55 protein-coding genes (1 of these 55 running past the window's edge) are annotated in these 55,325 nt (G+C 66.8%); 26 read left to right on the top strand and 29 right to left on the bottom strand.

What is annotated here, in order from left to right:
* The 5 genes from ACFXP9_RS08730 to ACFXP9_RS08710 form a co-directional block, all read left to right on the top strand.
* On the top strand, positions 1-138 hold the end of the coding sequence (locus ACFXP9_RS08730; protein WP_397209105.1) for a trans-3-hydroxy-L-proline dehydratase. Its footprint begins 906 nt before the window's first position; the window shows 138 of its 1,044 coding nt (coding positions 907-1,044); its start codon lies off the left edge, out of view; the stop codon is at positions 136-138.
* A gap of 225 nt (positions 139-363) precedes the next feature.
* Positions 364-2,409 (top strand): TonB-dependent receptor plug domain-containing protein, encoded by a 2,046-nt coding sequence (locus tag ACFXP9_RS08725; RefSeq protein ID WP_397210162.1) that lies wholly within the window; start codon positions 364-366, stop codon positions 2,407-2,409.
* A gap of 7 nt (positions 2,410-2,416) precedes the next feature.
* Positions 2,417-3,001, top strand: a complete 585-nt coding sequence (locus ACFXP9_RS08720) for a biliverdin-producing heme oxygenase (protein ID WP_397210160.1) — start codon at positions 2,417-2,419, stop codon at positions 2,999-3,001.
* Between the two features lie 305 nt (positions 3,002-3,306).
* On the top strand, positions 3,307-4,407 hold the full coding sequence (locus ACFXP9_RS08715; protein ID WP_397209110.1) for a glycosyltransferase family protein: 1,101 nt from the start codon (positions 3,307-3,309) through the stop codon (positions 4,405-4,407).
* Positions 4,408-4,505: 98 nt separating this feature from the next.
* Positions 4,506-5,426, top strand: coding sequence for an ornithine cyclodeaminase family protein (locus ACFXP9_RS08710; RefSeq protein WP_397209111.1), 921 nt, complete (start codon positions 4,506-4,508; stop codon positions 5,424-5,426).
* A gap of 190 nt (positions 5,427-5,616) precedes the next feature.
* Here ACFXP9_RS08710 and ACFXP9_RS08705 read toward each other — a convergent pair whose 3' ends face one another.
* Together ACFXP9_RS08705 and ACFXP9_RS08700 are read right to left on the bottom strand one after the other, a co-directional pair.
* The gene (locus ACFXP9_RS08705; protein ID WP_397209112.1) at positions 5,617-5,991 is read right to left on the bottom strand and encodes a DoxX family protein; all 375 of its coding nucleotides are present in this window, start codon (positions 5,989-5,991) and stop codon (positions 5,617-5,619) included.
* 85 nt (positions 5,992-6,076) lie between these two features.
* Positions 6,077-7,318, bottom strand: coding sequence for an MFS transporter (locus ACFXP9_RS08700; RefSeq protein WP_397209113.1), 1,242 nt, complete (start codon positions 7,316-7,318; stop codon positions 6,077-6,079).
* A gap of 109 nt (positions 7,319-7,427) precedes the next feature.
* Between ACFXP9_RS08700 and ACFXP9_RS08695 the strand changes: the two genes are divergently transcribed.
* Positions 7,428-8,015 (top strand): glutathione S-transferase family protein, encoded by a 588-nt coding sequence (locus tag ACFXP9_RS08695; RefSeq protein WP_397209114.1) that lies wholly within the window; start codon positions 7,428-7,430, stop codon positions 8,013-8,015.
* Here ACFXP9_RS08695 and ACFXP9_RS08690 read toward each other — a convergent pair.
* The 5 genes from ACFXP9_RS08690 to ACFXP9_RS08670 form a co-directional block, all read right to left on the bottom strand.
* Complete coding sequence (locus ACFXP9_RS08690) at positions 8,012-9,250, bottom strand: BaiN/RdsA family NAD(P)/FAD-dependent oxidoreductase (protein ID WP_397209156.1); 1,239 nt, start codon at positions 9,248-9,250, stop codon at positions 8,012-8,014. The two genes, ACFXP9_RS08695 and ACFXP9_RS08690, sit on opposite strands and share 4 nt — an antisense overlap.
* An 8-nt stretch (positions 9,251-9,258) precedes the next feature.
* On the bottom strand, positions 9,259-10,284 hold the full coding sequence (gene holA / locus ACFXP9_RS08685) for a DNA polymerase III subunit delta (protein ID WP_397209115.1): 1,026 nt from the start codon (positions 10,282-10,284) through the stop codon (positions 9,259-9,261).
* A complete protein-coding gene (lptE, locus tag ACFXP9_RS08680) occupies positions 10,281-10,802 on the bottom strand; it encodes an LPS assembly lipoprotein LptE (protein ID WP_397209117.1) in 522 nt (173 codons plus the stop codon). Before lptE ends, holA begins: the two co-directional genes overlap by 4 nt.
* The gene (gene leuS / locus ACFXP9_RS08675) at positions 10,789-13,395 is read right to left on the bottom strand and encodes a leucine--tRNA ligase (protein WP_397209118.1); all 2,607 of its coding nucleotides are present in this window, start codon (positions 13,393-13,395) and stop codon (positions 10,789-10,791) included. Before leuS ends, lptE begins: the two co-directional genes overlap by 14 nt.
* A 122-nt stretch (positions 13,396-13,517) precedes the next feature.
* Positions 13,518-13,976 (bottom strand): DUF3576 domain-containing protein, encoded by a 459-nt coding sequence (locus tag ACFXP9_RS08670; RefSeq protein WP_397209119.1) that lies wholly within the window; start codon positions 13,974-13,976, stop codon positions 13,518-13,520.
* 273 nt (positions 13,977-14,249) lie between these two features.
* Here ACFXP9_RS08670 and ACFXP9_RS08665 point away from each other — a divergent pair, with 273 nt between their 5' ends.
* Both ACFXP9_RS08665 and ACFXP9_RS08660 read left to right on the top strand, forming a co-directional pair.
* Positions 14,250-15,242: a porin gene (locus ACFXP9_RS08665; RefSeq protein ID WP_397210157.1), complete on the top strand. Its 993-nt coding sequence runs from the start codon at positions 14,250-14,252 to the stop codon at positions 15,240-15,242.
* Positions 15,243-15,310: 68 nt separating this feature from the next.
* Positions 15,311-15,964 carry a YggS family pyridoxal phosphate-dependent enzyme gene (locus tag ACFXP9_RS08660; RefSeq protein ID WP_397209121.1) on the top strand — a complete coding sequence of 218 codons (654 nt, stop codon included), beginning with the start codon at positions 15,311-15,313 and terminating at the stop codon, positions 15,962-15,964.
* Here the strand turns inward: ACFXP9_RS08660 and ACFXP9_RS08655 are convergent.
* Positions 15,955-16,488: a L,D-transpeptidase family protein gene (locus tag ACFXP9_RS08655; protein WP_397209157.1), complete on the bottom strand. Its 534-nt coding sequence runs from the start codon at positions 16,486-16,488 to the stop codon at positions 15,955-15,957. The two genes, ACFXP9_RS08660 and ACFXP9_RS08655, sit on opposite strands and share 10 nt — an antisense overlap.
* A gap of 11 nt (positions 16,489-16,499) precedes the next feature.
* Positions 16,500-17,564, bottom strand: coding sequence for a GTP cyclohydrolase II (gene ribA / locus ACFXP9_RS08650; RefSeq protein ID WP_397209158.1), 1,065 nt, complete (start codon positions 17,562-17,564; stop codon positions 16,500-16,502).
* 147 nt (positions 17,565-17,711) lie between these two features.
* Here ribA and ACFXP9_RS08645 point away from each other — a divergent pair, with 147 nt between their 5' ends.
* A complete protein-coding gene (locus ACFXP9_RS08645; RefSeq protein ID WP_397209122.1) occupies positions 17,712-18,398 on the top strand; it encodes a response regulator transcription factor in 687 nt (228 codons plus the stop codon).
* A 175-nt stretch (positions 18,399-18,573) separates the two neighbouring features.
* Positions 18,574-19,365: an exodeoxyribonuclease III gene (locus tag ACFXP9_RS08640; RefSeq protein ID WP_397209123.1), complete on the top strand. Its 792-nt coding sequence runs from the start codon at positions 18,574-18,576 to the stop codon at positions 19,363-19,365.
* A gap of 184 nt (positions 19,366-19,549) precedes the next feature.
* Here ACFXP9_RS08640 and nhaC read toward each other — a convergent pair whose 3' ends face one another.
* Positions 19,550-21,094 carry a Na+/H+ antiporter NhaC gene (gene nhaC / locus ACFXP9_RS08635; protein ID WP_397209124.1) on the bottom strand — a complete coding sequence of 515 codons (1,545 nt, stop codon included), beginning with the start codon at positions 21,092-21,094 and terminating at the stop codon, positions 19,550-19,552.
* A gap of 194 nt (positions 21,095-21,288) precedes the next feature.
* Between nhaC and ACFXP9_RS08630 the strand changes: the two genes are divergently transcribed.
* From ACFXP9_RS08630 to ACFXP9_RS08620, 3 genes are read left to right on the top strand one after another with little or no spacing between them, the layout of a single operon-like run.
* Positions 21,289-22,200: a tetratricopeptide repeat protein gene (locus tag ACFXP9_RS08630; RefSeq protein WP_397209125.1), complete on the top strand. Its 912-nt coding sequence runs from the start codon at positions 21,289-21,291 to the stop codon at positions 22,198-22,200.
* Between the two features lie 2 nt (positions 22,201-22,202).
* Positions 22,203-22,841 (top strand): LON peptidase substrate-binding domain-containing protein, encoded by a 639-nt coding sequence (locus ACFXP9_RS08625; protein ID WP_397209159.1) that lies wholly within the window; start codon positions 22,203-22,205, stop codon positions 22,839-22,841.
* On the top strand, positions 22,838-23,032 hold the full coding sequence (locus tag ACFXP9_RS08620) for a Trm112 family protein (RefSeq protein ID WP_397209126.1): 195 nt from the start codon (positions 22,838-22,840) through the stop codon (positions 23,030-23,032). The genes ACFXP9_RS08625 and ACFXP9_RS08620 overlap by 4 nt, the downstream gene beginning before the upstream one ends.
* Before the next feature lie 230 nt (positions 23,033-23,262).
* Here ACFXP9_RS08620 and ACFXP9_RS08615 read toward each other — a convergent pair whose 3' ends face one another.
* Positions 23,263-24,486: a UbiH/UbiF/VisC/COQ6 family ubiquinone biosynthesis hydroxylase gene (locus ACFXP9_RS08615; protein WP_397209160.1), complete on the bottom strand. Its 1,224-nt coding sequence runs from the start codon at positions 24,484-24,486 to the stop codon at positions 23,263-23,265.
* Between the two features lie 127 nt (positions 24,487-24,613).
* Here ACFXP9_RS08615 and ACFXP9_RS08610 point away from each other — a divergent pair, with 127 nt between their 5' ends.
* The 3 genes from ACFXP9_RS08610 to ACFXP9_RS08600 all read left to right on the top strand — a co-directional run bounded on the left by ACFXP9_RS08610 (position 24,614) and on the right by ACFXP9_RS08600 (position 29,922).
* Positions 24,614-25,942: an amidase gene (locus tag ACFXP9_RS08610; protein ID WP_397209127.1), complete on the top strand. Its 1,329-nt coding sequence runs from the start codon at positions 24,614-24,616 to the stop codon at positions 25,940-25,942.
* A 162-nt stretch (positions 25,943-26,104) separates the two neighbouring features.
* Positions 26,105-27,298: an aminotransferase class I/II-fold pyridoxal phosphate-dependent enzyme gene (locus ACFXP9_RS08605; protein WP_397209128.1), complete on the top strand. Its 1,194-nt coding sequence runs from the start codon at positions 26,105-26,107 to the stop codon at positions 27,296-27,298.
* A 2-nt stretch (positions 27,299-27,300) separates the two neighbouring features.
* On the top strand, positions 27,301-29,922 hold the full coding sequence (locus ACFXP9_RS08600; protein WP_397209129.1) for a DNA translocase FtsK: 2,622 nt from the start codon (positions 27,301-27,303) through the stop codon (positions 29,920-29,922).
* 100 nt (positions 29,923-30,022) lie between these two features.
* On the opposite strand, the gene ACFXP9_RS08595 is transcribed toward ACFXP9_RS08600, so the two are convergent.
* Together ACFXP9_RS08595 and ACFXP9_RS08590 are read right to left on the bottom strand one after the other, a co-directional pair.
* On the bottom strand, positions 30,023-30,763 hold the full coding sequence (locus tag ACFXP9_RS08595; RefSeq protein WP_397209130.1) for a sulfotransferase: 741 nt from the start codon (positions 30,761-30,763) through the stop codon (positions 30,023-30,025).
* A 146-nt stretch (positions 30,764-30,909) separates the two neighbouring features.
* Positions 30,910-33,042 carry a malate synthase G gene (locus ACFXP9_RS08590; RefSeq protein ID WP_397209131.1) on the bottom strand — a complete coding sequence of 711 codons (2,133 nt, stop codon included), beginning with the start codon at positions 33,040-33,042 and terminating at the stop codon, positions 30,910-30,912.
* Positions 33,043-33,132: 90 nt separating this feature from the next.
* Between ACFXP9_RS08590 and ACFXP9_RS08585 the strand changes: the two genes are divergently transcribed.
* Both ACFXP9_RS08585 and ACFXP9_RS08580 read left to right on the top strand, forming a co-directional pair.
* Positions 33,133-33,909: an IclR family transcriptional regulator gene (locus ACFXP9_RS08585; protein WP_397209132.1), complete on the top strand. Its 777-nt coding sequence runs from the start codon at positions 33,133-33,135 to the stop codon at positions 33,907-33,909.
* Between the two features lie 3 nt (positions 33,910-33,912).
* On the top strand, positions 33,913-34,347 hold the full coding sequence (locus ACFXP9_RS08580; RefSeq protein WP_397209133.1) for a VOC family protein: 435 nt from the start codon (positions 33,913-33,915) through the stop codon (positions 34,345-34,347).
* A gap of 154 nt (positions 34,348-34,501) precedes the next feature.
* On the opposite strand, the gene ACFXP9_RS08575 is transcribed toward ACFXP9_RS08580, so the two are convergent.
* Entirely contained in the window at positions 34,502-36,076 is a 1,575-nt protein-coding gene (locus tag ACFXP9_RS08575; RefSeq protein ID WP_397209134.1) for an alkaline phosphatase D family protein, read from the bottom strand.
* A 219-nt stretch (positions 36,077-36,295) separates the two neighbouring features.
* Between ACFXP9_RS08575 and ACFXP9_RS08570 the strand changes: the two genes are divergently transcribed.
* Positions 36,296-36,892: a LolA family protein gene (locus ACFXP9_RS08570; RefSeq protein ID WP_397209135.1), complete on the top strand. Its 597-nt coding sequence runs from the start codon at positions 36,296-36,298 to the stop codon at positions 36,890-36,892.
* Between the two features lie 33 nt (positions 36,893-36,925).
* Here the strand turns inward: ACFXP9_RS08570 and ACFXP9_RS08565 are convergent, their stop codons facing one another.
* From ACFXP9_RS08565 to ACFXP9_RS08540, 6 genes are all read right to left on the bottom strand, one after another.
* On the bottom strand, positions 36,926-37,312 hold the full coding sequence (locus ACFXP9_RS08565) for a hypothetical protein (RefSeq protein ID WP_397209136.1): 387 nt from the start codon (positions 37,310-37,312) through the stop codon (positions 36,926-36,928).
* A gap of 125 nt (positions 37,313-37,437) precedes the next feature.
* Positions 37,438-38,022: a transglycosylase SLT domain-containing protein gene (locus ACFXP9_RS08560; RefSeq protein ID WP_397209137.1), complete on the bottom strand. Its 585-nt coding sequence runs from the start codon at positions 38,020-38,022 to the stop codon at positions 37,438-37,440.
* A gap of 248 nt (positions 38,023-38,270) precedes the next feature.
* Positions 38,271-39,344: a molybdenum ABC transporter ATP-binding protein gene (modC, locus tag ACFXP9_RS08555; protein WP_397209138.1), complete on the bottom strand. Its 1,074-nt coding sequence runs from the start codon at positions 39,342-39,344 to the stop codon at positions 38,271-38,273.
* Positions 39,341-40,039, bottom strand: a complete 699-nt coding sequence (gene modB, locus ACFXP9_RS08550) for a molybdate ABC transporter permease subunit (protein ID WP_397209139.1) — start codon at positions 40,037-40,039, stop codon at positions 39,341-39,343. Before modB ends, modC begins: the two co-directional genes overlap by 4 nt.
* Positions 40,036-40,791 (bottom strand): molybdate ABC transporter substrate-binding protein, encoded by a 756-nt coding sequence (gene modA / locus ACFXP9_RS08545; RefSeq protein ID WP_397209140.1) that lies wholly within the window; start codon positions 40,789-40,791, stop codon positions 40,036-40,038. Before modA ends, modB begins: the two co-directional genes overlap by 4 nt.
* Before the next feature lie 50 nt (positions 40,792-40,841).
* Positions 40,842-41,204 carry a winged helix-turn-helix domain-containing protein gene (locus ACFXP9_RS08540; protein WP_397209141.1) on the bottom strand — a complete coding sequence of 121 codons (363 nt, stop codon included), beginning with the start codon at positions 41,202-41,204 and terminating at the stop codon, positions 40,842-40,844.
* A 127-nt stretch (positions 41,205-41,331) separates the two neighbouring features.
* Between ACFXP9_RS08540 and ACFXP9_RS08535 the strand changes: the two genes are divergently transcribed.
* Together ACFXP9_RS08535 and ACFXP9_RS08530 are read left to right on the top strand one after the other, a co-directional pair.
* Positions 41,332-42,513, top strand: a complete 1,182-nt coding sequence (locus ACFXP9_RS08535; RefSeq protein ID WP_397209142.1) for an acetyl-CoA C-acyltransferase family protein — start codon at positions 41,332-41,334, stop codon at positions 42,511-42,513.
* Positions 42,514-42,542: 29 nt separating this feature from the next.
* On the top strand, positions 42,543-42,758 hold the full coding sequence (locus ACFXP9_RS08530) for a hypothetical protein (RefSeq protein ID WP_397209143.1): 216 nt from the start codon (positions 42,543-42,545) through the stop codon (positions 42,756-42,758).
* A 78-nt stretch (positions 42,759-42,836) separates the two neighbouring features.
* On the opposite strand, the gene ACFXP9_RS08525 is transcribed toward ACFXP9_RS08530, so the two are convergent.
* The 4 genes from ACFXP9_RS08525 to ACFXP9_RS08510 form a co-directional block, all read right to left on the bottom strand.
* Positions 42,837-44,276, bottom strand: coding sequence for an ArnT family glycosyltransferase (locus tag ACFXP9_RS08525; RefSeq protein WP_397209144.1), 1,440 nt, complete (start codon positions 44,274-44,276; stop codon positions 42,837-42,839).
* Positions 44,245-44,559: a lipid-A-disaccharide synthase N-terminal domain-containing protein gene (locus ACFXP9_RS08520; RefSeq protein WP_397209145.1), complete on the bottom strand. Its 315-nt coding sequence runs from the start codon at positions 44,557-44,559 to the stop codon at positions 44,245-44,247. The genes ACFXP9_RS08525 and ACFXP9_RS08520 overlap by 32 nt, the downstream gene beginning before the upstream one ends.
* Positions 44,552-45,295: a glycosyltransferase family 2 protein gene (locus ACFXP9_RS08515; RefSeq protein WP_397209146.1), complete on the bottom strand. Its 744-nt coding sequence runs from the start codon at positions 45,293-45,295 to the stop codon at positions 44,552-44,554. The genes ACFXP9_RS08520 and ACFXP9_RS08515 overlap by 8 nt, the downstream gene beginning before the upstream one ends.
* A gap of 68 nt (positions 45,296-45,363) precedes the next feature.
* A complete protein-coding gene (locus ACFXP9_RS08510; RefSeq protein ID WP_397209147.1) occupies positions 45,364-45,975 on the bottom strand; it encodes a VUT family protein in 612 nt (203 codons plus the stop codon).
* A gap of 183 nt (positions 45,976-46,158) precedes the next feature.
* Between ACFXP9_RS08510 and ACFXP9_RS08505 the strand changes: the two genes are divergently transcribed.
* On the top strand, positions 46,159-46,554 hold the full coding sequence (locus tag ACFXP9_RS08505; protein WP_397209148.1) for a VOC family protein: 396 nt from the start codon (positions 46,159-46,161) through the stop codon (positions 46,552-46,554).
* Here the strand turns inward: ACFXP9_RS08505 and ACFXP9_RS08500 are convergent.
* The 5 genes from ACFXP9_RS08500 to ACFXP9_RS08480 form a co-directional block, all read right to left on the bottom strand.
* On the bottom strand, positions 46,506-47,165 hold the full coding sequence (locus ACFXP9_RS08500) for a helix-turn-helix domain-containing protein (RefSeq protein WP_397209149.1): 660 nt from the start codon (positions 47,163-47,165) through the stop codon (positions 46,506-46,508). The genes ACFXP9_RS08505 and ACFXP9_RS08500 overlap by 49 nt on opposite strands.
* Before the next feature lie 82 nt (positions 47,166-47,247).
* Positions 47,248-48,171 carry an esterase-like activity of phytase family protein gene (locus ACFXP9_RS08495; RefSeq protein ID WP_397209150.1) on the bottom strand — a complete coding sequence of 308 codons (924 nt, stop codon included), beginning with the start codon at positions 48,169-48,171 and terminating at the stop codon, positions 47,248-47,250.
* A complete protein-coding gene (gene mepA, locus ACFXP9_RS08490) occupies positions 48,144-49,022 on the bottom strand; it encodes a penicillin-insensitive murein endopeptidase (protein ID WP_397209151.1) in 879 nt (292 codons plus the stop codon). The genes ACFXP9_RS08495 and mepA overlap by 28 nt, the downstream gene beginning before the upstream one ends.
* On the bottom strand, positions 49,019-50,377 hold the full coding sequence (locus ACFXP9_RS08485; RefSeq protein ID WP_397209152.1) for an MFS transporter: 1,359 nt from the start codon (positions 50,375-50,377) through the stop codon (positions 49,019-49,021). Before ACFXP9_RS08485 ends, mepA begins: the two co-directional genes overlap by 4 nt.
* Before the next feature lie 69 nt (positions 50,378-50,446).
* On the bottom strand, positions 50,447-51,013 hold the full coding sequence (locus ACFXP9_RS08480; protein ID WP_397209161.1) for an acyl-CoA thioesterase: 567 nt from the start codon (positions 51,011-51,013) through the stop codon (positions 50,447-50,449).
* Between the two features lie 257 nt (positions 51,014-51,270).
* Between ACFXP9_RS08480 and ACFXP9_RS08475 the strand changes: the two genes are divergently transcribed.
* From ACFXP9_RS08475 to msrQ, 4 genes are all read left to right on the top strand, one after another.
* Positions 51,271-51,564 (top strand): YggT family protein, encoded by a 294-nt coding sequence (locus tag ACFXP9_RS08475; RefSeq protein WP_397209162.1) that lies wholly within the window; start codon positions 51,271-51,273, stop codon positions 51,562-51,564.
* Entirely contained in the window at positions 51,564-53,612 is a 2,049-nt protein-coding gene (gene recQ, locus ACFXP9_RS08470; protein WP_397209153.1) for a DNA helicase RecQ, read from the top strand. The genes ACFXP9_RS08475 and recQ overlap by 1 nt, the downstream gene beginning before the upstream one ends.
* A 126-nt stretch (positions 53,613-53,738) precedes the next feature.
* Complete coding sequence (gene msrP / locus ACFXP9_RS08465; protein WP_397209154.1) at positions 53,739-54,644, top strand: protein-methionine-sulfoxide reductase catalytic subunit MsrP; 906 nt, start codon at positions 53,739-53,741, stop codon at positions 54,642-54,644.
* Positions 54,644-55,243, top strand: a complete 600-nt coding sequence (msrQ, locus tag ACFXP9_RS08460) for a protein-methionine-sulfoxide reductase heme-binding subunit MsrQ (protein WP_397209155.1) — start codon at positions 54,644-54,646, stop codon at positions 55,241-55,243. The genes msrP and msrQ overlap by 1 nt, the downstream gene beginning before the upstream one ends.
* The last annotated feature ends 82 nt before the right edge of the window (positions 55,244-55,325 follow it).

The following is a 55,325-nucleotide window of genomic DNA, read 5'->3' as shown; positions in this document are numbered from 1 at the left end:
CCCGCGATCATCCCCGAAATCAGCGGGCGCGGCTGGATCACCGGCATTCACCAGCACATGCTGGAACCCGACGACCCGTGGCCGCAGGGCTATCGCCTGTCGGACACATGGGGCGCGCGGCCCCCCGGCCACCGCTGATCACGCCACCCGGCACCACCACCCTGCCCCGCGCGGGTGCCGTCGCGGCGGCCTGTGCGACGGGGGGTGGCGGGCGTCCGGTCGCGGCGGGAACAGCGTGGCGGGAAAGCCACGCCGCGCAGTTACCCAAGTCTTTTTGGCAACTATCCACAGATTTTTAGTTGATGGTTACACTCGGGAATTGGTAAGGGCAAGGAAACCCCTGTCCTCCCAAGGTCTGTTTCCATGCGCTTTGCCCTGCTTCCCCCGCTGGCCCTGACCAGCCTGTCCGCCCTGTCGCTGCCGCTGGCGGCGCAGGATGCCGCGACCTCGTTCACGCTGGACCCGATCATGATCCGCGCCACCGGCCTGCCGGTGACCCAGTTCGACAGCGCCTCGACCGTCAGCGTCGTGACGGCGGACGATATTGGCCGCGACACCGGCAGCGTGGCGGAACTGCTGGCCGATATTCCCGGCATCCGCATCGACGAAGAGGGCATCCAGCGCCTGCGCATCCGGGGCGAGGCCGCAAGCCGCGTCGCCGTCAAGATCGACGGCCAGTTGCTGAGCGACCATTCCGGTTACGGCCAGCCGATCCTGATCGACCCCGCCGCCATCGACCGGATCGAGGTGATCCGGGGCGCCTCGTCCGTGGCGCAGGGCACACAGGCCGTGGGCGGGGTGATCAACATCATCACCAAGGGCGGCATCGACCGGCCCTTTGGCGGCAGTGTCACCGCCGGGGCCTATTCCGCGACCGGGGGGTTCCGGCTGGCCGCCGATCTGGGCGGCAGCAGCGGCAGCTTTGACTGGCGGCTGACGCTGGGGCGGCGTTATCACGGCAACCGTCAGACGCCGGATGGCGAATTGCCCGAATCCGGCTGGAACGACAAAAGCGCGGCGGCGCATCTGGGCTATCGCATGGGTCAGCATTATGTCGGGATCAAGGCGCAGGCCTATGACCTGTCGGCCAAAATGTTCCCCGAATATTACAGCCCGGCGATCACCGATTTCCGCATCGACCTGCCGGAACGCAAGCTGCGCAAGATCGGTGCGTTTTACGAGGGCACCGACCTGACGCCCTGGCTGACCACGCTGCGCGTCGATGCCTATCGCCAGACCATCGACCGCCAGTTCAGCAATGCGATCACGGTGATGACCCCCTATCCCGGTGCGCCGCGCCCGGTGCCCTACAGCGTGGTGGCGGGGTCGGATGACAGCCAGACCATGACCGGGCTGAACCTGCGCGCCGATCTTGGCCTTGCCCCCGGCCAGCGCACCGCCATCGGGCTGGATTATGTCCGTGATGTGCTGGACGCGGTAAAGCTGACCAGCCACGGCGTGGCGCCGCGTTTTGCGCAAACGCGCCGCGATATCCGGGCCAGCCTGACCACGACATCGGTCTGGGCGCAGCACGAGGTCGACCTGACCCCGATCCTGACCGGCACATTCGGGGCGCGCTGGTATCACCTTGGCTCGGATCTGGACAGGCTGGTCAAGGATGGCGTCGCGCAGGGCAAGGCCAGCAATGGCGACAGCCGCTGGATCGGGTCGGCGGGGCTGGTCTGGGCGGTGCAGGACGGGCTGGCGCTGCGGGCCAACCTGTCGCAGGGCTATACCTATCCGACGCTGCAACAGCTTTATGTGCCCTCGACCGGGGGCGGCCAGACCATCAACCCGAATGCCGACCTGAAGCCCGAACAATCCACCACGTTCGAACTGGGCGCGCGTCTGGACCGGGACGGCACCATGCTGGATGCGACGCTGTTTTACAGCCGCGCCCGCGACTATATCACCAAGGCGGCACAGCCCGGCCCCTATCCGGGGCGCGAGGTGCTGGCATGGCAGAATGTCGAAAGCGCCCGCAGCTGGGGCCTTGAACTGGCGGCCGAGGCCGCTGCCGGCTTCTGGGGTCTGCGCGGCTATGGCAACCTGACGGTCATGCGGCGGCAACTGGAACTGGCCAGCGGTCAGCGCAGCTTCAAATCCGGCACCCCACAGGTCTTTGGCCGCATCGGCCTGCAAAAGGACTGGCAGATGGCGGGCGTTGACGGCAGCCTTGATCTGTTCCTGCGCGGCGCGGGCCGGGCCGAGGATTTCGACACCTCGGAATACCGTCAGACCCGCGCGGCGGGCTATGCCACGCTGAACCTGGCGACGCAGGTCAACCTGCCCCAGGACGTGACGATGACGATCGAGGCGCTGAATCTGCTGAACAAATCCTACAACCCCATCGACGAGGCCCCCGGTGCGGAACGGTCCGTCAATATCATGTTCAACAAGCGTTTCTGAGGATCAGATGAACCACACCACCACCCCCGACAGCCGTGCCAAGCGCCTGAAAGCCCGCACCGAGGCCACGCATGACGCGCTGGACAAGACCGTCATGGCTGCCCAACCCTTTGCCAGCCGCCAGAATTACCTGCGTTTCGCGCAGATGCAGCACCGCTTTCACCGCGACATCGCGGCGCTGTTCGACGACGCGGCGCTGATCCCCGACCTGCCGGGGCGTCAGCGGCTGGCCGATATCACGCAGGATCTGGCCGATCTGGGGGCCGCGCCGCGCGACCCCGATGCCGCGCCCGCATTGGCCGCGGATGTGGACCTGCCGACCGCGCTGGGGTGGCTGTATGTGGCCGAGGGGTCCAATCTGGGCGCGGCCTTCCTGCGCAAATTCGCCGCCAAGCTGGGGCTGTCGGATGATTTCGGCGCCCGCCACCTTGCCGGCGCCCCCGAGGGCCGCGCCCGGCACTGGCAAAGCTTCATCGCCGCGCTGGACGCGGTCGATCTGACCCCCGCGCAAGAGGACGCCGTGACCGCCGGGGCCGATGCCGCCTTTGCCCGCGTTCATGCGCTGGCGCAGGATATGCTGGCGCAGGGCTGACCGCCCGTCCGGGGCGCGCCACCCGCGCGGCCCCGGATCACCCGCCCCCCCCCGGGACCGGTGTCGCGGCGCGGCGCGTAACGGGCGGCGACCCCATGGGCCACGCCGCGCGGGCATCAGCGCCGCCGCGACCGGCCTGCCGCCGGGGTGGTCATGGCGCCGCTGCCGGGGCTGGGGACCGGTCGCCCGCTTGACACCGCGCGGGCCGGGGTTCAGACCCGTGGGGTCATCGGGTGCGCGGGCTGATGGCCGGCGCCGATGCGTTGCGCCGCAGCCCTGCCCACCCCTTTCAATGGGCAGCCGGCGTGACCAACCTGATCTATCTTTCCCCCGTTCCGTGGAACAGCTTCGCGCAGCGCCCGCATAAATTCGCGGCGTGGTTTCACGACCGCCACAGGGGCCGGGTGCTGTGGGTCGACCCTTACCCGACCCGGCTGCCCAAGCTGTCCGACCTGCGCCGCCTGTCCGCCCCCGCGACCGACGGCGGCGGCACCCCGCGCCCCGACTGGTTGCAGGTGACCGGCCTGCGCAGCCTGCCGGTCGAGCCGCTGCCCGGCGCGCAGCACCTGAACCGCCAGTTCTGGCGCGCGGCGCTGGCCGGGATGCGGCGCTTTGCTGATGCCGGGCGATGTGTGGTGGTGACGGGCAAGCCCTCGCGCTTTGCGCTGGCGGCGCTGGATGCGCTGGCCGACCTGCCGCGCATTCATGACGCGATGGATGATTTCCCCGCCTTTTACGACGGGTTTTCCCGCCGCGCGATGCTGCGGACCGAGGCCGCGATGGCGCGGCGGGTCGATACGGTCTGGGCCTCGGGCGTGCAGTTGTATCGGCACTGGCAGGGGCTGCACCCCGATGTGCGGCTGGTGCCCAACGGGCTGGACCCGGCCAGCCTGCGCGGTGTGGGAACGGTCATGCCCGACCCGCAACAGCCGGTGATCGGCTATCTGGGGACGGTGGCGGGCTGGTTCGACTGGCCGCTGGTGGTGGCGCTGGCGCGGCTGGTGCCACAGGCGGTGGTGCCGGTGATCGGTCCGCGCCACGGGACGGTGCCGCGTGATCTGCCGGGCAATATCCGCCTGTTGCCCCCGTGCGAGCAGGGACAGGCCATGACCCGCATGGCGGGGTTCGACATCGGGCTGATCCCGTTTCGCCGCGACCGGCTGACGGCCTCGGTCGACCCGATCAAGTTTTATGAATACCGGGCGCTGGGGATGCCGGTGATCTCGACCCCGTTTGGGGATATGGCCGCTCGGGGTGGGCAGGACGGGGTGTTTCTGGTGCAGGGCGCGGGTGACCTGCCCGCCGCCATTCAGGCCGCCCGCCAGCAGGTCGGCCCGCGCCGCATCGACCCGGCCTTCGCCCGCGACAACAGCTGGCAGGCGCGGTTCGACGCAACCGGGCTGTAAGGTCCGGCGCCAAGGCGCGGGTGGGCGGTGGCCTCGCCGGTTGCGCTGGCCCGCCCCAGCCCCTAGCCTTGGCCCGACCACAGACACGAGGCCCCCCCATGACCGTCACCCTGATCGGCCCCGAGGCCGAAGCCAAGCTGGACTGGATCGCCCTGACCGATGCCATCCGCGCCGCCCATGACCTGCCGCAGGCGCAGATCGCTGACAGCTTTCTGTATCGCGGCGACGACACGCTGCTGACCCGCAGCGCGTGGATCGACGGGCTGGGGCTGGCGGTGAAACCGGCGACGATCTTTCCGGGCAATCCGGCGCGGGGGATCGGCATGGTGAACGGGGCGGTGAACCTGTTTGACGATGCCACAGGGGTGCTGCGCGCGATTGTCGATTTCCATCTGGTGACCAAGTGGAAGACAGCGGGCGACAGCCTGTTATCGGCGCGGCTGCTGGCGCGGGCGGATGCCAATGACATCCTGATCGTCGGCGCGGGCAAGGTCGCCGCCAGCATGATCGGGGCCTATCGCGCCATCCGCCCCAAGGCCCGGTTCACCATCTGGAACCGCAGCGCCGACAGCGCGCGCAAGCTGGCCGATGCCAGCGGTGCCAGCGTGGCCGATGATCTGGAAACCGCGGTGCGCGCGGCGGATATCATCGCCACCACCACCATGACCCGCGACCCGATCATTCGCGGCGAATGGCTGTCGCCGGGCACGCATCTGGACCTGATCGGCGCCTATCGCCCCGACATGCGCGAGGTCGACGACACCGCCCTGACCCGCGCCCGCCTGTTCGTCGACAGCCGCAAGACCACCATCGGCCATATCGGTGAAATCCAGATCCCGCTGGATGCCGGGGTGATCACGCCCGATGACATTCTGGCCGATTTTTACGACATCGCGGCGGGGGCGTGGCGGCGCGACAGCGACGATCAGATCACCATCGCCAAGAATGGCGGCGGCGCGCATCTGGACCTGATGGTGGCGCAATACATTCTGGACGCCGCCGGGCAGGCCGGGGCGTGACGCCGGTCGTCTGACACAGCGGGGCGTGATGGGGGGCGTGGTTGGACCCGGTGGGGGCGGTCTGACCCCGCTTTTGGGGTCGCCCGATTCCTTGACCGTTGGGACCGCCCGCCTCTTGGTCGCCGGGGCAATGGCCCCTGCGCGTCGGGGGCGGTTATCCGCCCCCGCCCGTTGTCACATCCGCACCGGATCAGGCGCGGCGCAGGCTGAACCCGGCCAGCGCCAGCAGGCCGCCGAAAATGCCGGTATTCTTGATAAAGTTCTGCAATTCGTGGGCGCGCTCGACCCCTTCGAAATTCCAGAAATCATGCAGGGTCAGGTTGATGGCAATGACCAGCGCCGCCAGCACCAGCGCCGACACGCCGGTAAAGCGGTTGACGATCAGCGCCAGCCCCAGCACCACCTCGACCGCGCCGGCAAGGGCCAGCAGGACCGGGATGAAGGGCAGGCCGTGATGCTGCATCAGCCCGACATGCATATCCCAGGCGATGAATTTCATCGCGCCGGGGACAAGGAAATACAGGCCCAGAATCACCCGGCCCGTGGCGGTCAGAAAAGCGTTCATATCGGTTCTTCCGCTTGGTGAAAGGCTGACCGGTCTAGGCGCGTTGCTGCTGCGGCGCAAGGTGTCCAAGTAAAATGATCGGGTTTCAGCCTGCGACCAACTGCCTCGGGGTGTGTTCGCGCACGGGCAGATGGATCAGCGCGCTGAAGGCCCCGACGCCGATGCCGATCCACCAGACCAGCGTGTAATCGCCATAGGCGTCATACAGCCGCCCGCCAAGCCAGACGCCGATAAACGACCCGATCTGGTGGGACAGGAACACGAACCCATACAGCGTCCCCATATAGCGCAGCCCGTAAAGCTGGGCCACCAGCCCCGAGGTCAGCGGCACCGTCGCCAGCCACAGCGCCCCCATCGACAGCGAAAACAACAGCACCGTCGCCGGGGTGATCGGCGTCAGGATAAAGGCCGCCGCCACGATGGTGCGCAACGCATAGATCCCCGCCAGCAGGTATTTCTTGGAATAGCGCTTTCCCAGCCAGCCCGCCGTGATTGTGCCCGCCATATTCGCCAGCCCGATGACCGAGATCGCCACCGCCCCCAGCGCCGAGGTCGAGCTGATGCCAATCGCCGCCAGCGACCCCAGCGGGCTGATCGGGCCGCACATTTCGGTGATCATGGCGGGGAAATGGGCGGTGATGAAACCCAGCTGATAGCCGCAGGAAAAGAACCCGGCAAAGATCATCAGATAGCTTGGATCAGCAAAGGCGCGGCGCAGGACGATGCCCATGCCCGCCTCGGTCGCGGCCAGCGGGCGGGGCCTGTCATTTCCCAACAGCGGCAGAAACGCCATTGCCGACAGGATCAGCGCGGCAAAGATCACAAAGACCGTCTGCCACGGGAATTGGGTCAGCAGGGCCTCGGCCAGCGGGGCGCCGATCACCTGTCCGGCGGACCCGGCGGCGGTGGCGATGCCAAGGGCAAGGCTGCGGTTTTCGTCGCTGGCGGCGCGGCCCACCACCGCCAGAATGACGCCAAAGCCGGTGCCCGCGATGCCAAAGCCCACGATGATTTCCAGCAGCTGATGCGCCTGCGGGGTGGTGGCAAAGGATGACAGCACCAGCCCGCCCGCATACATCAGCGCGCCCGCAACCACCGCCACCCGGTCGCCCCAGCGTTCGGCCACCATGCCAAACAGCGGCTGCCCGATGCCCCAGGCCAGGTTCTGGATGGCGATGGCCAGCGAAAATTCCGCCCGAGGCCAGCCGAATTCCTGCGCGATGGGAATTTGGAACACCCCGAAACTGGCCCGCAGCGCAAAGCCGATCATCAGGATGACGGACCCGCCGATCAGGACCGGCGTGAACAGGCGCGCGCGTTCGGACATCAGCGTTCCCCCCCAAAGGCCCTGCATCAGCGGCCACAGGCGGGCAAATGTCAATCGCCATTCCCGCGCGGCCGTGGCATCATTGGCGGGATGCAACGGGGGGGACAGGATGTATCAGGTCATCGGAACAGGCCAAAGCCGCGCCATGCGGGTCTTGTGGATGCTGGAGGAGCTGGGCCAGCCCTATCAGCACATCGCCGCCGCGCCGCGATCCGAGGGGGTGACGGCCTTTAACCCCGCGGGCAAGATTCCGGTGCTGGTCGAGGATGGCGTGCCGATCACCGATTCGACCGCGATCATCACCTATCTGGCTGACAAGCACGGCGCGCTGACCCACCCCGCCGGCACGCTGGACCGGGCGCGGCAGGACAGCCTGACCCAGTTCCTGCTGGATGAATTCGACGCCAATCTGTGGATGGCCGCGCGGCATTCCTTTGTCCTGCCCGAGGACAAGCGCCTGTCCGGGATCAAGAACACCCTGCGCTGGGAATTCGAGCGCAGCCAGACCACCCTGATCCATCGCATCGGCGAGGGGCCGTTCGTCATGGGTGCGCAAATGACGGTGCCCGACATTATTCTGACCCATTGCCTGACATGGGCGCTGGCGGCGCGGTTCCCCATCGTCGCGCATGAACTGACCACCTATCTGGACCGGATGCGCGCCCGACCGGCGTTTCAGCGCGCGGCGGGGGCCTAGCCGGGGTATTTGGGCAACGAAGAAGCGGCCCCGGTGGTCAGCAGGCGGGCCGCGGCGCGTCCGGCATGGCGTCCGGTGGCCAGGCAGGTGGTCAGCAGATAGCCGCCGGTCGGGGCCTCCCAATCCAGCATCTCGCCGGTGGCGAAGGTGCCGGGCAGGGCGGTCAGTTCCAGATCCGGGCTGAGCGCGTCCAGACCGATGCCCCCCGCGCTTGAGATCGCGCGATCCAGACCTGTCGGCCCGTCATGGCGGATCGGCAAGGCCTTGATCAGCGCCGCCAGCATGGCCGGGTCGCGCGGCAGCGGCTGGCCCCATTCCATCAGCAGGGCGGTTCTGACCGGGTCGGACAGGATGCGGCGCAGCCAGTTGCCCACCGATAATTTGCCGCGTGGACGGGTCAGGCGGTTGGTCAGCGTGGCGTGGTCAAGGTCGGGGGTCAGGTCTATGCGACCCGCCGCGCCGTCGCGCAGGGCGCTGGCGATTTCATAGATCCCGCCGCCTTCGGCCCCGTGCCGGGCAATGACCCATTCGCCCCGGCTGCTTAGGCCGCCTGCGTGCAGGGCGGTGCCTTTGACGGCCTGTCCGAAAAACCGCGCCATGGCGGGGGTCCAGCCCACCCGGATTCCCATATTGGCGGGCTGGAACGGGGCAATGCGGATGCCGCAGTCTTCCAGCCATGGCAGCCATGCCGCGTCTGATCCCAGCCGGGGCCAGCTGGCGCCACCCAGCGCCAGAACCGTGATTTGCGCGGCAATCCGTCGGGGGCCTTCGGGGGTGGCAAAGTCCAGCGTGCCGTCATTGGCAAAGCCCTGCCAGCGCCAGCGGGTGCGCAGGCTGACGCCCTGTGCGGTCAGACGCGCCAGCCATGACCGCAGCAGCGGCGAGGCTTTCATGCCCACCGGAAACACCCGCCCGGTCGAGCCGGTAAACAGCGCAATCCCCAGATCCTGCGCCCATGACATCACCTGATCGGGGCCGAAATCGTGCACCATTTGGCGCAGATGCTGAACGGTCAGGGTCGCGTGGGTGCCCGGCGTGGCCGGGCTGTCGATGCGGGCGGCGAAATCGGCGGCGGGTTCGTCCTTGGTCAGGTTCAGCCCCGACTTGCCGGCCATCAGGAATTTGCGGGCCGGGGTGGGCATGGCCTCGGCCATGGTGACGCTGTGGCCGGCCTGCGCCAGTTCCTGCGCCGCCATCAGCCCGGCGGGACCAGCCCCGATGACCAGTGCCTGCACCCGTTCCATCAGCGCCGCCGGGGCATCATGGCCAGCCGGATCAGCGCCCGTTCCACCAGCGCCATCTGCGGCGCGCGGGTCGAGGATCGCAGCGTCAGGTCGGTGTCGACCAGATGCTGGATGGCCTCTTCCAGACGTTGCATTCCCCACGCGCTGGCCTGACGCGCCATGCGGTCGCGGCGCGGGCCAAAGACCGGCGGGCGCAGCCGCCCAAGCCCCGCGACCGGGCCGCCGGGGTCGCTGGCCGCCGCGTGCAGGCCGCGAAAATGGCGCAGCGCGGCGATGCACAGGGTGACGGGGGCGATTCCCTGTGCCTCGATCCGGCGCATCAGCGGGCCAAAGCGTTTGGCATCGCCATCGGCCACGGTGGCGATCAGGTCGTCCAGTTCGGCCTCGATCGTGGCGGGGGCGAGGGCGGCGATTTCGGCGCCGGTCAGCGGGCTGGCATCGCCGTATTTATACAGCGCGATCTTTTCCACCGTCTGGCGGAAATCGCCGGGGTCCAGCGCGCGCGACAGCGACATCAGGTCGGCCATGGCGGGGCGGGGAACCTCGGGCAGGCCGGCATCGGCCAGCCAGCGGGTGACCTCTTCCTCGCCGGGGGGGTCGTCATAGATCGGGGCGGCAACAGCGCGGGCATGGGGTTCGAACAGCTTGCGCAGCGCCGATGATTTGGCCAGCCCGCCCGCCGTGACCACGATCACCGCGTCGCCCTGTGACCATGCCTCAAGTGCGGCGCGGATGGCGGGGGCGGCGGCGTCGGGGGTATCCTCGACCAGCACCACGCGGGGACCGGGGAAAAAGCCGGTGGCCTTGATTTCATCCATCAGCGCGGCGGCGTCGCGGCGCAGATCGGCCCCGGCCAGCCGGGTCAGGCGCATTTCCTGTTCGGCGTTTTCGCCGGTCAGGGATTTGACGGCCTCGGCCCGTTTCAGCGCCACGCGCATGGCGTCCTGACCATAGATCAGCAGCGCCGGGCGGGTCGGGTCGGGCCGCGCCAGATAGCGGGCGATTTCCGCGCCCTTGAGGTTCATGGCCCGGTCGGTGCCGCCGCCATCAGCCGCGTCACCACCTGATCGGCCAGCATCCGGGCCAGCCGGTTGCGTGCATCGCGTTCCGCCGCCACCGTCGCCACCGGGGTGCCGGTCGCGGAATAGGAGGTAAAGCTGCTGACCTGCCCCTGTGTGACCACGCTGCCGCTGGTATCGGTCAGGGTGAAGGCCGCGGTGCCGTTCAGGGAATAGCGGGTGGTGACCTCGTCCGGGGTGATGGCCTGCCCGACCGAGGCGATTCGCAGCGTGTAATCCAGCTGATAGGCGGTCTGGGTCAGCGTCCCCAGCCGTTCGGTCAGGCGCCGGTCAAAGGCGAAATCATCGGCGGACCGGGGTTCGCGCGTGGCGATCTGGCCAAAAATGGCCTGACCCGCGCCCTGTGGCCCATAGACCGGCGTAAAGCCGCAGGCGGCAACCGCCAGCGCCGCCACCAGCACCGCCCGGCGCGGCCATGCCGCGCGGGGGGTATTTGGGCAACGAAGAAGGTCAGGCAACCACATTGACGATCCGTCCCGGCACCACGATCAGCTTTTTCGGCGTGGCGCCTTCCAGGAAGCGTTGCACGGTTTCATCGGCCAGCACCAGTTTTTCGATCTCGTCCTTGGGCATATCCTTGGGGACGGTGATTTCGGCGCGGCGTTTGCCGTTGATCTGGATCGGCAGGGTGACGCTGTCATCTTGCAGCAGCGCCGGGTCGGCCTGTGGCCAAGGGGCGTCGACCACAAGGCCCTGACCGCCGCATTTCTGCCAGATGTCTTCGGCCAGATGCGGGACCATCGGGGCCATCAGTTGCGCCAGAATACGCAGCGCCGCGTGGCGGGGCTCGCCCCCGGCGGGGGATTTGGCGATGGTGTTGGCCAGTTCATACAGCTTGGCGACGGCCTTGTTGAAGGCAAAGCCCTCGATCGCGGCGGTGACATCGGCAATGGCGCGATGCGCGGCGCGGGTCAGGTCGGGGTCGCCGGCCTGCGGCTTGTCCTCGGCCGCGAGGCGCCAGACGCGGGACAGGAATTTGAACGCGGCTTCGGCCCCGGCAGCGGTCCATTCCACGTCGCGTTCGGGCGGGCTGTCGGACAGCATGAACCAGCGCGCGGTATCGGCGCCGAAGGATTGCACGATATTGACCGGGTCAACGACGTTTTTCTTGGATTTCGACATCTTGGCCGAGGGAATGATGTCAAGCTCGACACCGTCTGACTTGCGAAAAGCCTTACCTTCCCTCAACTCAACTTCTTCAGGCAGATAGAACTTGGGACGCCAAACGGTCCTTTCCAACTCTATATCTGCTTCCTTCCCGGTCCCGAAAATAGGCTCGCCCTGCGGTCTGTCAGAGTAAATTTCGTGCGTGACCATGCCCTGCGTGAACAGCGCGTTGAATGGTTCAATCGCGCTGTCGGGCAGGTGGCCGGTTTTCGCCATCGCGCGGGCGAAGAAGCGCGAATACAGCAGGTGCAGGATCGCGTGTTCGATGCCGCCGATATACTGGTCGACATTCATCCAGTAATCGGCATCGGCGCGGTTGGTGGGCGTGTCGGCGTGGGGGCTGGTGAAGCGGGCGTAATACCAAGACGAATCGACGAATGTGTCCATCGTGTCGGTTTCACGCCTTGCCGCCTTGCCGCATTTCGGGCAGGGCACCTGACGCCATGCGTTATGCCGGTCCAGCGGGTTGCCCGGCGTGTCAAAGCTGACATCGCGCGGCAGCAGGACGGGCAGGTTTTCCTTGGCCTCGGGGATGGTGCCGCAGCTGTCGCAATGCACCACCGGGATCGGGCAGCCCCAATAGCGCTGGCGCGAGATGCCCCAGTCGCGCAGGCGGAACTTGGTTTCGCCCTTGCCCCAGCCCTGCTGTTCGGCCACCGCGATGGCGGCATCGACAGCGGCGTCGCCGTTCTGGTCGCTGTCACCGGCAAAGCCGCGGACATAGGTGACGGTTTCCGATTTCGCCGGCACGAAGGGCGCATCGGCCACCAGCGCATCGGCGGCGGCCTGATCCATGCCCGGCTGGCCAAAGGTGGCGCGGATGGGCAGGCCGTATTTGCGGGCGAAATCGTGGTCGCGCTGGTCATGGGCCGGGCTGCCGAACAGGGCGCCGGTGCCGTAATCCATCAGCACGAAATTGGCGACCCAGACCGGCAGTTGCCAGTTCGGGTCCAGCGGATGGCGCACGGTCAGGCCGGTGTCCAGCCCCAGCTTTTCGGCGGTTTCGATCGCTTCGGCGGTGGTGCCGCCTTTGCGGCATTCCTCGGCAAAGGCGGCCAGGGCGGGGTTGCCGTGGGCCAGTTCCTTGGCCAGCGGGTGGTCGGGGCTGATGGCGACAAAGCTGGCCCCCATCAACGTGTCGGGGCGGGTGGTATAGACCTCGATCTGGTCAAAGCCCGCCGGGGCGTTCACCGTGTCAAAGCGGAACTGCAACCCGCGCGATTTGCCGATCCAGTTGGCCTGCATCAGCCGCACCTTTTCCGGCCAGCCCTTCAGCCCGTCCAGCGCGGTCAGCAAGTCGTCGGCATAATCGCTGATGCGGAAAAACCACTGGGTCAGTTCCTTGCGTTCAACCGGGGCGCCGGACCGCCAGCCCTTGCCGTCGATCACCTGTTCATTGGCCAGCACGGTCATGTCGACCGGGTCCCAGTTCACCATCGCAGATTTGCGATAGATCAGCCCGGCCTCCAGCATGTCCAGAAACAATGCCTGCTGCTGGGCGACATAGTCGTCGTCGCAGGTGGCGAATTCGCGCGACCAGTCGATCGACAGGCCAAGCGGTTTCAGCTGGTCGCGCATGGTGGCGATATTGGCATAGGTCCAGTCGCGCGGATGGCCGCCATTTTCCATCGCGGCGTTTTCCGCCGGCATCCCGAAAGCGTCCCAGCCCATCGGGTGCAGCACGGAATAGCCCTGCGCGCGCTTGAACCGCGCCACCACGTCGCCCATGGTATAGTTGCGCACATGCCCCATATGGATGCGCCCCGAGGGATAGGGGAACATCTCAAGCACGTAATATTTCGGGCGCTCGTCACGAATGGCGCGGAAGCTGCCGCGCGTGTCCCATTCCTGTTGCCAGCGCGATTCGCTGTGGGCGGGGTCATAGGACATGCGGCGGCCTTTCTGCATACGGGACGTTCTGGATGCATCTAACCGCCCGCGCGGGCGGGGTCCAGCGGGGGGCTGCCGAAAGGCCGCAGGCGCCGCGCCATGACGCGCGGTCGCGGGGCTGGTTACAGACGGCCGTCCTGAACGCGCAACTGGCGGGCGCGGGTCAGGATCGCGTCCTCGACCGCGCGGACGGTGCCGGGGGCGACCTTGCTGCCGCCGGCGCCCTCAAGCGACAGTTGCAGCGACCGCGCATCCAGCGCCGGGTCGGTCACGCGGATGGTGGCGCGATAGGCGCGGCCCCCGCCCGGCGGCGTGCCATAACCGGTCACGATGACGCCGGTGAACGGGTCCACCGTCTGAACCGGCAGAAAGTTCAGCACGTCCAGACTGGCGTTCCAGATATATTTGTTCACCGCGACGGTTTCGCTGGGGTTGCGGTTCTGGAACAGGTCCCAAAGCGTCGATTCGCGCTTTTCGGGCTTGGGCTGGGCAGGTTTCGCGCCCGAACCAAAGCCGCCGCAGGCGGCCAGGGCGCCGGTCAGCGCAAGGGCAAGGGTCAGGCGGGCGGCGCGTCGGGTCATCGAAACTTTCCCCAAGGATTTGTCCAGTTGCGCCAGAGATAGCCCGGAAGCCCCCCAAACGACAAGTATTTCTGTCAAATCGCCCCCGGCTTTGCAGGGCAGGGCGAAAAACCGGTCGGAAACAGGGGTGTGACCTGATTGCATCATGGTCGGTCCAGATTGACCACAGGGAACCGCTTTTCGTTGCAATGCACCCACGGAAACGTGAGATATGCCCTATACCCAAGCCGGAAAGCCGGTTGGGCAAACCAGAGAGACATGAGGGAACACGACATGAAAAAGGTTCTGTTCGCGACCAGCGCACTGGTCCTGGCCGCCGGCTTCGCTTCCGCTGAAGTTGCTGTTTCGGGTGATGGCCGTATGGGCTTCATCTATGACGGCGAAGACATGCAGTTCAGCAGCCGCGCCCGCGTGAAATTCACCCTGACCGGTGAAACCGATTCGGGCCTGTCCTTCGGCGGCGAATTCCGCGCCGACAACGCTGGCGACGCCAAAAAAGGCACCGCTGGCCACGTCTGGATCTCGGGCACCTACGGCAAGCTGGCCATGGGCGACGTCGCCTCGGCTGCTGAAGAAGCCATCGGTGACCTGTATTCGGTCGGCTACACCGACACCACCTTCGCCGGCGACGTGGAAGAGATCTTCTATCTGACCGCCGACGGTGAAAACACCGACCAAGGCCCGAACGCCCTGTATTCGTACAGCATCAACGGCTTCAACCTGTATGCCTCGATGAGCGACGGTTCGGCTGCTGTCTGCACTGACGGCGTCACCGGCACCCTGGGCTGCAACCGCGTTGCCGACGACAAAACCGACATGGCCTGGTCGCTGGCCGCCAACTATGACCTGAACGGTTACAAAATCGGTCTGGGCTACTCGAAGCACGGCGACGCTGAAGAAATCGTTCTGGGCGGCGAAGCCACCTTCAACGAAGTCAGCGTGAAAGCCATCTACGCCGACTACAGCGATCGCGCTTACAACGTGTCGGCGCTGGTCCCGGTTCTGTCGTCGGTCGAACTGGACCGCACCTTCGGTCTGTCGGCGAAATACGACATGGCCAATGGCGTTGGCATCCAGGGCTTCTGGCGTCGTGACGAAGTCAGCTATGTCACCGCGGCCAACGTGAAAGGCGACGAAGACTTCGACAGCTTCGGCATCGGCGCTTCGTACGACCTGGGTGGCGGCGCGACCCTGGCCGGCGGCATCGTCGACACCGACTATCTGGACGACACCGTTGCCGACTTCGGTATCAAGTTCAAATTCTGATCTGACGATCAGTCTGGACTGGAAGAGCGGGCCTTGCGCCCGCTCTTTTCTTTTGGAACGGTGCGGATATGGGACTGACTGATATCATTTCGCGGATGACCGCCGCCGCTGTGGCCGCCGGTCGCGCGCCCGGCGTGGTGACGCTGATCGCGGTCAGCAAGGTGCAGCCGCATGACCGCGTGCGGGCGGTGCTGGAACAGGGCCAGCGGGTTTTCGGGGAAAACTATGTTCAGGAAACGCAGGCAAAATGGCCCGACTGGCGGCTGCGTTTCCCGGATGTGCGGGTTCATATGATCGGGCCGCTGCAATCGAACAAGGGCAGACTTGCCTTTGACCTGTTCGATGCCATCCACACGCTGGACCGTCCGTCGTTGGTGTCGAAACTGGCGCGGCTGGCCGACCAGCAGGGGCGCTGTCCCGATCTGTTCGTGCAGGTCAATACCGGGGCCGAGCCGCAAAAGGCCGGTATCCTGCCCGATGACCTGTCCGGTTTCCTGCGGCAGGTGCGCGATTCGGGGCTGGCCCCGCGCGGGCTGATGTGCATTCCGCCCGACGGGCAGGACCCGCGCCCGCATTTCCGCATGTTGCGGGGGCTGGCGCATGATCACGGCCTGCCCGACCTGTCGATGGGCATGAGCGCCGATTTCGAAACCGCCATTGCCGAGGGCGCGACCCATATCCGCGTCGGCAGCGCGATTTTCGGCGCCCGCGACTATACCTGAGACGTGGCATCACCCCTGATCCGGGTGCCGGCATATCGGGGCAGCGATGCGGGCACGATCAGCCTTGTGCCGGGGCGGGCATGGCGGGCCAGCCAGATCAGGTTGCGCCGCGAAAACGCGATGCAGCCCGCCGTCGGCCAGTCGCGCCGCCGCCATTGATGCAGAAAGATCGCAGACCCCTTTCCCGGACGGGCCGGGATGTTCCAATCGGTCAGCAGGACGATGTCATACAGCGGATCGCCACGGTGCAGGCGCTCATGGCTGGCGTCAAGCGGACGCCGGGTGGCGCGGTTATAGGCCGGGTGGTCGGGCGCATCGCACCACAGGTCGGACGGGCCGATCGCCCTGGCCCAGGCCGCCGGACGCGGCAGCCGGTCGGCGCGATACAGGGTGCCGGTGATGCGATGCGTGCCTGCGGGGGTGGCGCCGTCGCCCTCGGCCTTGTGGCGTGTGATGCCGCCGCGACCGATCACGCAGGGCAGCACACGCCCGCGAAAGCGGATGCCGCGCGGCGTCAGCACCATATCGTCGCGGGTCACAGCAGATGGCCCGATTTCGCCGCCTTGGTCGCCAGATAAGCGGCGTTGAACTTGTTGCGGTCGACGATCAGCGGCACCCGTTCCGTCACATTGATGCCATGATCGCGCAGCATGTCGATCTTGCGCGGGTTGTTGGTCAACAGCCGCACCGTGCCAATTCCCAGCCGCCGCAACAGCGCCGCGCCGATGCGGAAATCACGCTCGTCATCCTGAAACCCCAGCCGGTGATTGGCCTCGACCGTGTCAAATCCCTGATTTTGCAGGGAATAAGCGCGCATCTTGTTGGCCAGCCCAATACCGCGCCCTTCCTGATTCAGATACAGCAACACCCCGCCACCAGCCTTGGCCATGGTGTCCAGCGCGGCGTGCAGCTGGGGGCCGCAATCGCATTTCAGGCTGCCCAGAACGTCGCCGGTGAAGCAGGCCGAATGCAGCCGCGTCAGCACCGGGTGGTCCGGGTCGGGGGTGCCGACCTCGATCGCGTAATGTTCGGTGCCGCCATCGTCAGGGCGATAGACATGCAGGCGGGTGACCTCGGACGCGGAGATGGGCAGGTTGGCGGCGGCCACCGGCATGAACGCGGCGGCACGGGTCAGTTCCGTCAGCGTGGCGCTGGCGGGGATGCTGGTCAGGCCCGGCATGTCGGGCGCCGCCACCAGCAGGACCGCAGGCAGCAGCTGTGCCGATTTCGCCAGCGCCAGTGCGGTGCGCGCGGCGGTCGGGTCGCCCGCGCGCAGCGGATGCAGCGGGGTTTTCAGCGGATAGTCCAGATCCAGCGCCGGATCGGCCAGCCCGCGCAGCCAGTCCAGATCGGCCCGCGCCGCGATGCGCAGCAAATCGCCGTCATAAGCGGCGGTTTTCAGCGTCTGCGCCCGGCGATCGGTCAGCGCCAGTTCGGCCGGTCCCAGCGCCATCAGCGCGGTCAGGCGATCAGGGGTCAGGGTCTCGACCGCGGCGGCCAGCCACGCGCCTTGCGGCGTGGTGATCCGCACCGGCAGGCCGATGCGCAGATCGGCACGCGCGCGCGCGATCTGTTCGGTCAGGGTGGGAATCAGCCCCATCATGGGCGGGTGCCCCGTGTAACAAACTGAAACATAAAGCCCCTTTTTCACACCTTCGCGTGAGAAATCTTTCAGTTTCGCCATCTGCGCTTGCCGCGCGGCGGTTGGATGATCACCTTGCCGTCAAACAACTGACGGAGGCAAGTCATGGCAGGTTTGAAAAAGATCCTTCTGGTCGATGACGAAGAGGACCTGCGCGAGGCGCTGGCCGAGCAACTGGTCGCGACCGAGGATTTCGACGTATTCGAGGCCGGATCGGGCGCCGAGGCGGTGGAAAAGGCCAAGGGCCAGATCTATGATCTGGTGGTGCTGGATGTGGGCCTGCCCGACACGGATGGCCGCGAATTGTGCAAGCGGCTGCGCAAGCAGGGCGTGAAATGCCCCATCGTCATGCTGACCGGCCATGACACCGATGCCGACACCATTCTGGGTCTGGACAGCGGTGCCAATGACTATATCACCAAGCCGTTCAAATTCCCTGTTCTGCTGGCCCGGCTGCGTGCGCAGCTGCGCACCCATGAACAGTCCGAGGACGCGATCTTCCAGCTGGGACCGTATACGTTCAAGCCGTCGATGAAGATGCTGGTCGACGCAAAGGACCGCAAGATCCGTCTGACCGAAAAGGAAACCAATATCCTGAAATTCCTGTATCGGGCGCAGGATGGCGTGGTGCCGCGCGACACCCTGCTGCACGAGGTCTGGGGCTATAACGCCGGGGTCACCACCCATACGCTGGAAACCCATATCTATCGCCTGCGCCAGAAGATCGAACCCGATCCCGGTAATGCCCGCCTGCTGGTGACGGAATCGGGCGGTTACCGGCTGGTGGTCTGAAAAAAATCCCACCGCCGGGAACCGGATTCGCGGCGGCGGGGTTGTGACCCCGAAACCCAGTGGCCGGTGGATGCGGCCACATCCCTCCCTGTCTCGACTGGCCCCGGCGCAAGCCGGGGTTTTTTCTTGCCCGCCGCGCCGCTATGTCAGGGCAACCGGAAAGAAGGAGGCCGCGATGTTCACGCTGGCGACATGGAATATCAACTCGGTCCGTTTGCGGCAGGCGCTGGTCTCGCGACTGATGACCGAAGAGGCACCCGACATCCTGTGCTTGCAGGAATGCAAATCGCCGGTGGACAAGATCCCGGTCGAGGCGTTTCGCGCGCTGGGATATACCCACATGGTCGCGCGGGGGCAAAAGGGCTATAACGGCGTCGCGATCCTGTCGCGCCTGCCGCTGCGTGATGCGGGCGAGCGCGATTATGCCGGTCTGGGCCATGCCCGCCATGTCGTGGCTGAACTGGAAAACGGGGTGCGTATCCACAATTTCTATATCCCCGCCGGCGGCGATATTCCCGACCGCGAACAAAACCTCAAATTCGGCCAAAAGCTGGATTTCCTGACCGAGATGCGCGACGTGTTTCACGTGGAACGCCCGGAAAAGACCATCATCGTTGGCGATTTCAACATCGCCCCGCGCGAGGATGACGTCTGGTCGCACAAGCAACTGCTGAAGGTGGTCAGCCACACCCCGGTCGAGGTCGAGCATCTGGCCCAGGTTCAGGATTCGGCCAACTGGGTCGACATTACCCGCAAGGACATCCCCGACGGTCAGCTTTACAGCTGGTGGTCCTATCGCGCGCGCGACTGGGATGCCGCCGATAAGGGGCGGCGGCTGGATCACATCTGGGCCACGCCTGACATCGCCAGTGCCGGCCATGCCAGCCGCATCCTGCGCCCGGTGCGGGGCTGGGAACAACCCTCGGACCATGCGCCCGTCTTTGCCAGTTTCGACCTGAAAACCTGAGGCGCGGAAAGGGGCGCTGCCCCTCGGGCCTGCGGCCCTCACCCCGAGGTATTTGGAACAGGCGCGAGGTGGGGGCCGGGCTTCTTCGTTGTCCAAATACCCTGTCACGGACTGACCGCGGGTGGGGCCATCAGAAAAGGGCGGACCACCGCGGCCCGCCCTTTTGCGTTCAGGGGTGTTGTCGTCAATGCGGCGGCTGGTGGGCCATCACCTCTTCGACCAGTTTTTCATCGGCCAGATGGTGATCGCCAAGGTCCATCACATGTTCGTCCTGACGGTCCCATTCGGCGCGTTCGGCATCGGTCGCCCGCGGCGAGAACAGGCCGGTGATGGCATAGAAAATGCCGATCAGCGGCGACAGCCAGCAGGCAAAGGCCAGCGGGATATACATCAGGTTCTGCAATTCGCCATCCATGATACCCAGACCCAGCGCCGAGATCACAAAGGCACCGCCCGCGTTCCACGGAATCAGCGGCGACATCAGGGTGCCGCCCTCTTCCACGGCGCGCGACAGGTTCAGCGTGGAATAGCCCATGCCGCGATACAACGGGCTGAACATCCGCCCCGGCAGCGCGATCGAGATATAGGGATCGCCCGCGACCACATTGGTGGCAAAGCTGGTGGCAATGGCCGAGGTCTGGACCGCGCCAAAGGATTTCACCCGCGCCACGATGGCGTGAATGATCGCCTCAAGGCAGCCGGTGCGTTCCAGCGCCCCGCCAAAGCCAAGCGCGATCAGCATCAGCGAAATGGTCCACATCATCGACTGGATGCCGCCCTTGTTCAGCAGCGTGTCGATATCGGCGATCCCGGTTTCGATCTTGTAGCCGCTTTGGGCATAGGTGAACACGTCATGCAGCCCGGCACCCTGATAAAAGATCGCGACCACGCCACCGACCAGCACCCCCAGCAACAGCGACGGCAGCGGCGGCTGACGCATCACCGCCAGCACGATCACCACCAGCGCCGGGATCAGTGGGATGAAGCCAAGGCTGAAATCGGCCTGCAATTCGGTGGTGATTTTGGTGATGTTTTCAAAGGTCGCGCCCGCCGGTTCGATAAAGGCGTAACCCGCCACCAGATAGATCACCAACGCGATCAGCATGGCCGGCACGGTGGTCGGCATCATGTTCTTGATGTGGTCGAACACATTGGTGCCGGTCACCGCCGGCGCCAGATTGGTGGTGTCCGACAAGGGCGAGATCTTGTCACCAAAGAACGACCCCGACACGACCGCGCCAGCAGTCCACGCCATCGGCACGCCGAACCCCGCGCCGATACCCATCAGCGCCAGCCCGACGGTGCCGACCGTGCCCCAGCTGGTGCCAAGGCTGACCGACACGACAGAACACAGGATCATGGCCGCAGCCAGAAAGATCGACGGGTTCAGCAGCGTCAGCCCGTAATAGATCAGCGTCGGCACGGTGCCCGATGCGATCCAGACGCCGATGATCATGCCGACCACGATCAGCACCGACAGCGACGGCATAGAGACGTGGATGACGTGAAAAATGCCTTCGCGGATGTCGAACCAGCTTTGGCCCCGCATCCACCCCAGCATCGAGGTGATGGCAAGCCCCAGGATCAGCGGGATATGGGGCGTGAAATCGTCGTAATAAAACAGCTGAAGCGCCAGCAGACCCAGCGTCAGAACCACCGGCAGCAGCGCCAGCCACAGCGGCGGCAGGCTGCGCGGCCCGTGGGTTTCGGTATCGGGTGAGATGCTCAAGACTGTCTCTCCGTAGTTGTGAATAGGTAACATAATGTGACCTATTTATAACACGAAAATGTGTGAAACCCAAGCCAGCGGTTGTGCCGTCGCGGCGCGCGCCGGAAAACGGCCGGTTTCATGACCTCTTGGCGAGGGGGGCGTGGCGTTCCTATATGGGGGGCAAGCCGATACTGGACCCAAGGATTGATCCCATGCTTCTGACCGACAAAGCCGCCAGCCAGCCGCAGCCTGCCGACTATATCAAGGACGTGACCGAGGCCGATTTCATGGCCGAGGTGATCGAGGCCTCGATGCAGCGTCCGGTCATTGTCGATTTCTGGGCGCCGTGGTGCGGGCCGTGCAAGACGCTTGGCCCCGCGCTTGAGGCCGAGGTCACGCGCGCCAAGGGCAAGGTCGCCATGGCCAAGGTCAATGTCGATGAAAACCAGATGATTGCGGGCCAGTTGCGGGTTCAGTCGATCCCCACCGTTTATGCCTTTTATCAGGGTCAGCCGGTCGATGCGTTCCAGGGTGCGATCGCGCCGTCCGACATCAAGGCTTTCGTGGAAAAGCTGGTTCAGATGGGCGGCGATGATGGCGGGCTTGGCGCCGCGCTTGAGGCCGCCGAACAGATGCTGGACGAAGGCGCCGCTGGCGACGCCGCCGAAACCTTTGCCGCGATCATCGGGGAAGAACCGGAAAACCCCGCCGCATGGGGCGGGCTGATCCGCGCCCGTCTGGCCGCCGGACAGGCCGATCAGGCGGAACAGGCCTTGAACGACATTCCCGCCGCCATCGCCACCGCCGGCCCGGTCGAGGCCGCCCGCGCACAGCTGGAACTGGCGCGTCAGGCAGCCAGCGCCGGCCCGCTGGACGATTTGCAGGCGCAGGTTCAGGCCGACCCTGCTGACCATCAGGCGCGGCTGGATCTGGCGCAGGCGCTTCATGCCAGCGGCGATGTGCAGGGTGCCGTTGACCAGTTGCTGGAAGGGTTCCGCCGCGACCGCGACTGGAACGACGCGGCCTTCAAGACCCGGCTTCTGACCATTTTCGACGCCATGAAACCGACCGATCCGATCCAGCAAAAGGGCCGCCGCCGGTTGTCCTCGCTGATCTTTTCGTGACCATGGCGGGGCTGAAAAAGCGCGGCTTCGACCTGCCCGAGGCGCTGGCGCTGTTCCCGCTGCCCGGCGCGGTGCTGTTGCCGCGCGGGCGTTTGCCGCTGCATATTTTCGAACCGCGTTACCTGCATATGGTCGAGGATGTGCTGAAAACGCCGCACCGGCTGATCGGGATGATCCAGCCGATGGGCGAGGGGTTGTCCGGCATCGGCACGGCGGGCCGCATCATCGGCTTTTCCGAAGAGGATGACGGCCGCATGATGATCCAGCTGCGGGCGGTGTCGCGGTTTCGGCTGGTCTCGGCGCAAGAGGGCTTTACCCCCTATCTGCGCGGTCAGGTCGACTGGGCCGGTTTCGCCCGCGACGAAGGCCCCGAGGAAACAGACCCCGGTTTTGACCGCAAATCCTTTGTCGCGCGGCTGTCGCGGTTCATGGCCCTGCGCGAGCTGTCGACAGACTGGAACGCGCTGGAAGAGGCCGCGGACGAGGTGCTGATCAACGCGCTGTCCCAGCTTTTGCCCCTTGACCCCGAGGAAAAACAGGCGCTGTTGCAGGCCCCGACCCTGACCGACCGTCGCAAGGTGCTGGATGGGCTGATGGAATACGCGCTGCTAAGCAGCGATGGCGAGGAGACCGTGCAATGACCGACACCCCCACCCCGGCGTTTGACCGCCACATGCTTGAGGCGCTGGTCTGCCCGGTGACGCATACCACGCTGCGCTATGACGCCGCGCGTCAGGAACTGGTGTCACAGGCGGCGGGGCTGGCCTTTCCCATCCGCGAAGGCATCCCGATCATGCTGGTGGACGAGGCCCGCCAGATCAAGGCCGACTGACCCGGCACGGGCCGTGGCGCACCGCCCGTGTCGCGCTGCAAGCCCCGCCCGTGTCCGTCAGCGCATCAGCGGCGGCGGTGTCAGCATCACACTGCGCGGGCCGACAGCCATTGCGGCAATGCCGTGGCGCCCCGCCCGCCCTGGGGCGCAGATCCGGCCTTGTGACCATCAGGGCGCGGGCTGGTGCGCTTGACGGGGCGCGCGGGACGGGCGCGGCGTCAAAGCGGGTGTCAGGGTGCCCGCCCGGTCAGCAGTTTCGGCATCGGGTCCATCGTCAGCCCCGCCGCCTGCCGCATAAAGCGGCGGCGCAGGCCGGGCAGCGCGTCAACCAGCCCCATCCCCAGCCCCCGCGCCGCGCGAAGCAGCGGGTTATCGTTGGAAAACAGCGTGTTCACGCCATCCATCCCCAGCGCCAGCAAGGTGGAATCGAACCGCCGCCAGCCCTGGTAACGGTTCAGCGTGACCGCATGGCCGATGTCTTCGCCCCGGCGATGGGCGTCGATCACGCATTCCGCCAGCGCCGCCACGTCGCGCAGCCCAAGGTTCAGCCCCTGTCCGGCAATCGGGTGAACGCCATGCGCGGCATCCCCGATCAGCGCCACCCGGTCGGCCACATAATCATTGGCCAGCGTCAGATTCAGCGGATAGGAAAAGCGCGGCCCGGCCAGCCGGATCTGGCCCAGAAAATCACCAAATCGCGGGCGCAGCAGGGCCAGAAAATCGTCATCCCCCAGCGACAGCGCGTATTGCGCCTGATCGTGGGGCTGTGACCAGACGATGGAACTGCGATTGCCCGGCAGCGGCAAAATCGCCAGCGGCCCGGTCGGCATAAAGAATTGCCACGCCGTCGCGTCATGGGGCTTTTCGTGGTCGATGGCGGCGACAACGGCGGTCTGGCCGTAATCATGCCCGCTGCGGCGGATGCCCGCGCGTTCGGCCACGCCCGATTTGCGCCCATCCGCGCCGACCAGCAGCGCCGCAGACAGGCTGTGACCGTCTGACAGGGTGATGGTGACGCCGCCGGGACCGACCTGTTGCCCGGTCACTGATGTGGCGGGAATATGCGTGACCTTACCTGCCATCGCCGCCAGCAGGGCGCGATACAGGAACCGGTCCTCAAGCATATAGCCGACGCGGCCTTCCTCGATCTCGGCGCCGTCGAAATGCAGGCCGAAGGGACCGGCGCCCTGACCGGCGTGACCGTCCACGGCGCGCACCTGACGGATTTCCTGCGCATGGGGGGCCAGATCGCGCCACAGCCCCAGCGCCGCCAGCAACCGCTGCGAGGCCAGCGCCAACGCATAGGCGCGGCCATCGAAGGCGTCACCGGCGCGGGTGTCGGCGGGTCGGGCGTCGATCACGGCCACCGACAGCCCGGCCTGCGCGCAGGCCAGCGCCAGTGCCGGGCCATTCAGGCCACCGCCCGCGATGATAATGTCAAAGTCACGTTCCATGCCGGCAATCTGGCGCGTGCCGGGGCGAAAGTCCATGCGGCATCGCGGCCCCGCGCGCTTGTCGCGCCTGCTTGTCGTGCGGGGCAGGCCGGGTTAGCCTTGCGCCGCATATCAACGGGGGGTGGCGATGGACTGGCTGACGGCAGGCGCGGCGGAACAGGGGCAGGCGATCATGGCGGGGCTGGTCTCGCCCGTGGATCTGGCCGAGGGGTATCTGGCCGCGATTGACCGCCACCCCTATGCCGACCGCATCTATGCCTGCGTCACGCCCGAAATGGCGCGGGGTCAGGCGATGGCCGCGCATGACCGCGCCCGCGCGGGCCTGCGCCGCAGCCTGCTGGATGGCGTGGCGATCAGCTGGAAAGACAATATCGACATGGCCGGGCAGGTCACGCAGGTGGGCAGCCGCCTGCTGGCCGGGCGCAAGCCGCCGCGCGATGCCGATATCGTGGTGAATGCGGGCGGGCAGGGGCTGGTCGCGCTTGGCAAGACGCATATGACCGAACTGGCCTTTTCCGGGCTTGGCATCAACCCGATGACCGCGACCCCGCCCAATGCGCTGGACCCCGCGCTGGCGCCGGGGGGGTCGTCATCGGGGGCCGCGGTGTCGGTGGCGCTGGGTCTGGCGGCGGCGGCGGTGGGGTCTGACACCGGCGGCTCGATCCGGGTGCCGGCGGCGTGGAACGGGCTGGTGGGGTTCAAGCCCACGCAGGGGGCGGTGCCCCCGGCCGGGGTGGTGCCGCTGTGCCGGCGCTTTGACGTGGCCGGCCCGCTGGCGCGCACGGTTCAGGACTGTGCCCTGCTGTTTGCCGCGCTGACCGGGGGCCGGGTGGTCGATCTGGAGGGGGCGGCACCGCGCGGCCTGCGGCTGATGGTGCTGGACGGCGTGCCCTTCGATCAGGCGCGCACGGCCCCGGTCGCGGCGTTCGGGGACGCGGTGGCGCGGCTGGCGCGGGCCGGGGCGGTCATCACCCATGCCGCCCCCCAGGCCGCGGCGCGGGCGATGGATGTCGGCAGCCCGCTTTTCGCCCCCGAAGCCTATGCCGAGTGGCGCGACCAGATCGAGGACGCGCCCGATCTGATGTATCCGCCGATTCTGACCCGGTTCCGGGGCGGGGCGCAGATGTCGGCGGCGGATTACGTCGCGCGCTGGCATGACCTTGACCGCGCCCGCGCCGATTGGGCCGATGCGGTGGCCGGGGTCGATGCCGTGATCCTGCCGACCGCGCCGATCCTGCCGCCCGATGCGCAGCGGCTGGTCGACGACCCGGAATTTTTCACCGCCGAAAACCTTTTGACCCTGCGCAATACCCGCATCGGCAATGTGCTGGGGCTGCCCGCGATCACCATTCCCACCGGGCACCCGGCCTGCGGGCTGATGGCGCTTGGCGCGGCGGGGGGCGACCGGGCCTTGCTGCGCGTCGCCGCCGGGGTCGAGGCCGCGTTGCGCGGCTGACACCGCCGCTGCCGCCGCACCCGGCCACCCCCGACCTGCACCACCCGCCAGCCCCGCGCCGCGAAAATCGCCCGCGATCACGGCTGCGTGCTGGACGCAGCGCCGCCATTTGGCTATCTTGCCAGAAAAAGCGGGGCAAAAGACCCCGAAAGCGAGGCAGCCATGGCACCCCCCGAGCGGTTTTCAAACCTGCCGGAATATGCGTTTCCGCGCCTGCGGGCGCTGCTGTCGGGTATCAGACCCGGCGGCCCGCTGGTCCGTCTGACCATCGGGGAACCCCGTCATGCCTTTCCCGACTGGGTGGCGGGCGTCATGGCCGACAGCGTGGCCGAACTGGCGAAATACCCCCCGAACGAAGGCACGCCGGAACTTCTGGACGCCATCAGCGGCTGGATTTCGCGCCGTCACGGCATCACCGTGCCGCCCGCGCAGATCACCGCGCTGAACGGCACGCGCGAGGGGCTGTTCAACGCCGCTATCGCGCTGTGCCCTGAAACCAGGGCGGGGGGCCAGCCGGTGGTGCTGATCCCGAACCCGTTTTATCAGGTCTATGCCGTTGCGGCGGCGGCGGTCGGCGCGCAGCCGGTTTTCGTGTCGGCCACCGCCGGAAACGGCCATCTGCCCGATTTCGGCGCGCTGGATGCCGATACGCTGGACCGCACGGCGATTGCCTATGTCTGCTCGCCCGCGAACCCGCAGGGCAGCGTTGCGGATGCGGCGTATCTGGAACGGCTGATCGCGCTGGCGGACCGGCATGATTTCCTGATCTTTGCCGATGAATGCTATTCCGAGATCTATCGCGACACCCCGCCCCCCGGTGCGCTGGCCGTGGCCCATCGCATGGGGCTGGCTGACCGGGTGGTGATGTTCAATTCGCTGTCGAAACGGTCGAACCTGCCGGGGCTGCGGTCCGGCTTTGCCGCTGGCGGGGCCGACGCGATTGCCCGTCTGCGCCAGTTGCGCAGCTATTCCGGGGCGCCGCTGCCCTTGCCGAACCAGCGCGTCAGCGAACGCGCCTGGTCGGACGAGGATCACGTCATCGCCAACCGCGCGCTGTATGCTGAAAAATACGCGATTGCCGACCGGATCTTTGGAAATGTGGCCGGGTATCAGCCGCCCGAAGCGGGGTTTTTCCTGTGGCTGCCCGTCCCCCCCGCCATTGGCACCGGCGAGGACGCGGCCCGCACGCTGTGGGCGCAGACCGGCATTCAGGTGCTGCCCGGTGCTTACCTGTCGCGCAATGTGGACGGGGTGAACCCCGGCGAAAACTATATCCGGGTGGCGCTGGTCGCCCCGGCTGACGAAACCGAGGCGGCCCTGACCCGCCTGAAAGATTGCATTTACCCGGAGGGCTGAGGATGGCGAGCTGGCAGGCAAAACATCGCGACCCGCTGTTTGACCAAAGCACACAGGCGGCGCTGGAACGGCGTGGCAAGGAACTGGCCGGGGCGGCGCTGGTTGTTCTGGGCGCGCTGATCGCGATGCTGCTGGCCAGCTATTCCCCCGATGATCCCAGCTTTCTGGCGGCGACGGATGCACCGGCCACCAACCTGCTGGGGCGGGTCGGGGCCTATATCGCCTCGCCCCTGATGATGATTGCCGGGCTGGGGGCCTGGGGGCTGGTCGTGGGCGCGGTCGTCTGGGGCATCCGCCTGATGCTGCACCGGGGCGAGGACCGCATCATGCGCGGCGCCTTCCTGCCGATCTGGGTGGCGCTGTTGTCGGTCTATGCGACCTCGATGCTGCCGCCGGCGGGGTGGGCCGAAACCTATGGGCTTGGCGGGCATTTCGGGGACATGGTGATGGGGGCGGTGCTGAACCTGATGCCGTTTTCCGCCAGCGCCGGAATCAAGGTCGCGACGGTGATCGTGGCGGTGATCGGGCTTGGTTTTGGGGCCTTCGTTCTGGGCTTTGACCGTGGCGAATTGCAGGCGATTGCGCGGTTCCTGCGCAACGGGCTGATGACGGCGGCGGCGGTGTCGCGGCGGGTGCTGGGGCGCGGGGTGCGGGCCTCGGGCCATGCGGCGGCGCGGATGCGCGCGGGCGCGCAGGCCCGCAAATCTGCCCGCGCGGACAGGGCGGTTCCGGGCGACCCGGCCAGCCTGACCCCGGCTGCGCCACAGGCCGCGCCGGTCGCGCCCCGGCTGGACCTGCCCGACTGGCAGGACGATCAGGACGATGTGCTGGAATCCGAACTGATCGAGCCATATCGCGATTACGACGACGAAGACCCCGATCCGGCACAGATCAGCGCCCGCATTCACGAAGCGGTGGAAAGCCACCGCCACGACCACCCCGAGGGGCGGATTTCGGTGCTGAAATCGGTGACCGCGCGGCTGACCGGGCGCGAGGCCGCGCCCTTTGCCGCCGACCGCCAGCCCGCGATTGGCCTTGAGGCCAGGGCACCGGCGCCCTCGCGGCAGGCCCGCACCGAGGCCGAGCCGCAATTGTCCTTTGCCGATCAGCACAGCGATTACGAAAAGCCGCCGCTGTCGCTGTTGGCGGCACCGGAAACCGTGGCGCGGTCACCCCTCAGCCAGGAGGCGCTGACCGAAAACGCCCGGATGCTTGAGGCCGTGCTGGACGATTACGGCGTCAAGGGCCAGATCACCGCCGTCCATCCCGGCCCGGTCGTCACCCTGTACGAGCTGGAGCCCGCGCCGGGCCTGAAGGCCAGCCGCGTGATCGGTCTGGCCGATGATATTGCGCGGTCGATGTCGGCGCTGTCGGCGCGGGTCAGCACCGTGCCGGGGCGCAGCGTGATCGGGATCGAACTGCCCAATCAGCGCCGCGAAAAGGTTCTGTTGCGCGAAATTCTGGCCGCCCGCGCCTTTGGCGACACGCCACAGCCGCTGCCACTGGCCTTGGGCAAGGATATCGGCGGTGAACCCGTGGTCGCCAACCTTGCCAAGATGCCCCACCTGCTGATCGCGGGGACGACCGGTTCGGGGAAATCGGTGGCGATCAACACCATGATCCTGTCGCTGCTTTACAAGCTGACGCCGGATGAATGCCGCCTGATCATGATCGACCCCAAGATGCTGGAACTGTCGGTCTATGACGGTATTCCGCATTTGTTGTCGCCGGTTGTGACCGACCCGAAAAAGGCCGTCGTGGCCCTGAAATGGGTCGTCGGAGAGATGGAAGACCGTTACCGCAAGATGTCCAAGATGGGCGTGCGCAATATCGAAGGCTTTAACCACCGCGTCCGCGAGGCGCTGGCCAGGGACGAGATGTTCAAGCGCACCGTCCAGACCGGCTTTGACGAGGATACCGGCGAGCCGATCTTCGAGACCGAGGAATTCGCCCCCGAAACCGTGCCCTATATCGTCGTCATCGTCGACGAGATGGCCGATCTGATGATGGTCGCGGGCAAGGAAATCGAGGCCTGCATCCAGCGTCTGGCCCAGATGGCGCGGGCGTCGGGCATTCACCTGATCATGGCCACCCAGCGCCCCTCGGTCGATGTGATCACCGGGACGATCAAGGCGAACTTCCCGACCCGGATCAGCTTTCAGGTCACGTCCAAGATCGACAGCCGCACCATCCTTGGCGAGCAGGGGGCGGAACAGCTGCTGGGGCAGGGCGATATGCTGTATATGGCGGGCGGGTCGCGCATCACCCGCGTCCACGGCCCCTTTGTCAGCGACGAAGAGGTCGAGGAGATCGTGAACCACCTGAAAAGCTTTGGCCCGCCCGATTACAAATCCGGCGTGGTCGAAGGCCCCGAGGATGAACGCGCCGGCGATATCGACGCCGTGCTGGGGCTTGGCAGCGGTGCCGATGGCGATGACGCGCTGTATGATCAGGCGGTGGCAATCGTGGCCAAGGACCGCAAGTGTTCGACCAGCTATATCCAGCGCAAGCTGGCCATCGGCTATAACAAGGCGGCGCGCATCGTCGAGATGATGGAGGATCAGGGCGTGGTCAGCAGCGCCAACCATGTCGGCAAGCGCGAAGTGCTGATCCCCGAGGTCTGAAGCCCCCGGCCACAGCGCCTGTGGTGGGCCGGGTCAGGTATTTATGACAGAAGCGAGGCAAGCAGCGCGTTCCACCGGACGCGCCGTTTTGTGTGGCGGATCAGCGGTTCTGTTTGGCAAGCCAGCGGTCGTGGATGTGATCCGGGATCAGGTGCCGGCATTCCTGCGCCACATGCATTTGTTCATCGACGGGGCGCGGGTTGCTGGCCGGGGTGCTGTTGACATTGATGTTCAGCGTCTTGTCGTAATCATCCGGCGTGATCCCGGCCAGACCGGCCAGATAGGCCCTGGTGTCGGGGTCGCGGATCACGTCCTCGAGCCACAGCAGGCGGCCACGTTCGGCATAGCCCTCGGTGTTGCGTTTCCATGTATGCAGGAACTGGTTCAGCGAAATCGGCCAGTCGGTCGGGGTGCTGCGCCACGCATCGGCGGGGTGGCGGGTCAGGAAGACCGGTTGCATGGCCGGAAACGCGGCTTGCAGGATGTCGACCAGCTGCGGCGGCAGGTTGACCTCTTTGAAGCCGGTGCGGATGCCGTCCTGCGGGGGGTAAAGCCCGTCCACAAACGCGCGGGCCGCAGCAACCGTCGCGGCATGGATAAAGCGCGGCGCGGGGGCCAGACAGGAAATATCCTGCGCGGGGTCGCGGTCCTTCAGCCATGAATCGCGATACCCGCGCGAGGCGTCGGAAAACTTCATCGCCTGCGCCTGCATTCCCAGAACCTTGACCAGCGCCTGCCCGGCCTCGCCCCACATCATGGTGTGGGGATTGGTGTTGAACAGACGCTGCACCAGCGTCGAACCTGTCCGTTGGGTGGCTGCGAAAATAACGAAATCGACCATGGCTTACCTTACCGAATGCTCATGGTGTCTTAGTAGAGGGATGGCGCGCGGACAACTCGGGAAAGGTATGTTTTCGGCGGGGTTGCGGGAAATCGCTGCGTCCGCTGGTCGCGGCCCCCGGCGTTGCGGGGGCCGCTTTGGCCTGATCAGGCCTGCAGCTTGGCGCGGCGGCGTGCGTCATGCAGCAGCGGCTCGGTATAGCCCGAGGGCTGGGTCGCGCCCTGCACGATCAGGTCGCGCGCGGCGGTAAAGGCCGGCCCGTCAAAGCCGGGTGCCATCGGGCGATAGGCCGGGTCGCCCGCGTTTTGCGCGTCGACCTTGGGGGCCATGCGGCGCAGCGCGGCCTCGATATCGTCCTGGGTGATGATGCCATGCATCAGCCAGTTGGCCAGATGCTGTGCCGAAATCCGCAGCGTGGCGCGGTCCTCCATCAGGGGGATGTCGTCGATATCGGGCACCTTGGAACAGCCCACGCCCTGATCGACCCAGCGCACGACATAGCCAAGGATCGACTGACAGCTGTTGTCCAGCTCGTGCCGGATCTCGGCCTCGGACAGGTTGCGGCCCGCCAGCAGCGGCAGGGTCAGCAGCGCATCGCGGCTGGCCTTTTCGCGCGATGCCATCTGGTCTTGCAGCGCCGCCACGTCGACCTGATGGTAATGCGTCGCGTGCAGGGTCGCCGCGGTGGGCGAGGGCACCCAGGCGGTGTTGGCGCCCGCTTTGGGATGGCCGATCTTCTGGTCCAGCATTTCGGCCATGGCGTCGGGTTTGGCCCACATGCCCTTGCCGATCTGGCCCTTGCCCGCCAGCCCGGCGGCCAGCCCGGCATCGACATTGCCGGCCTCGTAGGCGGTCAGCCATGCGCTGGATTTCATCTCGGCCTTGGGGACCATAGGGCCGGCCTGCATCGAGGTGTGAATCTCGTCCCCGGTGCGGTCCAGAAAGCCGGTATTGATGAACACACAGCGATCCCGGACCGCCGCGATACAGGCCAGAAGGTTGGCGGATGTGCGGCGTTCCTCGTCCATGACCCCCAGCTTGACGGTATTGCGGGGCAGGCCCAGAAGGTCCTCGACCCGGCCATAAAGCGTGTCGGCAAAGGCGACCTCTTCGGGGCCGTGCATCTTGGGTTTGACGACGTAAACCGACCCGGCGCGGCTGTTGCGCGGACCGCTGGTTTTCGCAAGGTCATGCATGGCGGCGGCGACGGTGACGGCGGCGTCCAGCATCCCCTCGGGCGTTTCCTGACCATCCAGCAGCACCGCGTCGGTGGTCATCAGGTGGCCGACATTGCGCACCAGCAGCAACGCCCGGCCCGGATGGCTGACAGGCTGGCCCTGCGGGTCAAGAAAGTCGACATCCGGGTTCAGGCGCCGGGTCATGGTCTGGCCGTTCTTGTCAAAACTTTCCGCCAGATCGCCGGTCATCAGCCCCAGCCAGTTGCTGTAAACCGTGACTTTATCTTCGGCATCGACGGCGGCGACGGAATCTTCACAATCCTGAATGGCGGTCAGGGCGCTTTCCAGCACCACATCCGCGATGCCCGCCGGGTCGTCGCGGCCGATCGGGCTGTCGGGGTTGACGACAATGCGGATCAGCAAGCCGTTCGCGCGCAGGAACACATCGCCACTGTCGGTATAGCCCGCGAATTGCGCAGGGTCCGCCAGCCCGCTGTCAACCGGGGTGGTGACATGCAGCACCCCGTCGCGCACCGCCAGCGCCCGAACATCGGCCCATGACCCGCCCGCCAGCGGCACCACGCGGTCCAGATGCGCGCGCGCCCATGCGATGACCTGCGCCCCGCGTTTGGGGTCATAGCCCTTGCCACTGGCGCTGCCTGCGATGGCGTCGGTGCCATACAGCGCGTCATACAGGCTGCCCCAGCGCGCATTGGCGGCATTCAGGGCAAAGCGCGCATTCATCACCGGCACCACCAGTTGCGGTCCGGCGATGCTGGCGATTTCGGGGTCGACATTGGTCGTGCCGATCTTAAACGGGGCCGGGTCAGCCTGAAGATAGCCGATATCGGTCAGAAACGCCTGATAGGCCGCCGCATCGAAAGGCTGGCCGCGATGGGCGCGGTGCCAGTCGTCGATCTGGTCCTGCAACTGCTGACGCCGGGCCAGCAGCGCCGCATTCACCGGCATCAGGTCGCGCAGCATCGCGGCATAGCCCGACCAGAACGCATCAGCGGTGACGCCGGTCAGCACGCGATCCTCGATCAGCCTGGCAAGGGGGGCGGCCACTGACAGGCCGTGGCGGGTGACATAATCGGTCATGGGACTCCTCCGGTCTTTGACAGAAAGGTAATGCGCGCGGCGCCGGGATGTGAGAAAATGGAAAAAGTTTTCCACGATACGGAAAGTGCCATGAGCGATGCGAAATCCGGCGTGCAATCTGTTGGCCGTGCGCTGACCCTGCTGCAATTGCTGTCCGCCGCTGACGAGGGGCTGCGCCTGTCCGGGATCGCGCGCGAGGCCGGTCTGGCGTCATCGACCACGCACCGGCTGTTAACCACGCTGGAACAGCACGGCTTTGCCCAGTTCGAACCCGAAACCCAGCTGTGGCACGTGGGCCGAGAGGCGTTTGCCGTCGGGGCCGCCTATGGCCGGCGCCGCAATTTCGTCGCCGCCGCGCTGCCGTTCCTGCGCCGGTTGCGCGATGCCACGCGCGAAACGGCCAATCTGGGCATTCTGGATCACGACCAGCTGGTGACGGTCAGTCAGGTCGAAAGCCGGGAAATCATGCGCGCGATTTCGCCGCCGGGGGGGCGGGTGCCGGTGTTTTGTTCGGGCATGGGCAAGGCCATTCTGGCGACATGGCCCGATGCCGATATCGCGGCTTTGGCACAGCGCGTCGGCCTGCACCCGATGACACGCCACAGCCTGCGCGACATCGGTGCCGCGCTGGACGACATCCACGCCATCCGCGCCCGCGGATACGCGATTGACGATGAAGAACACGTCACCGGCCTGCGCTGTCTGGCGGCGGTGGTGTGGTCGCCGCAGGCCGAGGCCGCCTGTGCCATCTCGGTCTCGGGGCTGGCGGCGCGGCTGACCGATGCCCGCATTGCCGCGCAGGCCGCCCATGTCACCACCATCGCGGCGGAACTGACCGCCGCGCTGGGGGGACGGCGGCCAGACTGAACCATGACCAGCACGAGGGAACAGATGGAAACCCGCTTTCACCTTGCCTGTCACGTCGATGACCTGACCAAAGCCCGCGCCTTTTATGGCGGTGTTCTGGGCTGTGCCGAGGGGCGCAGCACCGAAAGCTGGGTCGATTTCGACTTTTTCGGCCATCAGATCAGCCTGCATCTGGGGGCGCCTTTCGCCACCACCGATACCGGGAAGGTCGGGGATCATCTGGTGCCGATGCCGCATCTGGGCGTGGTGATGAAACAGGCCGATTGGCAGGCGCTGGCCGACCGGCTGGTCGCGGCGGGGGTGGATTTCGTGCTGCCGCCGCAGACCCGCTTCAGCGGCCAGCCGGGCCAGCAATCGACGATGTTCTTCCGCGACCCCTCGGGCAACCCGATCGAGGTCAAGGGGCTGGCCGACTGGCAGGGGCTTTTCGCACGGTGATCGCGCCTGTCGGTGTCGGCGCGGGCCGGACGGGGGCCTGTGCGGCCCCCGGACCCCCGCAGGATATTTTCCCCAAGATGAAACCGGCGGGGCTTTCGCCTTGGCTCAAATATCCTCGGGGGGTGTGGGGGGCAGACAGCCCCCCGCTTGCGCCTTATGCGGTTTCCGGGTCCAGCGTGACGGACCACAGCTCGGCATCGCCGCGATCCATCAGCCGCACTTTCATTTGCGCGGTGGCGGCGTCGATATCGACCAGGCCAAAGAACTGCATCCCCTCGGAGGGCGGCAGGTTGACGCGGCCTGCCTCGGGGGCTTTGACAAAGCGGACCTCGGGGCCGAAGGTCATGTCCAGATCGTTCGGGCCAAAGGTGCCGGCGTGCAGCGGGCCGGACACGAATTCCCAGAACGGGTTGAAATCCTGAATCGCCGCGCGGTCGGGGCTGTAATGATGCGCCGCGGTGTAATGCACATCCGCCGTCAGCCAGACGGTGTTGACGATCTTCTGGTCGCGGATAAAGCGCAGCAGATCCGCGAATTCCAGTTCGCGCCCCAACGGCTTGCCGTTATCGCCATTTGCGACGGCCTCGACATTCTTGACATCACCGACCTTGTCCCAGACGCACAACCCGATGGGCATATCGCAGGCGATGACCTTCCACGTCGCTCGTGACGCCTTCAGCGCGGTTTTCAGCCAGTCCATCTGTGCCTTGCCCAGAATCTGGGAGTCGGCGGTGATGTCGGTCTGCATCCCGTCGCTGTTGGCCCCGCGATAGCTGCGCAGGTCAAGGAAGAACACGTCCAGCAGCGGGCCATAGGCGATCTTGCGATAGACGCGGCCCGGCTCGGCCGGGGTATAGCTGATCGGCGTCATCTCGTGGAACGCGCGGGCGGCGCGGGCGGTCAGCAGCGGCACCGATTTTTCGGTATAGCGGTCGTCATCGGTCAGGTCCTTGCCCGGCGACCAGTTATTGACGACTTCGTGGTCGTCCCACTGGAAGAATGTCGGCACCATGGCTGACATGGCCTGAACGTGGCGGTCCATCTGGTTATATTTCCAGCGCCCGCGGAATTCGTCGATGGTTTCCGCGACCTTTGTCACCTCGGGGATCAGGACGGTGTTTTTCCAGATGCCGGTTTCGGTTTCGGTTTCAGGCTGCATCGGGCCGTCGGCATAGATGGTGTCGCCGGAATGGATGAAGAAATCCAGTTCGTGCCGGGCCATGGTGGCATAGGTGACCATGCCTTCGTCATCAATGCCCCAGCCCTGCCCGGCGGTATCGCCCGACCACGCAAAGCGGATATTGCGGCGTTCGGTCGGGGCGGTGCGGAACTGGCCGGTGACGGGTTCGCTGGTGGCGTTGCTGTCGGTCAGGTCGGTGGCGGTAAAGCGGTAAAAGATGTGCTGGTCAGCGGGCAGGTCGGTCAGCAGGCATTTCACCGCCATGTCGCCTTCGGGCAGGGCGTTCAGCATGGCGACCTGACGGGCATCCCTGAACGATTCGGTGGTGGCGACCTCCAGCGCGATGCGCGCGGGGCGGTCGGCGCGGGTCCAGACCACGCCGGAATGCGCCCGCACATCGCCCGACTGAACCCCAAGGTCAAAGACCGGGCGGCTGGCGGCGCGGCTGATGGCAGGCAGGGCCAGCGCGGCGGATGCGGCGATGCCGGTTCCCAGCAGGTGGCGGCGGGTCAGGCCCGGTTTCGGGCGGCGGGGCAGGATCAGGGTCATGTTTGGTCTTTCCGGTCAGGTGGGTCAGGCCATCTGCCCTAAACCATCTGCATGACAGCACGGTGTCGGCGGGGCGACAGTCATGTGATGGCGGGTATGTCGGGGGGGGGTGCGATGCCGGGCGGTGGCGGGAACGCTTGCACATATGTCAGCGTTGGGGGGCGAAGGCTTGCCGATATGTGATGTGCAAGTCGCCGTAAAAACAGGCATGATCCCGGCATGAAACTTGCATCCCTCGCCCTTGCGCCCGTCCTCGCCTTTGGTCTTGCCGTTCCGGCAATGGCCGACAAGATCCCCCTGAACGAGATCAGCCGTTACCTGAACGGGCTGAAAACCGCCGTGGCCGATTTCACGCAGGTGAATGGCGATGGCACCATCTCGACCGGGAAAGTGTATATCCACCGTCCGGGGCGGGTGCGGTTCGAATACAAGAATGACGCCACGCTGGTGCTGGCCTCGGGCGGGCAGGTCGCGGTGTTTGACAAGAAATCGAACAGCGGCGCGCAGCAATACCCGCTGTCGAAAACCCCGCTGTCGATCATTCTGGCCGATAACGTCAATTTGGGCCGGGCGAAAATGGTGACCGGCTATGGCGAGGTCAAGAACGCCACGGTGGTCACGGCGCAAGACCCGGCGCACCCGGAATATGGCAATATCCAGATGAAATTCACCGCCAACCCGACCCAGTTGCGCCAGTGGATCGTGACCGATGACAGCGGCACCAAAACCACGGTGGTGTTGGGTGACATGCAGACCGGCGTGGCCATTCCGCCGTCGAAATTCGTCATCGCGAACGAGGTTCAGCGCCGCAAATAAGCCAAGGGGGCCGCGATGGCCCCTTTTTCCACCTCAGGACAGCACCCGCGACAGGCTGGCCAACAGCGCCAGCGTGTTCAGCGCCGTGACCCCGACCGCCGCCCACCGCCAGCCCCCGACAGATGGCGTGCGCAGCGCCACCCGCGTCACCGCGACCAGCAGGAACAGCGCAAAGCCGCACAGAACCGCCAGCCACAGCCCAAGCAGGGCGGTCTGCGCACGGGGCGGAATCGCCACCATCTGTGGCAGCAGCAACAGGATGATGGTGACCGGCACGATCAGCAGCGCGGTGCCGAAATTGCCGATCCAGAACGTGTCGCCAAGCGACAGCCGCGCCGACAGCAATTCGGCAAACCAGCGCGGGGTGAAATAGCGGGCGCGGTCGGATTGCAGCGTGGCAAAGCGCGGATCGGGGGACATGCGGCACCTTTCGGGCAGGGATGTTCCCCTTTTGCCAAGCCCGGCGGCGCGCGTCCACCGCCCGCCCCGCGACCCGACGACGCGGGGCAGGGGCAGGGGCAGGGCGCGGCGGGGCTGTGGGGGCGTCAGGCCTTGCCGCAGGCCACCAGTTGCGCGCGATACAGCGCCGCGCGGTTTTGCACCTTGCCCGCGACATTCAGCAGCCAACCCTTGGCCAGATGCGAGCCGCGGGAATAGCCGCCGCGCCCCTCGTGATAGGCCAGATACTGGTTGCTGGCATCCCATTTCGAGATCCCCAGCCGCCGGCTGGTGCCATCCATATACCAGCCCATGAAATCGGTGGCATCGCGGATGTCGTCGCGCTTGGCGCGGCGGTTACCTGATTCCTTCAGATATTCCTCCCATGTGCCGTCCAGCGCCTGGCTGTAGCCATAGGCGGAACTTTGGCGCCCCAGCGGAATGATCCCCAGCGCAAAGCGGTGCGGGGTCTTGGCATTGCCGATGAATTTCGATTCCTGATGGATCGACGCCATCTGAACATGCACCGGCACCCCCCAGCGCCGTTCGGCGGATTTCATCGCGCGGTAATAGGCCGGACGTTCCGCCGTGATCGCGCAGGCATCGTCCAGATTGCTGGGGGCGCGATATTTGCCCCCGCCGCCGCAAGATGCGACCAGCATCACGATCGCCAGTTTCAGAAATTTGTTCATGCTGCCTTGCCTGCTTGGCCCCCTGCCGGGGCTGTGGTTGGTCGTTGCGGCGATTTTATCGCAAAAGTTGCGCATGTAAAACGGCACGGCACAGATTGGCCGGCATCCGGCGCGGATGGCGGATTTGCGCCCCCTGTCCGGGGGCTTTGCCCATTCCCCGCGCAGTGCCCGACCGCGTTGTCAGCCACCGCTGGCGGGCGCTGGCCGCCATGCCTGTGGGGTGGCCGTGGGACCGGGCGGCGCGTGGGTCAGGCGCGGGCCAGCGCCACCGATTTGACCAGCGCGTGACAGGGCGTGCCGGGGGCCAGCGACAGGTTGCGCACCGACCTTGCCGTCACCCGCGCCAGCAGCCGTGCCTGCCCGGCGCGCAGCTGAACCAGTGCCTCGGCCGGGCTTTGCGGGGTCACGCAGATGACGGTGGCGGGCAGGGCGTTTAACGCCGACAGGCCGTCGGGGCGGTCGCGCGACAGCAAGACCTCGTGCGCGAAGATGCGCAGGGCGATGGTGGCACCTTCGGGCGGCAGGTTGCGCGATAACAGCATCGGTCCGGCCTCGGTCAGGACATGGGTCAGCCCGTCGCCGGCATCGCCGCCGATGGTGGCGCGGATCAGGGCGCCTTCCTCGCGCGGGCCAAGGGCGGGGCCAAGCACAGGGTCCGACAGCAGATCGGCCAGCGACCGGGGTGATTCGCAGTGCCCCGCCCGCATCAGCACCACCTGATCGGCCAGCCGGGCCAGTTCATCGGTGGCGTGGCTGATATACAGGATCGGCAGGCGCAGGTGGTCGCGCAGCCGTTCCAGCCATGGCAGGATACCGGACTTGCGGGCGGGGTCCAGCGCGGAAAGCGGTTCGTCCAGCACCAGCGCCGAGGGGTCGGATAACAGCGCGCGGGCAATGGCAACGCGCTGGCGTTCCCCCCCTGACAGCGCACCGGTGCGCCGGTCCAGCAGCGCGGTCAGCCCCAGCAGCGTGGTGATCCGGGCCGGGTCGGGCCGCCTTGCGCGCGGCAGGAACCGCGCCGGATAGCGCAGATTGCCCGCCACCGTCAGATGCGGAAACAGCCGCGCATCCTGAAAGACATAGCCGATGCGGCGGCGATGCGGCGCCAGATTCACCCCGCGCGCGGCATCAAACAGCACCTGCCCGCCCATGGCGATGCGCCCCGAATCAGGCCGCAACAGCCCCGCCACGGCATTGGCCACGGTGGTCTTGCCACAGCCCGACGGCCCGAACAGCGCCGTGACCTGACCCGGCTGCACCTGAAACGCGGCGTGCAGGTCCAGCCCGTCAAAGCGGTGGCGGATGTCGATCTCCAGCTTCATTGGCCGCTGACCCGTGCCTGCGCGCGCCGCGCCAACACTTCGGACAGCGCGACGGCGGTAACGGCAATGACGACGGACACCGCGACCAGCCGCAGGGCCGACCCCTCGGCCCCCGGCACTTGCAGAAAGGCATAGATCGCGGATGGCAGGGTCTGGGTCTTGCCGGGGATGTTGGACACGAAGGTGATGGTGGCGCCGAATTCGCCCATCGCCTTGGCAAAGCCAAGCACCGCCCCCGCGACCACGCCGGGCAGGATCAGCGGCAGGGTGACGGTGGCAAAGACCAGCACCCGCGGGGCGCCAAGCACCTGCGCCGCCTGTTCCAGACGCGGGTCGACGGCCTCGAACCCCAGCCGGATGGCCCGCACCATCAGCGGAAAGCCCATGATCGCGGCGGCCAGCGCCGCGCCGGTCCAGCGAAAGGCCAGCACCAGCCCCAGCGTATCGGCCAGCCAGCGCCCCAAGGGCGCATTGCGCCCAAGGCTGATCAGCAACAGATAGCCCGTCACCACCGGCGGCAGCACCAGCGGCAGGTGAATGACCGCGTTCAGCAGGCCGTGGCCCCAAAAGCGCCGCCGCGCCAGCAGCCATGCCACCACGATGGCAAAGGGCAGGCTGACCAGCGTGGCGGTGGCGGCGACCCGCAGCGACAGCGCCACCGCCTGCCATTCCTGAGGCGACAGGCCAAGCGTCATGGGGTCAGCACGGCAAAGCCCTGTGCCTCGAACACGGCGCGGGCCTGCGGGGCGGACAGGGCCTCAAGAAAGGCGGCGGCGGCGGGGTCGGCATCGGTGGTCAGCGCCGCCGGATAGGTGATCGGGTCGTGGCTGTCGGCGGGGAAGGTGGCGACCGGGTGCACCCTGGGTTCGGCACTGGCGTCGGTGGCATAGACGATGCCAAGCGGGGCCTCGCCAAGGGCGACCAGCGCCAGCGCGGCGCGCACGTTATCGGCCTGTGCGACCCTGTCCGACACCGCGCCCCACAGCCCCAGATGCGTCAGCGCCTGTTTGCCATAGACCCCGGCGGGGACGGAATCGACCATCGCCATGGCCAGCGGCCCCGCCCCCAGCCGCGCGGGCAGGTCGGGCAGGTCCACGGGCCGCGCCTGCGGGTCATGGGCGATCAGCACCAGCGTATTGCCCAACAGATCGCGGCGGCTGTCGGGCCGGATCGCGCCTGCCTTGTCCAGCGCATCCATCCAGTCGACCGAGGCCGAGATGAACAGGTCAGCCGGTGCGCCCTGTTCGATCTGGCGGGCCAGCGCCGAACTGCCGGCGTAAGAGGTGACGACCTTGTCGCCGGTCCGGGCGGTCCAGTCCGCGGCGACCTGATCCAGCGCGTTGCGCAGGCTGGCGGCGGCAAAAACGGTGATCTCGGCGGCATGGGCCGGCAGCGCCAGCAGCGCGGACAGGGCCAGACCTGCGGTCAGGCGGAACAGGGGGGGCATGGGGACCTCTTGCAGTCGATATGTTTTGCCAGACATATCCGTGACCGGGGTCATTCGTCCAGAGGCGGATTGTCGCGCAGCATCGCGTCGATGGCGCGGATCTGATCGCCGCCCTGTTCCCAGACCAGATCCTGAAGGCGGCGGTAATGGTCCAGCACCTGCTGGCCGGTCGGGGTCAGCCGCGCCCCCCCGCCCGAGGCCCCGCCCCGGCTGGATGTCACCACCGGGTCGCGAAAGGCGGTGTTCATTTCCTCGACCAGCGCCCATGCGCGGCGATAGCTCATGCCCATGGCGCGGCCCGCCGCCGAGATAGAGCCATGCGCCGCGATCTGGTCCAGCAGGTCGGCCTTGCCCGGTCCCAGTTGCAGGCGGTCGTCGAAATAAATCCGCAGCCTCAGCCGTGTGTCGCCCATATCCGGTCCCCGTGCTTGTGGCGTCATTGTGCTGACGTCGCGGCGCAAGGGCAAGCGTGGCTATGGCGTGCCCGGCGGGCCGGGCCTATGCTGGCGGCGAAGGTTTCAGGAACTTATGGGGGGAATCATGTCCGATACCGAAATCGTCATTCTGTCCGGCGCACGCACCGCGATTGGCACATTCGGCGGCGCGCTGGCCGGGGTTGCGCCGATTGATCTGGCCAGCACCGTGACCGCCGCCGCCATCGACCGCGCCGGCATTGCCGCCGACAAGATCGGCACCGTGGTGTTTGGCCATGTCATCAACACCGAGCCGCGCGACATGTATCTGTCGCGCGTTGCCATGCTGAACGCGGGTATCCCCGACACCACGCCTGCAATGAATGTCAACCGGCTGTGCGGGTCCGGGGCGCAGGCCATCGTGTCGGCGGCGCAGGCGCTGATGCTGGGTGATGCCGATTTCGCCGTGGCCGGTGGTGCCGAAAGCATGTCGCGCGCGCCCTATGCCGTGCCCTCGGCCCGGTTCGGGGCCAAGATGGGCGATGTGCAGATGCTGGACATGATGACCGGCGCGCTGACCTGCCCGATGGGCACCGGCCATATGGGCGTCACCGCCGAGAATGTCTCGGCCGAGCATGACATCAGCCGCGCCGCGCAGGACGCCTTTGCGCTGGAAAGCCAGAAGCGCGCCAAAGCGGCCATCGAGGCGGGCTATTTCAAGGATCAGATCGTCCCGGTCGAGGTCAGGACCCGCAAGGGCGCGGTGGCGTTCGACACGGACGAGCACCCCAAGGACACCAGTCTGGACAAGCTGGCCGGGCTGAAAGCGGTGTTCAAGAAGGACGGCACTGTCACGGCGGGCAATGCCAGCGGCATCAATGATGGCGCGGCGGCGCTGGTTCTGGCGCGCGCCGATGCCGCCAAAGCCGCCGGGCTGACCCCGCGCGCCCGCATTCTGGGCTATGCCGTGGCGGGGGTGCGCCCCGAGGTGATGGGCATCGGTCCGGTCCCCGCCGTTCAGGCGCTGCTGGCCAAAACCGGGCTGAGCGCCGGTGATTTCGACGTGATCGAATCGAACGAGGCCTTTGCCGCGCAGGCACTGGCGGTGAACAAGGAACTGGGGCTGGACCCGGCGAAGGTGAACCCCAATGGCGGCGCCATCGCGCTGGGCCATCCGGTCGGGGCCACCGGGGCGATCATCACCGTCAAAACCCTGTACGAGCTGGAGCGCACTGGCGGCAAGCGCGGCCTGATCACCATGTGCATCGGCGGCGGTCAGGGCATCGCCATTGCCATCGAACGGATCTGATTCCGTTCCCCAAGGATCAGCGCGCGGTCTTGCTGGCCGCGCGTTTCGTCGGCCCGGTGGTGGTGCAGCGGCTGGAAGAGGCCGGGTTCCACGATGTCACCGATCTGGCGGCGGCTGATCCCGAAGCGGTGTGCCGCGCCGTTGCCGTGGCTTTGGGCAGCAGTTGCTGGGGCGACAGCCCGCAGGCGCGGGCGGCGGTGGCCAATGCGGTGGCGGCGGCCAGGGCGGCGACCCGGCAGGGCTGATGCCCGCTGCGGCGCCGGAACATGGGTATTTGGGCAACGAAGAAGCCCCGCCCGGCACCCGTCAGGGCGGGGTTTTTGTCAGCGCAGGCAGGTGTCGGGCAGCGGTGACAGGGTCAGGGTTTTGCCGCGCCATTCGCCTTGTTGCGGGGTCAGCCGGGCGATGGGTGCCTGCGCGCAGGCCGGGGAATCGCCCGCCCCCAGCCACAGCAGCGGCCCGGTGGTGCCGGGGGGCAGCGCGTAAAGCAGCGCATAATGGCTGTTGGCCGCGCCGTTTTGCGGGGCAGCGTGGACCGGGGGCTGTGGCTGGGGCGCGGTCATCTGGTGATAGAACAGGTCCGCCAGCAGGGCGCGGTTATCGGCCACCAGCCCGGCGCCACGCCCGCGCGCGTGATCCAGCGCCCATATGCTGATCGCGCCTTGCCCGGTATAGCGCGCCATGACCGGTTTGCCATTTGGCAGGGTCAGGCCATCGGCCAGCGGCGGCAGCAGTGGCAGCGCCACGGCCAGCGCACCGTTGATTGCCAGTGCCGCGATGGCCCAAAGCCGGTGCCTCACCATCACCGCCGCGGCAAGGACGCTGCCCGCCGTATAGGCGCCCACGGCCCAGTTCGCATTCGCCCCGGCATTCAGTGCCTGAAGGGTGCAGACCACCAGCGGAGCGGCGGCGATGGCCACCAGACCGCGCATCGCCGGGGGCAGGTGGCGGGGGCGGGAAAAGGCGGCCAGCAGCGCCGCAAAGACAAGCGGTCCGGCCACCGCGAATTGTTCAGCCACAAAGCGCAGCGCCTTGTCGGCGTTCAGCGACAGGCCGTGGTAATCGGCATTTTCCGCCGTGTGCCGCATCGTGGCCATGCCGTGCTGAAGGTTCCAGACGATATTGGGCGCAAAGACCAGCACCGCCACCGCCGCCACCACCAGCGCATCGCCGGCCCGCAGCCGCCAGTCGCGACAGGCCAGCAGCGTCACGATCATGCCGGCCCCGGCAAAGGCCATGGCGTATTTCGACAAAAAGGCCAGCCCGATCGCCGCCCCCAGCGCCACCGCATTCGCCCGCCCGGCGCCGCTGGCCTGCCGGTGCCACAGCAACAGCGCCAGCGCCAGAAACATCAGCATCGGGCTGTCGGTCGAGACCAGCACCGAGGCCAGCGACACAGCAGGCAGCGTGGCATAGGTCAGCCCGGCCAGCGCCGCCGCGCCCGGTGTCGTCAGCCTGCGCGCCAGTGCCAGCAGCGCCAGTGCCGCGATGGCGTGGCAGATGGCCCATGGCGCCCGCGCCACCCATGCCGCGTCCGATCCGGTCAGGGCATTCGCGGCCCGGATCAGCCAGCCGACCATGGGCGGTTTGGAATAGGCGCCAAAGGCCATTTCCTGACCCCACAGCCAGTATTGGGCCTCGTCGACATACAGCTCCATCCGCGACAGGGGCAGCAGCGCCAGCCGCCATGCGGTCAGCGCCAGAATGGCCGCGATGGCCCACCGGATCGGGTTATTTGCCCAGGGGGCTGTTCTTGTGCGCATGGATCAGCCACAGATTGCGGATATAGATGACCGCGCCAAGGCTTTGGCCAAGGATAAACACCGGGTCGCCGCGGTGGATGGCATAGGCCAGCAGTGTCAGCCCCCCCGCCAGCGAGAAATACCAGAACGCCACCGGCACCACCGACTGGCGCGCGCGTTCCGATGCAAGCCACTGGATGACAAAGCGAAAGGTGAACATCATCTGGGCCACCAGCCCGACCATCACCCAGACCAGTTCATAGGTGGATTCGACGCTGAACGTCGTGCGCAGCCATTCAATCATCGCGCGGCTCCTCGGGCAGGGGGGTGACGGTGCGGGCGCGGGCGATCAGCCATGCCACCCCCAGCAGGTCGCGCACCCCCACCAGCGCCCGTTGCAGGTTGGTATAGTTCGACCGCCCCGCCCCGCGCGCGGCGTGGCGCACATCGACATGCGCCACCCGCCAGCCATCGCGGGCGAACAGCGCCGGCAGATAGCGGTGCTGGTGGTTAAAGAACGGCAGCGCCAGAAAGGCGTCGCGGCGAAACGCCTTCAGCCCGCATCCGGTGTCGCGCGTGGCGTCGCGCAGCATCCACGCCCGCAGCCGGTTTGCTGCTTTCGAGGCCATGCGTTTGGACCATGTATCCTGTCGCCCGACGCGCTGACCGGCGACCAGACCAAGGCGCGGGTCGGCATTCGGGGCCAGCAGCGGGGCCAGCAGGCGCGGCAACTGGTCTGGCGGGTTCTGGCCATCGCCATCCAGCGTGGCGACCAGCGGTGCCTGTGCCGCCTGCACCCCGCTGAGGATCGCCGCCGACTGGCCTCCCGGTCGCGGGTGGCGCAGCAGGCGCAGCCATGGGTGGGCGCGTTGCAGGCCCTTCAGCACCTGCACGCTGTCATCGTCGGAACCATCATCGACGACGATGACCTCGAACCGGCCAAGGGGCGCGCAGGCCTGTCCGATGCCCTGAACCAGCACGGGCAGGTTGGCGGCCTCGTTGCGCGCCGGAACGACGATCGAAAAGAGCGGTTTGGTCACGGTATCATCCCGCCTGTGGTCAGGGCCTTTGGGTCAGGGCAAAGCACAGGCGGGATGGTTTGACAAGTTCAGCCAAGCGGCGCCAGCGGCCGCAGCCGGTTCACCAGCACCCGGAACGGTGCCAGTGCCAGCATCGCCAGCGCCAGTTTGACGCCCCAGTCGGCCAGCGCCAGCGACACCCACAGCGGGGCCATCGGGCCGATGCCGACCAGCGGGACGGCCTCGTTCGCCCAGGCGACATTGTCGGCGGGGTCGATAAAGCTGAACACTGTCGCAAACGCGATCGAGAAGAACAGCACCGTGTCCAGCGCCGACCCGATCAGGGTCGAGACCAGCGGCGCGCGCCACCAGTCGGTGTGGCGCAGGCGGTCGAACACCGCCACATCGGCAAGCTGTGCGACAAGGAACGCCGTCCCCGAGGCCAGCGCGATGCGCAGCGTCGTCTGGCCGAACCCGGCGGCGACAAAGGAACACAGCACCCCCACAACGAACCCCGCCAGCACCACGCGCCGGGCCGCCCGCGCGCCATAGACGCGGTTCATCACGTCGGTGACAAGAAAGGCAAAGGGATAGGTAAAGGTGCCGCCGGTGAACCAGTTTCCGATGATGAACTGGACGAGGATATTCGAGGCCACCACAACGGCGGCCATGGCAAGAATGCCGGGCAGAAAGCGGGTCATATGATTTTTTCCGTTTTACAAGGTCGCGGAACAACTCGGCCCCGCCGGGCTTGGCGGAACGGGCGGTGCTTACGCGCGAAGGGGGGCGGCTGTCAATCGCGGCGTTCCGGCTGACGCTTTTGTTCAAGACCGGCTGCGGCGGCTGTGCCAGCATGGGGTCATCAGCAACCAGAGGGGACCGGGATGAAATTCCGCTATACCATTCTTTACGTCGCGGATGTGGCTGCGGCGCTGGATTTTTACGAACGCGCGCTGGGTCTGGCGCGGGGGTTTTTGCACGAATCGGGCGATTACGGCGAACTGGCGACCGGCGAAACGCGGCTGGCCTTTTCATCGGTCGCGCTGATGCGCCAGCTTGGCAAGGCCCCGGCGCAGGCAGACCCCGCCGCGCCGGTGTCCGAGATCGCCTTTGAAACCGGCGATGTGCGCGCGGCGCTGGACCGTGCGCTGGCGGCGGGGGCGGCGCTGGTTCAGGATGTCCGGGACGAGCCATGGGGCCAGACCACCGCCTATATCAGCGACCCCGACGGTTATCTGGTCGAGATCTGTTCCCCCGTCCAGTTGCCCAGTCCGGGCTGATCCAGCAGCCACCGCCGTTGCGGATCGGCGCGCAGGGCGGCGGGGCTTTGGCCGAACCAGCGGGTCATGGCGCGGGTCATATGCGCCTGATCGGCAAAGCCGCAATCGGCGGCGATCAGCGCCAGCGGCAGCGGCGTGGCCAGCGCCGCCGCGGCCCGCCTTGCCCGCCCCAGACCCCGCCACCAGCCGGGCGGCGGCAGCCCCAGCGCGGCGAATTGCCGTTGCAGGCTGCGCAGCGACAGCCCGACCAGCCGCGCCTGCGTGGTCAGCGGCTGGTCGGCGCGGGCGATGGCGGCGATCAGCTGCGGAAGGGCGGGGTCCGGGGACAGCGCCGCTGGCAGGATCTGCGCGGCCTGACCGGGGTCGCGGGTCAGCGCGGCAAGGGCGCTGGCCGGGGGGCATGTGCCGGGGCGCAGGCGCCAGCCGGTGATGCAGGTGCCAGCGGCCAGCGTGGTCTGACGCGGCCTGCCATCCAGCGGTGTCAGCATCACCTGCGCCGGGCGCCCCGGTGCGCGCAGAATCAGCACGTCCTGACAGCCATCGGGCAGGATCAGCGCCGGCTGGCGGGCGGTGACGGTATGGGACCACAGGGTAAAGGGCGCGTCATCCATGCTTTCCGGCCTTGTTCCCCCCCCCTTTTGCCCGTTGTTAGAGGCCCCGATCTGCCCGTTTCGGCAGCTGGCCGGGCCAGCGTCAGGGCGCGGTCTGTTGCGGTGGCTGATCCTCGCGGACGCGGTATTCCACCAGCTCGGTGCGCTGGACGAAAAAGAAATTGTCGTCCGAAATCATGGTGATGCGGATGCCCTGCGAATCGCGCCAGACCGAGATCCCTTCCAGGTTATCATAATGCAGCGGCGCGGTTTCCAGCAGCACCTGCTGGTTGACCGGCCCGTCATCGGTCATGTCAAAGCGACGCACCCGGCTGGCAAAGCCGCGGATTCCCAGAAAGTCGCGTTCCAGCACATACAGCCGGTCATCGGGACCGATATCGGCGCCGACCACCAGCCAGCGCCCGCTGCGCGGGATGGTCCATGGCTGGTCCCATTTATCGTCGCGAAAGCGCCAGACCGGGAAGGGGCGGTCGCGGGCGCCGGAATCCTCGGGGATGGTCAGCACGGTGCCATCGCGGGTGACGGCCAGCGCCTCGAGCGCGGCATTGGGGATCAGCCGGTCAAAGGCCGGGGGCGATGCGATGCGCCGGGCCGGGGCGTCGGGCGCGGGGTAAAAGGCGATGCGGTTCAGCCCCTCGAAGCTGACCCAGAAGCCGCCGTCGGGGTCCAGCGCCAGCCCCTCGGAATCGCCAAGGCGGCCGGGGGGCAGGGGGGTGCCGCCACTGTCGCGCAGCCGTGACTGGCCGGCCAGCGTCATGTCGCGGATGCGCCCCGACGGGTCGCGCCGGATGCTGCCCCAAAAGATCCGCGCCCGGTCGCTGAGGGCGTGAAAGCCGGTGCCGTCCCCGGTGATTTCCAGCCCGGAAAAGCCGCCAAAATCGGGGTTGTTCTGGGTCCAGACATAGGTGGCGATGTAATCAAGCGTGACGGCGGCTGCCGGGGCAACCGCCGTATTCAGCGCAATCAGCGCCGCCAGACCTAGCGCGCGGCAGCGATGGCGCGGCATTGGGCAGGCATTTCCGACATGCGGTAACTGCGCGGGTGGCGATAATTGGGGTCAGGCTTGACCGGCTTGACCCGGCTGGGGTCGATGCGGTTTTTGATCCATTCCGCCGCCTCGGCGCAGCCATCGCCCGGCGGCGGCGGGGTTTGCTGTTCGCAGGCGGGCGAATTGGCCGGGCAGGCCAGCCGGACGTGAAAGTGATAATCGTGGTGGTTCATCGGGCGGATCTTGCGCAGCCATGCGCGGTTGCCCTTTTCCATCTGGCACATCGCGACCTTGGCCACCGGGTCGATAAAGATGCGTTCGACGCGCGGGTCATTGGCGGCGGCGCGCAAAATCGCCATATGGCCGCCATTGAACACCCCGCTAAGCCCGGTGCCGCGCCCATCCACCACCGATTGCGACGAGATCGATTCGCGCTGACCCGCCGACAGCCGCAGCGAGGTCGGCGGCAGCACCCAGATATCGGCATCCAGCCCCAGCTGGTGGCTGGCATGGCCGGTTTTCATCACCCCGCCGCGCGGTTGCGACATATCCCCGATATACAGCCCCTGCCAGCCGGCCTGACGCGCCGCCTGTGACAGCCCGATCAGAAAGCTGACCAGTTCCGGGTGGCCCCAGTGGCGGTTGCGCGACAGGCGCATGGCCTGCCATGTCGGGCCGCTTTCGGGCAGTTGCACCAGCCCGGTCGCGCAGCCGCGGACATAGCCGCCAAAGACCTGCGCCGGTCCGGCGGTCGGGCCGGGGACCGCGCTGAACACGTCCTTGGCCAGCGGGTCGGCGGCGGCGGGCAGTGCCAGCCCAAGGGCCAGCGCGGCGGTGGGCAGAATACGGTTCAGAATGCGGCGGATCACGGCTCTTCTCCTGTTGGGTGGACCCATCTTAACAGCCACAGCGCCAGAAGAAACATCACGATCAGGGGCGAGATGCCGATTCGCTGCGATCCGCTGATGGCGGTGGCGGCGGTGATGGTGGCGGGGGCCAGAAAGGCGGTGGCCTTGCCGGACAGGGCGTAAAGGCCAAAGGCCTCGGTCGCGCGTTCGGGGGTGGTGTGGCGCACCATCAGCGTGCGCGAGGCCGCTTGCAGCGCGCCCCCCGCGCCGCCGATCAGCGCGCCAAGCCCGAACAGCATCGCATCGGGCAGGCGCGATCCGGGCGCCAGCGGCACGCCGAACAGGCTGTTGCGGTCCATCCCGACCAGCACGGTGCAGACCACGATCAGCACCAGCGTGCAGGCGATAATGACCGGTTTCGGCCCCCAGCGGCGGTCGGCGCGGCCCCCCAGCCAGCTGATGATGGCGGCGGAAATCGCGCTGACCACGCCGAACACCCCGGACAGAAATACCGGCCAGCCAAGCACCGTCCCGGCATAGACCCCGCCAAAGCCATACAGCGCATTCAGCGCATCGCGCGAAAACATCGACGACAGCAGCCATGCCGCAAGGCTGCGGCGGTTGCGCAGGCTGCGGATCAGGGACCACAGATCTGCCATTGCGCGGCGCAGGTTCAGCGGCCGGCGCGGCCCGGCGGGTTCGCGCACCCACAGAAAGAACGGCACCATGAACAGCACATACCACAGCGCCGTGAACGGCCCGACGGCGCGGGTGCCTTCGCGCAGGGCCGGGTCCAGCCCCAGAACCGGCGGAATGCCCGCCAGCGTCAGGCCGGTGGCGGGGTTTTCGGCAAACAGCGCCAGCATGATCGCCAGCGCCACCACCCCGCCCGCATAGCCAAACGCATAGCCCGAGCCAGAGACGCGCCCGATCTGGGACCGGGGGGCAAGGTCGGGCAGCAGGGCATTTGTAAAGATGGTGGCGAATTCCATCCCGATCAGGCCGATGCCGAACAAGGTCACCGCCGTCAGCAGCGGCGGCTGGTCGGGGGTCAGCACCCACAGCCCCGCCGCCCCGGCGACGTAAAAGGCCGAAAACAGCCAGATCCACGGCATCCGCCGGCCACTGGTATCGGCCACCGCGCCAAGCACCGGCGCCAGCAGCGCGATCACCACGCCCGCGACGGTCAGCCCCATGCCCCACAGGCTTTGTGCCCGTGCGCCGGCCTGCGCGGCATCGGCGCCGGTGGCGATAAAGGCGTGCTGTGCCGTCTGCGCGAAATAGATCGAGAAGATGAAGGTCAGCAGCAGCGTGGCATAGGGCTGGCTGGCCCAGTCAAAGAACCACCAGCCCCAGATGCGTTTGCGGTTCGTCATGGCACCCCCCGGTCCGCCCCCCGTCCGGCCCCTATCCGGTTCAGCGTCCTGCGGCGCCATAAGGCGGGTTCAGTCGCCCGATATCAAGGCGTTTTTCGCATCCTGCGGCACTACCGGGGGCCATGGGCGCTGGCCATCGGCCTGTATCCACGCCTGCACCCAGTCGGGCAGGTCCGGGGTCGGGTGATCAAGGGCCAGCGCATCCATCACCTGCGCTGGTGGCACGATGCCCTGATCGGATGTGCAGGCGGTGCGCAACAGCATGTGGTTACAGCATTCGCCCTTCCGCCACATCGACTGTTCCATATAGATAAAGCGGTTATCCCAGCCGATCACCCGTGACAGCATGGTAAAGCGGTGAAACATGCGGATGCGCCGGCGATAGCGGGTCGAATTGCCCGCCACGGTAAAGCCCCATTTGCACCCCTTCAGCACCGGAATAAAGCCGGTGCGTGCGATCAGCGGCAGGCGGCCAAGGTCATACAGGGTCAGGGTGCGGCCATTGTTCAGTTCGACCCAGGGGTCCAGATCCCAGGGCCAGCAGACATGGTGGGACACATGCGTGTCCAGAAGGCCGATCCGCGGGGATTTGCGGAACTTGATCATCTCTTTCGCCAGCCGGATGAAGGGATACATCGTCACCTCTTGATCTGTTCGCCACAGGTCAATCAGGCGCGGCGGGCAAGGTCAATGCGCGACGCAGGGGAAGGACGTGCCGGGGGATGTGCCGGCACCGGGCCGCGATGGCGCGGCGGTGGCGATGCCGGGCCGGGGTATTTGGGCAACGAAGAAGCCCGCGGCGCGGGCAAAAGCGCGGCGCGGCGGTTGCGCGGGACTGCGCGGTGGCTTACCTGTTCGGGCAGGAATGGAAAAGGCGCGAAGGGTCGGGCGATATGGTGACGTTGTTTCAGGCTTTGATGCTGATACTGGACATTTTATGGTTCATCATGATCGCCCATATCATCATGTCGTGGCTGATCAATTTCAACGTGCTGAACCTGCGCCAGCCGCTTGTCGCGCAGATCTGGACCGGGCTGTCCAATCTGCTTGAGCCGATCTATGCCCCGATCCGGCGGGTATTGCCGCAGACCGGCGGTCTGGATCTGGCGCCGCTGGTGGTGTTTGTGATCATCATCATCGCCAAGCAGGCGCTGGCGAATAACGCGGGCTTCTTTCTGGGCTATTGATGACGGACGCGGCCCAGACGGACCGCCTGCTGCGGCAGGTCTGGGGCTTTGACGGCTTTCGTCCCGGTCAGGCCGAGGTCGTTGATGCCGTTGCCGCAGGCCGTGACGTGCTGGCGATCATGCCCACCGGGGGCGGCAAGTCGCTGTGCTATCAGTTGCCGGCGCTGCTGCGCGAGGGCGTGACGGTGGTGATTTCGCCGCTGATCGCCCTGATGCGCGATCAGGTGCGCGCCCTGCGCGAGGCCGGGGTGGCGGCAGGCGCGCTGACCAGCGGCAATACCGAGGCCGAAACGCGCGAGGTTTACGAGGCGTTATCGGACGGGCGTATCAAGCTGTTATACATGGCGCCCGAGCGTCTGGCCTCGGGCGGGACGCTGGCGATGTTGCGGCGCGCGGGCGTGACCGCGATCGCCGTGGACGAGGCGCATTGCGTCAGCCAGTGGGGCCATGATTTCCGCCCCGATTACCTGCGTATCGGGGATCTGAAGCGCGGGCTGGGGGTGCCGCTGGCGGCCTTTACCGCCACCGCCGATCCCGAAACCCAGGCCGAGATCGTCACCCGCCTGTTCGACAGCGCCGCCCCGCAGGTGTTTCTGCGCGGCTTTGACCGGCCCAATATTCATCTGGCGTTCCAGCCCAAGGACGGGCCGCGCGCGCAGATTCTGCGCTTTGCCGAGGCGCGGCGCGGCCAGTCGGGGATCGTCTATTGCGGCACCCGCGCCAAGACCGAGGCGCTGGCCGCCGCGCTGACCGGGGCGGGCCACGCCGCCGTCGCCTATCACGGCGGGATGGAGGCCGAGGCCCGCCGCGATGTCGAAGGCCGGTTCCAGCGCGAGGACGGGCTGATCGTCGTTGCCACGGTGGCCTTCGGCATGGGCATCGACAAGCCCGACATCCGCTGGGTCGCCCATGCCGATCTGCCCAAAAGCATCGAAGCCTATTATCAGGAAATCGGCCGCGCCGGTCGCGATGGCGCCCCGGCCGAGACGCTGACCCTTTATGGCCCTGACGATATTCGCCTGCGCCGCGGGCAGGTTGACGAGGGGCTGGCCGATGCCGCCCGCAAAGAGGCCGACCACGCGCGGCTGAACGCGCTGTTGGGGCTGGCCGAGGCGACGGGCTGTCGCCGTCAGCGCCTGCTGGCCTATTTCGGTGAGGACAGCGAACCCTGCGGGAATTGCGACCTGTGCGATACCCCGCCCGAGGTTTTCGACGCCACCCAGCCGGTGCGCATGGCGCTGTCTGCGATGCTGCGCACCGGGGAATGGTTCGGCGCCGGGCATATCATTGACGTGTTGTCGGGCAATGACACCGACAAGGTGCGCGAACGCGGCCATGACCGGCTGCCGACCTTTGGCGTCGGGCGCGACCTGTCGCGCGGCGAATGGCAGGCGGTGATCCGGCAGATGATGGGTCTGGACCTGTGCCGCCCCGACCCTGCCCGGCATGGCGCGCTGCATATCACCGAGGCCGCGCATCCGGTTTTGCGCGGCGAGCGTCCCGTCACCCTGCGCCGCGATCTGGTGGCGCGGGGGCGCAAGCCCGCCGTCGTGGTGCGGGCGCAGGTTTCCGACGAGGACGCGCCGCTGTTATCGGCGCTTAAGGCCAAACGCCGCGCGCTGGCCGAGGCGGCGCGGGTGCCGGCCTATGTCATTTTTGCCGACCGCACCCTGATCGAGATGGCGGAACAGCGGCCCCGGACGCTGGATGACATGGCCCGGATCAGCGGCGTGGGGGCGAAAAAGCTGGAAAGCTATGGCGATGCGTTCTTGCAGGTGATTGCCGGTGACGTGCCGCAGATGCACCCGGCGCGGCGCCGGCTGGCCGGACAGGCGGCGGGGGCGCTGTATGACCGGCTGGCGCAGACCGCGCAGCGTTTGCAACGTGGCGAGGACGGGGCGGGCAAGGCGCTGACGCCCTCGGCCTCGCAGTTGCGGCGCATTGCGGATGCCCGGCCACAGACGCTGGACGCGATGGGCCGGTTTCTGGGCGAGGCCTATCTGGACCGCTTTGGCGCGGCGTTTCTGGATGATGTTCTGGCCGGCTGATCGCGCCGGGGTCACGCAAACGTCAACGCGTGGCCTGTAACACGGGGCGCAATGACCGCGAAAACCCTGCGAAGATGACGGGCAAGGCGACCCACCGCAAGCGCCCCGCAAGCAGGAGATAGGAAAATGAAACTTGGCTGGTCCGATGTCACCCCGCAAGCCGATTGGCTGAACCGGCGGCAAATCATGGCGGGTCTGGCGGGCGTTGCCGCGCTGGGTGCCGCGCCTGCGCTGGCACTGACGGGCAAGCCCTCGGGCTATTCAACCGATCAGAAGCCCAATAGCTTTGACGAAATTACCAATTATAACAATTTCTATGAATTCGGGACCGGCAAGGAAGACCCCGCGCGCCATGCCGGGGGGCTGACGGTCGATCCCTGGGCGGTTCAGATCGACGGCATGGTCGAACGGCCCGGCAGCTATGGCCTTGAGGACATCGCCCCTGACAGCGCGCTTGAGCAGCGCATCTATCGGCTGCGCTGTGTCGAGGCGTGGTCGATGGTGATTCCGTGGATCGGGGTGCCGCTGGCGGGGCTGCTGAACAAGGTCGGCGTGCAGCCGGGGGCGAAATATGTCGCGTTCGAGACCCTGACCCGCCCGTCCGAAATGCCCGGCCAGAAAACCGGCATCCTTGACTGGCCCTATCGCGAGGGGCTGCGGCTGGACGAGGCGATGCACCCGCTGACCCTGCTGGCGACGGGGCTGTATGACCAGCCGCTGCCGAAACAGAACGGCGCGCCGATCCGGCTGGTGGTGCCGTGGAAATATGGCTTCAAGTCGATCAAATCCATCATCCGCATCACCCTGACCGACCGCGAGCCCTTTGCGACCTGGAACCGGCTGCAACCGCGCGAATACGGCTTTTATGCCAATGTGAACCCCACCGTGGACCACCCGCGCTGGTCGCAGGCCAGTGAGCGCCCGATCGGCGGGGGCCTGTTTGCGGGCCGTAAAGAGACCCTGATGTTCAACGGCTATGCCGATCAGGTGGCCGGGCTGTATGCCGGAATGGACCTGAAGAAGAACTTCTGATGACACAAAAACTGAACGCATGGTTGCGCCGGGTTCCGGTCTGGGCGCTGTGGCTGATTGGCCTGGTGCCGCTGGCGCTGGTGGTCTGGGACACGCTGCATGGCACGCTGGGGGTCGACCCGGTCAAGGCCATCGAACACCGGCTGGGGCGCACGGCGCTGTATTTTCTGGTCGCGGGGCTGGCGGTGACGCCGCTTTTGCGATTCGGGCGCATCAACCTGATGCGCTTTCGCCGGGCGCTGGGGCTGTTGGCCTTTACCTATGCCGCGCTGCATCTGGCGTCCTGGGTGGTGCTGGATATGGGCCTGCTGTGGTCGCAGATGCTGCGCGACGTGGCCAAGCGCCCCTATCTGATCTTTGGCGCGCTGGCCTTTGTGATGCTGCTGGCGCTGGCGGTGACGTCGAACAATGCCTCGATCCGGCGTCTGGGGCGCAAATGGCGCAGCCTGCACAAGCTGGTCTATCTGGCGGTGCCGCTGGTGGTGATTCACTGGCAATGGGCGCTGAAGGTCTGGGAAGCGGCGCCGATCTTCTGGGGCGGGCTGACGGTTTTATTGTTACTGCTTCGTCTTGTTCCGCGTTCTGTGCGTGGACGGTAGTTTGGTTTTGGGAAGCGCGGTCTGTTTGGCCGCGCTTTTGCTTTTTGGGGTGTGGTGCTTCCCGGTTGGGGTGTTTTGGGTG

Source organism: Paracoccus jiaweipingae, from assembly GCF_044335505.1.
Taxonomy (GTDB): Bacteria; Pseudomonadota; Alphaproteobacteria; order Rhodobacterales; family Rhodobacteraceae; genus Paracoccus.
The sequence above is the reverse complement of the archived record's forward strand: the minus strand, read 5'-3'. Positions and strand labels throughout refer to the sequence as shown.

Coding starts and splice junctions, on each gene's coding strand:
- ACFXP9_RS08725 (WP_397210162.1), top strand. CDS start 364: ATGCGCTTTGCCCTGCTTCCCCCGCTGGCCCTGACCAGCCTGTCCGCC.
- ACFXP9_RS08720 (WP_397210160.1), top strand. CDS start 2,417: ATGAACCACACCACCACCCCCGACAGCCGTGCCAAGCGCCTGAAAGCC.
- ACFXP9_RS08710 (WP_397209111.1), top strand. CDS start 4,506: ATGACCGTCACCCTGATCGGCCCCGAGGCCGAAGCCAAGCTGGACTGG.
- ACFXP9_RS08705 (WP_397209112.1), bottom strand. CDS start 5,991: ATGAACGCTTTTCTGACCGCCACGGGCCGGGTGATTCTGGGCCTGTAT.
- ACFXP9_RS08700 (WP_397209113.1), bottom strand. CDS start 7,318: ATGTCCGAACGCGCGCGCCTGTTCACGCCGGTCCTGATCGGCGGGTCC.
- ACFXP9_RS08695 (WP_397209114.1), top strand. CDS start 7,428: ATGTATCAGGTCATCGGAACAGGCCAAAGCCGCGCCATGCGGGTCTTG.
- holA (WP_397209115.1), bottom strand. CDS start 10,284: ATGAACCTCAAGGGCGCGGAAATCGCCCGCTATCTGGCGCGGCCCGAC.
- lptE (WP_397209117.1), bottom strand. CDS start 10,802: ATGTGGTTGCCTGACCTTCTTCGTTGCCCAAATACCCCCCGCGCGGCA.
- leuS (WP_397209118.1), bottom strand. CDS start 13,395: ATGTCCTATGACCCCGCCCACAGCGAATCGCGCTGGCAACAGGAATGG.
- ACFXP9_RS08670 (WP_397209119.1), bottom strand. CDS start 13,976: ATGACCCGACGCGCCGCCCGCCTGACCCTTGCCCTTGCGCTGACCGGC.
- ACFXP9_RS08665 (WP_397210157.1), top strand. CDS start 14,250: ATGAAAAAGGTTCTGTTCGCGACCAGCGCACTGGTCCTGGCCGCCGGC.
- ACFXP9_RS08660 (WP_397209121.1), top strand. CDS start 15,311: ATGGGACTGACTGATATCATTTCGCGGATGACCGCCGCCGCTGTGGCC.
- ACFXP9_RS08655 (WP_397209157.1), bottom strand. CDS start 16,488: ATGGTGCTGACGCCGCGCGGCATCCGCTTTCGCGGGCGTGTGCTGCCC.
- ribA (WP_397209158.1), bottom strand. CDS start 17,564: ATGGGGCTGATTCCCACCCTGACCGAACAGATCGCGCGCGCGCGTGCC.
- ACFXP9_RS08645 (WP_397209122.1), top strand. CDS start 17,712: ATGGCAGGTTTGAAAAAGATCCTTCTGGTCGATGACGAAGAGGACCTG.
- ACFXP9_RS08640 (WP_397209123.1), top strand. CDS start 18,574: ATGTTCACGCTGGCGACATGGAATATCAACTCGGTCCGTTTGCGGCAG.
- ACFXP9_RS08630 (WP_397209125.1), top strand. CDS start 21,289: ATGCTTCTGACCGACAAAGCCGCCAGCCAGCCGCAGCCTGCCGACTAT.
- ACFXP9_RS08625 (WP_397209159.1), top strand. CDS start 22,203: ATGGCGGGGCTGAAAAAGCGCGGCTTCGACCTGCCCGAGGCGCTGGCG.
- ACFXP9_RS08620 (WP_397209126.1), top strand. CDS start 22,838: ATGACCGACACCCCCACCCCGGCGTTTGACCGCCACATGCTTGAGGCG.
- ACFXP9_RS08615 (WP_397209160.1), bottom strand. CDS start 24,486: ATGGAACGTGACTTTGACATTATCATCGCGGGCGGTGGCCTGAATGGC.
- ACFXP9_RS08610 (WP_397209127.1), top strand. CDS start 24,614: ATGGACTGGCTGACGGCAGGCGCGGCGGAACAGGGGCAGGCGATCATG.
- ACFXP9_RS08605 (WP_397209128.1), top strand. CDS start 26,105: ATGGCACCCCCCGAGCGGTTTTCAAACCTGCCGGAATATGCGTTTCCG.
- ACFXP9_RS08600 (WP_397209129.1), top strand. CDS start 27,301: ATGGCGAGCTGGCAGGCAAAACATCGCGACCCGCTGTTTGACCAAAGC.
- ACFXP9_RS08595 (WP_397209130.1), bottom strand. CDS start 30,763: ATGGTCGATTTCGTTATTTTCGCAGCCACCCAACGGACAGGTTCGACG.
- ACFXP9_RS08590 (WP_397209131.1), bottom strand. CDS start 33,042: ATGACCGATTATGTCACCCGCCACGGCCTGTCAGTGGCCGCCCCCCTT.
- ACFXP9_RS08585 (WP_397209132.1), top strand. CDS start 33,133: ATGAGCGATGCGAAATCCGGCGTGCAATCTGTTGGCCGTGCGCTGACC.
- ACFXP9_RS08580 (WP_397209133.1), top strand. CDS start 33,913: ATGACCAGCACGAGGGAACAGATGGAAACCCGCTTTCACCTTGCCTGT.
- ACFXP9_RS08575 (WP_397209134.1), bottom strand. CDS start 36,076: ATGACCCTGATCCTGCCCCGCCGCCCGAAACCGGGCCTGACCCGCCGC.
- ACFXP9_RS08570 (WP_397209135.1), top strand. CDS start 36,296: ATGAAACTTGCATCCCTCGCCCTTGCGCCCGTCCTCGCCTTTGGTCTT.
- ACFXP9_RS08565 (WP_397209136.1), bottom strand. CDS start 37,312: ATGTCCCCCGATCCGCGCTTTGCCACGCTGCAATCCGACCGCGCCCGC.
- ACFXP9_RS08560 (WP_397209137.1), bottom strand. CDS start 38,022: ATGAACAAATTTCTGAAACTGGCGATCGTGATGCTGGTCGCATCTTGC.
- modC (WP_397209138.1), bottom strand. CDS start 39,344: ATGAAGCTGGAGATCGACATCCGCCACCGCTTTGACGGGCTGGACCTG.
- modB (WP_397209139.1), bottom strand. CDS start 40,039: ATGACGCTTGGCCTGTCGCCTCAGGAATGGCAGGCGGTGGCGCTGTCG.
- modA (WP_397209140.1), bottom strand. CDS start 40,791: ATGCCCCCCCTGTTCCGCCTGACCGCAGGTCTGGCCCTGTCCGCGCTG.
- ACFXP9_RS08540 (WP_397209141.1), bottom strand. CDS start 41,204: ATGGGCGACACACGGCTGAGGCTGCGGATTTATTTCGACGACCGCCTG.
- ACFXP9_RS08535 (WP_397209142.1), top strand. CDS start 41,332: ATGTCCGATACCGAAATCGTCATTCTGTCCGGCGCACGCACCGCGATT.
- ACFXP9_RS08525 (WP_397209144.1), bottom strand. CDS start 44,276: ATGCGCACAAGAACAGCCCCCTGGGCAAATAACCCGATCCGGTGGGCC.
- ACFXP9_RS08520 (WP_397209145.1), bottom strand. CDS start 44,559: ATGATTGAATGGCTGCGCACGACGTTCAGCGTCGAATCCACCTATGAA.
- ACFXP9_RS08510 (WP_397209147.1), bottom strand. CDS start 45,975: ATGACCCGCTTTCTGCCCGGCATTCTTGCCATGGCCGCCGTTGTGGTG.
- ACFXP9_RS08505 (WP_397209148.1), top strand. CDS start 46,159: ATGAAATTCCGCTATACCATTCTTTACGTCGCGGATGTGGCTGCGGCG.
- ACFXP9_RS08500 (WP_397209149.1), bottom strand. CDS start 47,165: ATGGATGACGCGCCCTTTACCCTGTGGTCCCATACCGTCACCGCCCGC.
- ACFXP9_RS08495 (WP_397209150.1), bottom strand. CDS start 48,171: ATGCCGCGCCATCGCTGCCGCGCGCTAGGTCTGGCGGCGCTGATTGCG.
- ACFXP9_RS08485 (WP_397209152.1), bottom strand. CDS start 50,377: ATGACGAACCGCAAACGCATCTGGGGCTGGTGGTTCTTTGACTGGGCC.
- ACFXP9_RS08480 (WP_397209161.1), bottom strand. CDS start 51,013: ATGTATCCCTTCATCCGGCTGGCGAAAGAGATGATCAAGTTCCGCAAA.
- ACFXP9_RS08475 (WP_397209162.1), top strand. CDS start 51,271: ATGGTGACGTTGTTTCAGGCTTTGATGCTGATACTGGACATTTTATGG.
- recQ (WP_397209153.1), top strand. CDS start 51,564: ATGACGGACGCGGCCCAGACGGACCGCCTGCTGCGGCAGGTCTGGGGC.
- msrP (WP_397209154.1), top strand. CDS start 53,739: ATGAAACTTGGCTGGTCCGATGTCACCCCGCAAGCCGATTGGCTGAAC.
- msrQ (WP_397209155.1), top strand. CDS start 54,644: ATGACACAAAAACTGAACGCATGGTTGCGCCGGGTTCCGGTCTGGGCG.